This window comes from Saccharopolyspora indica (assembly GCF_027853965.1).
GTDB lineage: Bacteria > Actinomycetota > Actinomycetes > Mycobacteriales > Pseudonocardiaceae > Saccharopolyspora > Saccharopolyspora indica.
The window spans coordinates 1-47571 of record NZ_JAQGLB010000037.1 but is presented as its reverse complement, the minus strand read 5'-3'; the positions used below and the strand labels follow the sequence as shown (position 1 = coordinate 47571).

The 47571-nt window shown below is 70.7% G+C and carries 55 protein-coding genes and 1 pseudogene; 8 read left to right on the top strand and 48 right to left on the bottom strand.

The features are described from left to right. Nucleotides 1–176: 176 nt before the first annotated feature. The gene (locus OU416_RS39505) at nucleotides 177–932 is read right to left on the bottom strand and encodes a hypothetical protein (RefSeq protein ID WP_270932223.1); all 756 of its coding nucleotides are present in this window, start codon (nucleotides 930–932) and stop codon (nucleotides 177–179) included. Between the two features lie 70 nt (nucleotides 933–1002). Then, nucleotides 1003–1824 carry an MOSC domain-containing protein gene (locus OU416_RS39500; RefSeq protein ID WP_270932222.1) on the bottom strand — a complete coding sequence of 274 codons (822 nt, stop codon included), beginning with the start codon at nucleotides 1822–1824 and terminating at the stop codon, nucleotides 1003–1005. A 181-nt stretch (nucleotides 1825–2005) separates the two neighbouring features. Here OU416_RS39500 and OU416_RS39495 point away from each other — a divergent pair, with 181 nt between their 5' ends. Continuing rightward, complete coding sequence (locus tag OU416_RS39495) at nucleotides 2006–2467, top strand: tRNA (cytidine(34)-2'-O)-methyltransferase (RefSeq protein WP_270932221.1); 462 nt, start codon at nucleotides 2006–2008, stop codon at nucleotides 2465–2467. Here the strand turns inward: OU416_RS39495 and OU416_RS39490 are convergent. The 7 genes from OU416_RS39490 to OU416_RS39460 form a co-directional block, all read right to left on the bottom strand. Continuing rightward, complete coding sequence (locus OU416_RS39490) at nucleotides 2448–3155, bottom strand: YwaF family protein (RefSeq protein ID WP_270932220.1); 708 nt, start codon at nucleotides 3153–3155, stop codon at nucleotides 2448–2450. The genes OU416_RS39495 and OU416_RS39490 overlap by 20 nt on opposite strands. 101 nt (nucleotides 3156–3256) lie before the next feature. Continuing rightward, nucleotides 3257–4438 (bottom strand): methionine adenosyltransferase, encoded by a 1182-nt coding sequence (gene metK / locus OU416_RS39485; protein WP_270932225.1) that lies wholly within the window; start codon nucleotides 4436–4438, stop codon nucleotides 3257–3259. Between the two features lie 96 nt (nucleotides 4439–4534). Further along, nucleotides 4535–5785 (bottom strand): bifunctional phosphopantothenoylcysteine decarboxylase/phosphopantothenate--cysteine ligase CoaBC, encoded by a 1251-nt coding sequence (gene coaBC / locus OU416_RS39480; protein ID WP_270932219.1) that lies wholly within the window; start codon nucleotides 5783–5785, stop codon nucleotides 4535–4537. Further along, nucleotides 5782–6075 carry a DNA-directed RNA polymerase subunit omega gene (gene rpoZ / locus OU416_RS39475; RefSeq protein WP_093154160.1) on the bottom strand — a complete coding sequence of 98 codons (294 nt, stop codon included), beginning with the start codon at nucleotides 6073–6075 and terminating at the stop codon, nucleotides 5782–5784. Before rpoZ ends, coaBC begins: the two co-directional genes overlap by 4 nt. A gap of 120 nt (nucleotides 6076–6195) precedes the next feature. After that, complete coding sequence (gmk, locus tag OU416_RS39470) at nucleotides 6196–6798, bottom strand: guanylate kinase (RefSeq protein WP_270932218.1); 603 nt, start codon at nucleotides 6796–6798, stop codon at nucleotides 6196–6198. Beyond that, nucleotides 6795–7112: an integration host factor, actinobacterial type gene (gene mihF, locus OU416_RS39465; RefSeq protein WP_093154362.1), complete on the bottom strand. Its 318-nt coding sequence runs from the start codon at nucleotides 7110–7112 to the stop codon at nucleotides 6795–6797. Before mihF ends, gmk begins: the two co-directional genes overlap by 4 nt. Nucleotides 7113–7466: 354 nt before the next feature. Beyond that, the gene (locus OU416_RS39460) at nucleotides 7467–8468 is read right to left on the bottom strand and encodes an ABC-2 transporter permease (protein WP_270932217.1); all 1002 of its coding nucleotides are present in this window, start codon (nucleotides 8466–8468) and stop codon (nucleotides 7467–7469) included. Between the two features lie 139 nt (nucleotides 8469–8607). Here OU416_RS39460 and OU416_RS39455 point away from each other — a divergent pair, with 139 nt between their 5' ends. Beyond that, a complete protein-coding gene (locus OU416_RS39455) occupies nucleotides 8608–9423 on the top strand; it encodes a DUF899 family protein (RefSeq protein WP_270932216.1) in 816 nt (271 codons plus the stop codon). Between the two features lie 103 nt (nucleotides 9424–9526). Here OU416_RS39455 and OU416_RS39450 read toward each other — a convergent pair whose 3' ends face one another. The 9 genes from OU416_RS39450 to OU416_RS39410 form a co-directional block, all read right to left on the bottom strand. Then, entirely contained in the window at nucleotides 9527–10003 is a 477-nt protein-coding gene (locus OU416_RS39450) for a hypothetical protein (protein ID WP_270932215.1), read from the bottom strand. Nucleotides 10004–10129: 126 nt separating this feature from the next. Then, complete coding sequence (locus OU416_RS39445; protein ID WP_270932214.1) at nucleotides 10130–10903, bottom strand: ESX secretion-associated protein EspG; 774 nt, start codon at nucleotides 10901–10903, stop codon at nucleotides 10130–10132. Nucleotides 10904–10966: 63 nt separating this feature from the next. Further along, nucleotides 10967–11902 (bottom strand): hypothetical protein, encoded by a 936-nt coding sequence (locus tag OU416_RS39440; RefSeq protein WP_270932213.1) that lies wholly within the window; start codon nucleotides 11900–11902, stop codon nucleotides 10967–10969. Between the two features lie 3 nt (nucleotides 11903–11905). Beyond that, nucleotides 11906–12322, bottom strand: coding sequence for a hypothetical protein (locus OU416_RS39435; protein ID WP_270932212.1), 417 nt, complete (start codon nucleotides 12320–12322; stop codon nucleotides 11906–11908). A 37-nt stretch (nucleotides 12323–12359) separates the two neighbouring features. Then, nucleotides 12360–13700: a hypothetical protein gene (locus OU416_RS39430; RefSeq protein ID WP_270932211.1), complete on the bottom strand. Its 1341-nt coding sequence runs from the start codon at nucleotides 13698–13700 to the stop codon at nucleotides 12360–12362. Nucleotides 13701–13768: 68 nt separating this feature from the next. Further along, nucleotides 13769–14323 (bottom strand): DUF3558 domain-containing protein, encoded by a 555-nt coding sequence (locus tag OU416_RS39425; RefSeq protein WP_270932210.1) that lies wholly within the window; start codon nucleotides 14321–14323, stop codon nucleotides 13769–13771. Beyond that, nucleotides 14316–14795 carry a hypothetical protein gene (locus tag OU416_RS39420; RefSeq protein WP_270932209.1) on the bottom strand — a complete coding sequence of 160 codons (480 nt, stop codon included), beginning with the start codon at nucleotides 14793–14795 and terminating at the stop codon, nucleotides 14316–14318. Before OU416_RS39420 ends, OU416_RS39425 begins: the two co-directional genes overlap by 8 nt. A 288-nt stretch (nucleotides 14796–15083) precedes the next feature. Then, complete coding sequence (locus OU416_RS39415; RefSeq protein ID WP_270932208.1) at nucleotides 15084–15308, bottom strand: DUF397 domain-containing protein; 225 nt, start codon at nucleotides 15306–15308, stop codon at nucleotides 15084–15086. Beyond that, nucleotides 15308–15460: a hypothetical protein gene (locus OU416_RS39410; RefSeq protein ID WP_270932207.1), complete on the bottom strand. Its 153-nt coding sequence runs from the start codon at nucleotides 15458–15460 to the stop codon at nucleotides 15308–15310. The genes OU416_RS39415 and OU416_RS39410 overlap by 1 nt, the downstream gene beginning before the upstream one ends. 214 nt (nucleotides 15461–15674) lie before the next feature. Between OU416_RS39410 and OU416_RS39405 the strand changes: the two genes are divergently transcribed. Further along, nucleotides 15675–15839 (top strand): hypothetical protein, encoded by a 165-nt coding sequence (locus OU416_RS39405; RefSeq protein WP_270932206.1) that lies wholly within the window; start codon nucleotides 15675–15677, stop codon nucleotides 15837–15839. 121 nt (nucleotides 15840–15960) lie between these two features. Here OU416_RS39405 and OU416_RS39400 read toward each other — a convergent pair whose 3' ends face one another. The 17 genes from OU416_RS39400 to pyrR all read right to left on the bottom strand — a co-directional run bounded on the left by OU416_RS39400 (nucleotide 15961) and on the right by pyrR (nucleotide 31281). Then, nucleotides 15961–16476, bottom strand: a complete 516-nt coding sequence (locus OU416_RS39400; protein ID WP_270932205.1) for a DUF3558 domain-containing protein — start codon at nucleotides 16474–16476, stop codon at nucleotides 15961–15963. A gap of 115 nt (nucleotides 16477–16591) precedes the next feature. After that, a complete protein-coding gene (locus tag OU416_RS39395) occupies nucleotides 16592–17077 on the bottom strand; it encodes a hypothetical protein (RefSeq protein WP_270932204.1) in 486 nt (161 codons plus the stop codon). After that, nucleotides 17074–18120, bottom strand: a complete 1047-nt coding sequence (locus OU416_RS39390; protein WP_270932203.1) for a serine/threonine-protein kinase — start codon at nucleotides 18118–18120, stop codon at nucleotides 17074–17076. Before OU416_RS39390 ends, OU416_RS39395 begins: the two co-directional genes overlap by 4 nt. Nucleotides 18121–18281: 161 nt before the next feature. Continuing rightward, complete coding sequence (locus OU416_RS39385; protein WP_270932202.1) at nucleotides 18282–18965, bottom strand: hypothetical protein; 684 nt, start codon at nucleotides 18963–18965, stop codon at nucleotides 18282–18284. 10 nt (nucleotides 18966–18975) lie between these two features. Next, on the bottom strand, nucleotides 18976–19683 hold the full coding sequence (locus tag OU416_RS39380; RefSeq protein WP_270932201.1) for a hypothetical protein: 708 nt from the start codon (nucleotides 19681–19683) through the stop codon (nucleotides 18976–18978). A 27-nt stretch (nucleotides 19684–19710) separates the two neighbouring features. Further along, nucleotides 19711–20853, bottom strand: a complete 1143-nt coding sequence (locus OU416_RS39375; RefSeq protein WP_270932200.1) for a WXG100 family type VII secretion target — start codon at nucleotides 20851–20853, stop codon at nucleotides 19711–19713. Continuing rightward, on the bottom strand, nucleotides 20850–21173 hold the full coding sequence (locus OU416_RS39370) for a hypothetical protein (RefSeq protein ID WP_270932199.1): 324 nt from the start codon (nucleotides 21171–21173) through the stop codon (nucleotides 20850–20852). Before OU416_RS39370 ends, OU416_RS39375 begins: the two co-directional genes overlap by 4 nt. A gap of 11 nt (nucleotides 21174–21184) precedes the next feature. After that, on the bottom strand, nucleotides 21185–21661 hold the full coding sequence (locus OU416_RS39365) for a YbaB/EbfC family nucleoid-associated protein (protein WP_270932198.1): 477 nt from the start codon (nucleotides 21659–21661) through the stop codon (nucleotides 21185–21187). Between the two features lie 126 nt (nucleotides 21662–21787). Continuing rightward, the gene (locus OU416_RS39360; protein ID WP_270932197.1) at nucleotides 21788–22312 is read right to left on the bottom strand and encodes a hypothetical protein; all 525 of its coding nucleotides are present in this window, start codon (nucleotides 22310–22312) and stop codon (nucleotides 21788–21790) included. 54 nt (nucleotides 22313–22366) lie between these two features. Beyond that, the gene (locus OU416_RS39355; protein ID WP_270932196.1) at nucleotides 22367–22498 is read right to left on the bottom strand and encodes a hypothetical protein; all 132 of its coding nucleotides are present in this window, start codon (nucleotides 22496–22498) and stop codon (nucleotides 22367–22369) included. 111 nt (nucleotides 22499–22609) lie between these two features. Beyond that, entirely contained in the window at nucleotides 22610–23455 is an 846-nt protein-coding gene (gene pyrF / locus OU416_RS39350; protein ID WP_270932195.1) for an orotidine-5'-phosphate decarboxylase, read from the bottom strand. Then, entirely contained in the window at nucleotides 23452–26772 is a 3321-nt protein-coding gene (carB, locus tag OU416_RS39345; RefSeq protein WP_270932194.1) for a carbamoyl-phosphate synthase large subunit, read from the bottom strand. Before carB ends, pyrF begins: the two co-directional genes overlap by 4 nt. Nucleotide 26773: 1 nt before the next feature. Then, the gene (gene carA, locus OU416_RS39340; RefSeq protein ID WP_270932193.1) at nucleotides 26774–27895 is read right to left on the bottom strand and encodes a glutamine-hydrolyzing carbamoyl-phosphate synthase small subunit; all 1122 of its coding nucleotides are present in this window, start codon (nucleotides 27893–27895) and stop codon (nucleotides 26774–26776) included. Continuing rightward, nucleotides 27892–28461 carry a PH-like domain-containing protein gene (locus OU416_RS39335; protein WP_270932192.1) on the bottom strand — a complete coding sequence of 190 codons (570 nt, stop codon included), beginning with the start codon at nucleotides 28459–28461 and terminating at the stop codon, nucleotides 27892–27894. Before OU416_RS39335 ends, carA begins: the two co-directional genes overlap by 4 nt. Next, nucleotides 28461–29759 carry a dihydroorotase gene (locus OU416_RS39330; RefSeq protein ID WP_270932191.1) on the bottom strand — a complete coding sequence of 433 codons (1299 nt, stop codon included), beginning with the start codon at nucleotides 29757–29759 and terminating at the stop codon, nucleotides 28461–28463. Before OU416_RS39330 ends, OU416_RS39335 begins: the two co-directional genes overlap by 1 nt. Further along, nucleotides 29756–30688 (bottom strand): aspartate carbamoyltransferase catalytic subunit, encoded by a 933-nt coding sequence (locus OU416_RS39325; protein WP_093154099.1) that lies wholly within the window; start codon nucleotides 30686–30688, stop codon nucleotides 29756–29758. The genes OU416_RS39330 and OU416_RS39325 overlap by 4 nt, the downstream gene beginning before the upstream one ends. Further along, the gene (gene pyrR / locus OU416_RS39320; protein ID WP_270932190.1) at nucleotides 30688–31281 is read right to left on the bottom strand and encodes a bifunctional pyr operon transcriptional regulator/uracil phosphoribosyltransferase PyrR; all 594 of its coding nucleotides are present in this window, start codon (nucleotides 31279–31281) and stop codon (nucleotides 30688–30690) included. Before pyrR ends, OU416_RS39325 begins: the two co-directional genes overlap by 1 nt. Before the next feature lie 288 nt (nucleotides 31282–31569). Between pyrR and bldD the strand changes: the two genes are divergently transcribed. Further along, entirely contained in the window at nucleotides 31570–32058 is a 489-nt protein-coding gene (gene bldD, locus OU416_RS39315; RefSeq protein WP_010311046.1) for a transcriptional regulator BldD, read from the top strand. A 235-nt stretch (nucleotides 32059–32293) separates the two neighbouring features. Here bldD and nusB read toward each other — a convergent pair whose 3' ends face one another. The 3 genes from nusB to OU416_RS39300 all read right to left on the bottom strand — a co-directional run bounded on the left by nusB (nucleotide 32294) and on the right by OU416_RS39300 (nucleotide 34516). Continuing rightward, the gene (nusB, locus tag OU416_RS39310; protein ID WP_270932189.1) at nucleotides 32294–32716 is read right to left on the bottom strand and encodes a transcription antitermination factor NusB; all 423 of its coding nucleotides are present in this window, start codon (nucleotides 32714–32716) and stop codon (nucleotides 32294–32296) included. A 42-nt stretch (nucleotides 32717–32758) separates the two neighbouring features. Beyond that, nucleotides 32759–33325 (bottom strand): elongation factor P, encoded by a 567-nt coding sequence (efp, locus tag OU416_RS39305; protein WP_270932188.1) that lies wholly within the window; start codon nucleotides 33323–33325, stop codon nucleotides 32759–32761. 81 nt (nucleotides 33326–33406) lie between these two features. After that, nucleotides 33407–34516 carry a M24 family metallopeptidase gene (locus OU416_RS39300; protein ID WP_270932187.1) on the bottom strand — a complete coding sequence of 370 codons (1110 nt, stop codon included), beginning with the start codon at nucleotides 34514–34516 and terminating at the stop codon, nucleotides 33407–33409. A 340-nt stretch (nucleotides 34517–34856) separates the two neighbouring features. Here OU416_RS39300 and OU416_RS39295 point away from each other — a divergent pair, with 340 nt between their 5' ends. Then, nucleotides 34857–35378 carry a methylated-DNA--[protein]-cysteine S-methyltransferase gene (locus OU416_RS39295; RefSeq protein ID WP_270932186.1) on the top strand — a complete coding sequence of 174 codons (522 nt, stop codon included), beginning with the start codon at nucleotides 34857–34859 and terminating at the stop codon, nucleotides 35376–35378. Here OU416_RS39295 and OU416_RS39290 read toward each other — a convergent pair. Then, nucleotides 35375–36031 carry a spermine/spermidine synthase domain-containing protein gene (locus OU416_RS39290; RefSeq protein ID WP_270932185.1) on the bottom strand — a complete coding sequence of 219 codons (657 nt, stop codon included), beginning with the start codon at nucleotides 36029–36031 and terminating at the stop codon, nucleotides 35375–35377. The genes OU416_RS39295 and OU416_RS39290 overlap by 4 nt on opposite strands. Nucleotides 36032–36126: 95 nt before the next feature. Here OU416_RS39290 and OU416_RS39285 point away from each other — a divergent pair, with 95 nt between their 5' ends. Beyond that, nucleotides 36127–37314, top strand: a complete 1188-nt coding sequence (locus OU416_RS39285) for an alpha/beta hydrolase family protein (RefSeq protein WP_270932184.1) — start codon at nucleotides 36127–36129, stop codon at nucleotides 37312–37314. 409 nt (nucleotides 37315–37723) lie between these two features. Then, nucleotides 37724–38911 (top strand): beta-1,3-glucanase family protein, encoded by a 1188-nt coding sequence (locus tag OU416_RS39280; protein ID WP_270932183.1) that lies wholly within the window; start codon nucleotides 37724–37726, stop codon nucleotides 38909–38911. Here OU416_RS39280 and OU416_RS39275 read toward each other — a convergent pair. Beyond that, nucleotides 38886–40241, bottom strand: coding sequence for an MFS transporter (locus OU416_RS39275; RefSeq protein ID WP_270932182.1), 1356 nt, complete (start codon nucleotides 40239–40241; stop codon nucleotides 38886–38888). The genes OU416_RS39280 and OU416_RS39275 overlap by 26 nt on opposite strands. Between OU416_RS39275 and OU416_RS39270 the strand changes: the two genes are divergently transcribed. Beyond that, a complete protein-coding gene (locus tag OU416_RS39270; RefSeq protein WP_270932181.1) occupies nucleotides 40240–41205 on the top strand; it encodes a GlxA family transcriptional regulator in 966 nt (321 codons plus the stop codon). The genes OU416_RS39275 and OU416_RS39270 overlap by 2 nt on opposite strands. Before the next feature lie 4 nt (nucleotides 41206–41209). On the opposite strand, the gene OU416_RS39265 is transcribed toward OU416_RS39270, so the two are convergent. The 8 genes and pseudogenes from OU416_RS39265 to OU416_RS39230 all read right to left on the bottom strand — a co-directional run. After that, the gene (locus OU416_RS39265) at nucleotides 41210–41869 is read right to left on the bottom strand and encodes a DUF4232 domain-containing protein (RefSeq protein ID WP_270932180.1); all 660 of its coding nucleotides are present in this window, start codon (nucleotides 41867–41869) and stop codon (nucleotides 41210–41212) included. 174 nt (nucleotides 41870–42043) lie between these two features. Continuing rightward, nucleotides 42044–43510: a glycoside hydrolase family protein gene (locus tag OU416_RS39260; RefSeq protein ID WP_270932179.1), complete on the bottom strand. Its 1467-nt coding sequence runs from the start codon at nucleotides 43508–43510 to the stop codon at nucleotides 42044–42046. A gap of 27 nt (nucleotides 43511–43537) precedes the next feature. Beyond that, complete coding sequence (gene aroQ, locus OU416_RS39255) at nucleotides 43538–43972, bottom strand: type II 3-dehydroquinate dehydratase (protein ID WP_270932178.1); 435 nt, start codon at nucleotides 43970–43972, stop codon at nucleotides 43538–43540. After that, nucleotides 43969–45075, bottom strand: a complete 1107-nt coding sequence (aroB, locus tag OU416_RS39250) for a 3-dehydroquinate synthase (RefSeq protein WP_270932224.1) — start codon at nucleotides 45073–45075, stop codon at nucleotides 43969–43971. Before aroB ends, aroQ begins: the two co-directional genes overlap by 4 nt. Before the next feature lie 73 nt (nucleotides 45076–45148). Continuing rightward, on the bottom strand, nucleotides 45149–45661 hold the full coding sequence (locus OU416_RS39245; protein ID WP_270932177.1) for a shikimate kinase: 513 nt from the start codon (nucleotides 45659–45661) through the stop codon (nucleotides 45149–45151). Next, the gene (gene aroC, locus OU416_RS39240; RefSeq protein WP_270932176.1) at nucleotides 45661–46866 is read right to left on the bottom strand and encodes a chorismate synthase; all 1206 of its coding nucleotides are present in this window, start codon (nucleotides 46864–46866) and stop codon (nucleotides 45661–45663) included. Before aroC ends, OU416_RS39245 begins: the two co-directional genes overlap by 1 nt. A gap of 52 nt (nucleotides 46867–46918) precedes the next feature. After that, on the bottom strand, nucleotides 46919–47413 hold the full coding sequence (locus OU416_RS39235) for a prepilin peptidase (protein WP_270932175.1): 495 nt from the start codon (nucleotides 47411–47413) through the stop codon (nucleotides 46919–46921). 32 nt (nucleotides 47414–47445) lie between these two features. Next, nucleotides 47446–47562, bottom strand: a pseudogene (locus tag OU416_RS39230) (PTS glucose transporter subunit IIA); the annotation flags it as partial. Between the last annotated feature and the right edge of the window lie 9 nt (nucleotides 47563–47571).

Below are 47571 nucleotides of genomic sequence, written 5' to 3'. Positions count from 1 at the left end.
CCGCACCCCACCGCCCCCGTCACTCCACCAACCCGACCCCGCTACCACCGCCGAAGCACCCGGCCCCACCCGCTCACCCACGGATACGACACAAGAGCCCCACAACTACCGCGATGATATCCGCGCCACCGGCGGGCTCGTCTGAACGCGGAGCCGACCGGTGGACGCGGCCGTGGTCACCGCCCGTGCACCGCGTTCCAGGCCTTAGTGAGCAATGTGCCGGTTCGCTCGCCCACGAGATGCGGCGCACCTAGGGCCATAGCTGCGTCGAGGAGCGCAGCGGAGGCTGTGCGCCACGGATCTAGCAGCACCCAGTCACCGTCCTCGTCGCGAGCGTGCGCACTTTCGCCACCGCGAAGCCGAGCGCTCTCGTAGACCGCGCGCGACAGGACGGAGAACCCGTGCCCGATCGGCGATTCGGACGGCCCCGCACCGGAGATGGCCACGATCGACGCGTGCGACTGGCCCTGGTAGACCGCACCGTTCGGCTGCTCGCCGAGCCACCGCTCCCATGCCGCGCTGTACGCGTGGTCGGCCGCGGGCTGACGGGCGGATGCAAGCCGACGGGCGCTCTCCTCGTCCAGCGCGCATCCGGCTTCGAGCACGGCCCGCACAGCATCCCCGTGCGGGCCGAAGAGCACCGTCGGGGAGATCTCCTCCACCAGATCGATGGAGACGGCGCGGGTGTAACCGGCGTCGGAGCTCAGCCTCTCGGCAGCACGGGCCATCGCCGCTCGTTCCGCATCCGTCGCCGGGGGCACGATCTCAGCCCGGAACAGCCGCCCCGGCCACCTAGCGACGACGACCCGGTCCAGCGAGTGGTCCACCACGAGCCACGGAGGCTCGAACGACGGCAGCGTCACCCGCGACCCGGCTGCCGCTTCCTTCAGGTAATCGGGAGCTTCCTGATCGACGAAGATGAAACCGGACACCGCGGACTCCGCTCCTGACGCAGGGACCTGCTGACCGGCCTGCGGTCACCACGATCAGCATAAACAGCGCCTACCGCCAGGCCTCGACCGTCACCGGATCGCCGACGGACAGCGTCCCGGTGCGCAGGACCGCGAACTTCGCGCCGAAAGCGATGCCCTGGTCGGGGATCCGGCGGTAGGCAGCGAGCGTGCGCAAGGGCTCCGGGCCGTCGCGAAGCCCGGTCTCCTGGTCGACGGTGGTGACCGCGCAGCGGATCGCGAGCTTGGTGAAACCCAGCACCGCATCGCCGATCGCGATGCGTCCGGCGCGGTCTTCGGTGTGCGGCTCGGGCCAGCCCTCGACCACGATGTTGGGGCGGAAGCGCTCCACCGGCACCGGGCGGGGCCCGCGCTCGTCGAGCCGGTCCAATGAGGAGCGCGACACGACGTGCACCGCGGAACTGTCGGCATATCCGGATGTTCCGGGGACCTCGCCGTCGGTGACGCGGTCGTGCTCCGGCGGCACCCGCACCAGCCTGCTGCGGGCGCCGAGCACCTCGGAGAGCCATTCCGCGACGGCACCGCCCTGGTCGATCCCCCGGTACCCGGCGTCGAAGAGGCGCACGTCCCGGCGCGGCCCGGTCACGTCGACGTCCACCCCGATCGAACCGGCTCCGGGCGCGCTCAGCTCCAGCCGGTCGCCGCTGATCACCGGCTGGATCTGCGCGAGCCGGGGCCACCGGCGCTGCGTCCGGTACACGCCGTCGTCGTCGACGACCATGAAGGCCCGGTCGTGCACCAGCCCCGCCTCGGTCAGCGGGAAGCTCCGGGCGGACATCCCGGCGCAGCCCTTCACCGGGTAGCTCACCAGATCCGCGATCTTCGCCGCGGGCAGCGGATTTCCGGTCGGCACAGGACACCTCCGATCACAGGAGGCACCCTTCCCGACGCTCGCGCCGACCGAGCGTGGCGGGCCGACGCCCGTTGCAGCGCCTCTCGACCGGCTCGGCCAGGATAACAGCGGTTGATCTTGCCGCACCAACGGTTTTCAGCCCCGGGCTGCCGCCGGGAACTCTGGTGTGAAACGATTTCAGGTGTTTCACGTCGTGTTCTATCACCCGGAGATCCCCGGCAACGCGGGCAACGCGATCCGCATGGCGGCCGGCTCCGGCTGCGCCCTGCACCTGATCGAACCCCTCGGGTTCTCCGTGGAAGACGCGAAGCTGCGCCGGGCCGGGCTCGACTACCACGACCAGGCCGCCCTGCACGTCCACCCGGACCTCGAAGCGGCGTGGCGGGCGCTCCAGCCGGAGCGGATCATCGCCTTCACCTCGAAGGCCGAGCGCTCCTACGAAACGGTCGCCTACCAGCCCGGCGACGTGCTGCTGTTCGGCCCGGAGTCCACCGGCCTGCCCGAGGACGTCCTCGCCGACGTGACGCTCCAGGTCCGCATCCCGATGCTGCCCGGGATCCGCTCGATGAACCTGGCCAACTCGGCCGCGGTCGCGGTCTACGAGGCCTGGCGCCAGCAGGGCTTCAGCATGGGATCCGACTAGCGCTCCGCCGGGTCCACGGCCAGGTCAGCAGCGCCCAGGCGGCCAGCCCGGCGACCGCCGCCACGCCCAGGTACCAGGGCCAACCGCCCATCAGGTCGAGCAGCGACGGGTTGTCGGGCTTCCTGCTGACGAAGCCGTAGTTGGTGCCCGCCCAGGAGTTGAACGCCAGCACCGCCGCACCCCAGCCGAGGGTCACCACCGCGGCGAACCGGTAGCCGCGCCAGCTCGGCCGCACGCCGACGCCCCAGGTCAGGTACGCCGCGGTCCAGATGACCAGCAGGTGCTGGCCCCAGAACTCGATGAAGTCGACGTGCGGGAAGTCCGGGGCGTCGAACGCCGGGGTGATCAGCGCTTGCGGGGTCAGCGTCAGGCCCCAGTAGTAGACGAGCGCGCAGGCCAGCGGCTGCCGCGTCCACAGCGCGAGAGCGGCGACCGCCCAGGCGAGGTCGCACAGGTGCAGCGGCAGCGACTCGCCGACGTCCCACTGCGCGGGCAGCTGCCGGTAGACCAGCAGCGGCACGTTGAACAGCAGGACCACCACGGCGAGAGTTCGCGCGAACAGCACCGCCACCCGCGGATCGCGCAGCCGCCGCCCGGCCACCACGAAGGCCACGGCACCGACGACGATCAGCGCCATGAGCACCCAGTGCGACGGGCCGTAAGGAACGAACCTGTCCGGCGACCCCACGCCCCCAGAGTAAGAGGCACCAGCTCGAACTCGGTCGGGTGAAGCGTGAAGGGCACCTTTTAGCAAGTAACTTGCCAAAAGGTGCCCTTCACCCGGAAAGATCAGATGTTGGCTGCGGCCTTCAGGGCCTCGGCGCGGTCCGTGCGCTCCCAGGGGAGGTCGAGGTCCGGGCGGCCGAAGTGGCCGTAGGCCGCGGTCGGCGCGTAGATCGGGCGCAGCAGGTCGAGGTCGCGGATGATCGCCGCCGGGCGCAGGTCGAAGACCTCGTTGATCGCCGACTGGATGCGGGCCGGGTCGACGTTCTCGGTGCCGAAGGTCTCCACGAACAGGCCCACCGGGGCGGCCTTGCCGATCGCGTAGGCCACCTGCACCTCGATCCGGCTGGCCAGCCCGGCCGCGATGGCGTTCTTCGCCACCCACCGCGTCGCGTAGGCCGCCGAGCGGTCCACCTTCGACGGGTCCTTGCCGGAGAACGCGCCGCCGCCGTGGCGGGCCATGCCGCCGTAGGTGTCGACGATGATCTTCCGGCCGGTCAGGCCCGCGTCGCCCATCGGACCGCCGACGACGAACCGGCCGGTCGGGTTGACCAGCAGCCGCGTGTCGGAGGTGTCGATGTCGAGCTGCCCGATCTCCGGCCCGACCACCTGGTCCTTGATGTCCACCGCGAGCATCGAGTCCAGGTCGATGTCGGCGGCGTGCTGGGTGGACAGCACCACGGTGTCCAGCCGAACGGCCTGGTCACCGGCGTACTCGATGGTCACCTGGGTCTTGCCGTCCGGGCGCAGGTACGGCAGCACGCCGTCCTTGCGGACCTTGGTCAGCCGCCGCGACAGGCGGTGCGCCAGCGCGATCGGCAGCGGCATGAACTCCGGCGTGTCGTCGCAGGCGTAGCCGAACATCAGGCCCTGGTCGCCCGCGCCCTGCTTGGCGATCTCGTCGATCACGCCCTCGACCCGCGACTCGTGCGCGGTGTCCACGCCCTGCGCGATGTCCGGCGACTGCGCACCGATGGCGACGTTGACGCCGCAGGAGTTGCCGTCGAAGCCCTTGGCCGAGGAGTCGTAACCGATCTCCAGGATCTTCTCCCGCACGATGGTCGGGATGTCGGCGTAGGCGTCGGTGGTCACCTCACCGGCGACGTGCACCTGACCGGTGGTCACCAGGGTTTCCACCGCCACGCGCGAACGCGGGTCCTGGCCGAGCAACGCGTCCAGGATCGAGTCGCTGATCGCGTCGCAGATCTTGTCCGGGTGGCCTTCGGTCACGGACTCACTGGTGAACAACCTGCGCCCGGTGCGCAGGTCAGACTGCTGACTCACGACTCTCCCTGAATTGCTCCGCATAGCTCCACCGGCCGGTGGACGACGTGCGTCGTCACCCTACTGACGGTGCAGCTGCCTGTTCACAGCATCCCACAATGTGGAAGCCAGCCTGGACTTCGCGCCGAACGGGATGGGCACCTCGGTGCCGTCGGCGCTGAGCAGCCACCCGGCGTTCTCCTCGACCTCGAAGGCCTGGCCGTCGCCGACGGCGTTGACCACCAGCAGATCGCAGCCCTTGCGGGCCAGCTTGGCCCGGCCGTGGTCGAGCACCGAGGTGGTCGCATCGCCGGTCTCGGCGGCGAACCCGGCGATCAGCGACGCGGCGAGCTTGCCGGCTCCGCGCGCTTCGACCAGTTCGGCGAGGATGTCCGGATTCCGGGTCAGGGCCAGCGGCTCCGGGTCCCGGTCGGACTTCTTGATCTTGTGCTCGACGTGCGACACCGGGCGGAAGTCGGCGACCGCGGCGGCCATCACCACGGCGTCCGCGCCGTCGGCCTCGGCCAGCATCACCGACCGCAGCTCCTCGGCGGTGCCCACCCTGATCACCCGGACGCCGGCCGGGGCCGCCAGGTCGGCGGTGTGCGCGGCCACCAGCGTCACCTCGGCGCCGCGGTGCGCGGCCACCCGGGCCAGCGCGTAGCCCTGCCGCCCGGAGGAGCGGTTGCCCAGGTAGCGCACCGGGTCCAGCGGTTCGCGGGTGCCACCGGCGGAGATCACCACGCGGCGGCCTTCGAGATCGCGCGGCAGCGCCGCGGGCTCGGCCAGCAGCAGGCGCGCCAGGTCGACGATCTCGGCCGGGTCGGGCAGCCGGCCCTTGCCGGTGTCCGCGCCGGTCAACCGGCCGCTGTCGGGCTCCGCGACCACCACGCCGCGGCTGCGCAGCAGCGCGACGTTGTGCCGGGTCGCCGGGTGCTCCCACATCTCGGTGTGCATCGCCGGGACCATCAGCACCGGGCACCGGGCGGTCAGCAGCGTCGAGGTGAGCAGGTCGTCGGCCTGCCCGTGCGCGGCGCGGGCCAGCAGATCGGCGGTGGCGGGCGCGACGACGACCAGATCGGCTTCCTGCCCGAGCCGGACGTGCTGCACCTCGTGGACGTCGGTGAACACGCCGGTGCGCACCGGCTGCCCGGAGAGCGCCTCGAAGGTCGCCGCACCGACGAAGTTCAGCGCGGCCTCGGTCGGGACGACCCGGACGCGGTGACCGGACTCGGTCAGCCGCCGCAGCACCTCGCACGCCTTGTAGGCGGCGATGCCACCGCTGACGCCGAGGACCACCCGCGGGCGGTCCTCGGCACGTTCATCCGTCACTCGCCTTCGGTGTGCTCGAGCACGCCGGCGTGGATCTCGCGGAGCGCGATCGACAGCGGCTTCTCGCGCGGGCCCGGCTCGACCAGCGGGCCGACGTACTCCAGCAGGCCCTCGCCGAGCTGGGCGTAGTAGTCGTTGATCTGCCGCGCGCGCTTCGCGGAGTAGATCACCAGCGCGTACTTCGAGCTGACCTGCTCCAGCAGGTCGTCGATCGGCGGGTAGGTGATGCCTTCGGCGGTGTTGGTGGACGGGCTGCTGTTGAGCGCAGCCAGCGCGCTGGGGGTGCTCACGTGAGTGGCTCCTGCTCCTCGTGGACGGCGGCGTGGTGCCGTTGCGTGGGGGGCGCGATGCGGCCCGCGGGGTGCCGGACTTCGGTCGACCGAACTCCGGTGCTGCTCACCGCTGGCTCGTCACAGTTCGCGGCCGAGTATCAATCGTAGCAATTCGCCGGTCGCGGCCTGCACATCGGCGTTGACCACGCTGGCGTCGAACTCCGATTCGGCGGCCAGCTCCTCGCGCGCGGTCGCCAACCGCCGCTCGACGACCTCCGCGGGCTCGGTGCCGCGACCGGTGAGCCGGTCGACCAGCACCTCCCAGGACGGCGGCAGCAGCATGACCAGCTGCGCCTCCGGCATGGCCCGGCGGACCTGCCGAGCGCCCTGCAGCTCGATCTCCAGCACCGCGGGCCGGCCTGCCGCGAGAGCGTCCTCGACGGGCTTGCGGGGCGTGCCGTAGAAGTTGCCCGCGTACTGCGCGTGCTCCAGCATCTCGTCGGCGTCGATCATCCGCTGGAACTCCGCGGTGTCGACGAAGTGGTAGTGCACGCCGTCGATCTCGCCGGCGCGCGGCGCGCGCGTGGTGGCGGACACGCTGAAGTAGATCTCCGCGGACCGCTTGCGCACCTCGCCGAGCACGCTGGACTTGCCGACGCCGGAGGGCCCGGAAACGACGGTGAGCCGAGGCTCGCCCTGACGGACGGTCCTCGGCTCAGCGCCGGTTTGTGCGTCGATCACTCGCCGCTGAACTCGGTGAGCAGCGCCTTGCGCTGCCGCTCGCCCAGTCCGCGCAGGCGGCGGCTGTTGGCGATCTCCAGCCGCTCCATGATCTGCTGAGCGCGAACCTTGCCAACCCCGGGAAGGGCCTCAAGCAGGGCGGAGACCTTCATCTTGCCCAGGACCTCGTCGTTGTCGGCGGTCTCCAGGACCTCCGCCAGCGTGGTTCCGCCTCGCTTGAGGCGCTCCTTGAGCTCCGCTCGGGCGCGACGGGCGGCAGCCGCCTTTTCCAGAGCTGCTGCCCGCTGCTCCTCGGTCAGCTGGGGAAGGGCCACCATGTCCTCCGTGATGTGGGGTTTCTCTTGATCGGTGCGGCGACGGTACCGAGTCGGCTCGACCGGGTTCCACGGGGGTCCGGTTTTTGTGAGCCTGATTCAACTAGGCCCGCCGCCAGGCCCGCTCGTACGAGGCGTGCACGAGCCGGGCGCCGCTGCAAGTACTACCAACAAAGGCGCTGAAGTGCACTAATCTCGGCGAAATTCATCAAATGTGTCCGATTTCCGGGCAGTTGAGCCACGCCGAGGACGTCCTCGCAGGTCAAACCGGGGTGAAATGCCCCTCATCGGCGAAGTGATCAAGGACTCGTGAAGATCGAGGAAAATTCCGCTACGTGGAATTTCCGCATTGATTCAGGTGGTGGCGGGCCGGCCACCGGGGTGCCGGTCGCGCCAGACCCAGAACACCGCGCAGGACAGCAGCGCCCACCCGGCGAGCACGAGGAACGGGAACGCGTGCTGCGAGCCGCCGAAGTAGACGGCGGTGTGCAGGGCGTTCACCGTCGCCCCCGGCGGCAGCCAGGCACCGATCAGGCCCAGCGGGGACGGCAGCAGCGGCCAGGACACCGCCCCGCCGGACGAGGGGTTGCCGAGCAGCACCATGAGCCCCCAGGTCGGCACCATCGCCCACCGCCCCAGCAGGGCGTTGAACATGCTGAACACCATCCCGGAGCTGAACATCGCCAGCGCCAGGATCAGCCAGGACTCGACGAACGGGAACCGCACGGCCCCCAGCAGCCAGTCGACCACCGCGATGATGGCGAACCCGCCCAGCAGCGCGTAGGCGGCGGTGAACCCGATCCGCTCGGCGGGGTTGAGCGCCCTGGCGTGCACGCTGAGCTGGATCGCACCGACGAACCCGATGACGATCGCGGCCAGCGACACGTAGAACAGCGCCAGCCCGCGCGGATCGCCCCGCTGCAGCGGCTTGAGGTCCTGCACCTCGACCACCACGCCGTTGCTCGCACCGACCTGCACCACGACCTGCTCCAGCAGCTGCGCGACGGAAGCCCCGGCAGCACTGGCGACGTTCAGCCGGACGGCGCTGCCGCGCACGTCGAGCACGCCGAAGACCTGCTGCTCCTCCACCGCCCGCAAGGCCTCGTCGTAGGAGTACCGGTGCAGCTCGAAGGCAGTGCCCGCGGTCTGCTCCATCTCCGCCAGCAGCTCCGGGCTGTCGCGCACCCCGACGACGGCCAGCGGAACCCGGTGCGGCGTCGGATCGGCCATGGCGAAGGTGTAGGACCCGGCGAAGAGCGCGGCCGCGGCGCCGAGGATGAGCACCAGCACGGTCGCGGAGAAGAACGGGGACCGCCGGAAAGCGCTCCACCAACCGTCCGCCGCCGCAGAATCCATGCGACGCACTCTAGGTGATCAACGACACACCGGCTGGTGCGAGAAGATCCCGCACGCCATGAGTTTCGGCCGGGTCACCGGGTCTGCTCCAGTGATCACCGCAAGGCGCTGCCCGGCACGAGACACCGCGGAGGACACCATGACGACCGCTCCGGACGACCAGACCACCGAACTCCCCGGCCGCCCGCCCGTCGTCGACCTGGCGAGCTGGCAGGCCGCCCGCGACGAGCTCCTGCTCCGCGAGAAGGCCCACACCCGCGAGGGCGACGCCATCGCCGCGGCCCGCCGACGGCTGCCGATGGTGGAGTTCGACGGGACGGTCGAGGTCGTCGGACCCGACGGCCCGGTCCCGTTCCTGGACCTGTTCCAGGGCCGCGACGAGCTCGTGGTCTACAAGCACATGTGGCACGACGGCGCACCGCACCAGGGGCAGTGCGAGGGCTGCACCACCGCGGCCTGGCACCTGAAGGACGCCGTCTACCTCAACGCCCGCGGGGTCTCGTTCGCCATCCTGACCTCCGGCCGGTGGGACGAGGTCGCCGCCTTCGTCGAGTTCATGGGGTACACCCAGCCCTGGTACTCGGTGCGGGACCTGGAGGAGCCGGTCGGCGGCGACATGGGCTACCTCACCTGCTTCCTGCGCGACGGCGACCGGGCGTTCCTCACCTATTCCACGACGGGCCGGGGCACCGAGCGGGTCAACGGATCCATCGGGATGCTCGACATGACGCCCTACGGCCGCCGCGAGGCGTGGGAGGACGCCCCCGAGGGCTGGCCCGAAGCCCCGCAGGCGGGCTCACCGGTCGGCGGGCACGGCGTGCCGACCTGCTGGTACTGGCGCACGGACGCCGACGGCAACGCCACCTGGGGGCCGACCAGCCGCCCCGCGCCGCAGTGGACGCGCCCCGGCGCGACTCCGGTGGAGACCCTCGGCAGGCACGGCGACTGCCACTGACGGGCTTCGCGGCTCGGCAACCGGTGAAACGGCCGCGCGGGAGCGAACTCCAGGCCGGCGAGGAGGTTCCGCCCGCCCGGCAGCGCTCCAGCGCGGAAACCGGTCACCGGCGAGGGGCGGCCATCTCCCAGACGGCCGCGGTGGCCAGCCCGAAGGCCAAGTGCGGCACCAGGTCGGAGAGCCAGGAGCTCACCGGCCAGGTGCGCGGGTCGGTGATGCCCAGCACGACCATCGGGCCGGTGGTGCCGACGTTGGCGACCAGGCCCGTGCCGATGCCGCGCGCGACGAGCGAGGCACCGCCGAGCCGCGGAGCCACCAGTCCGTACAGGACTCCGACCCCCAGGCCGGCGGCGATGCCGAGCAGCGCGCCCGCCGCCGAGCGGCGGTGCGCGACGCCTTCGCTGCCGAGCTCCTCGCTCGACAGCCTCACGCCCAGCAGCTGTTCGGTCCTGCGAACCGTCTCGGCGGGCGTGCTGCTCGCCGCGCGAGCGTGCACCGCCATGTCCAGGTAGCTCACGACGTTGAGCGCAGTAGTTCCGGCTGCGCCTGCCGCGATTCCCGCCAGAACGTTCCGAATCATCCGGCCACTCTAAGCGCCGGACCGTCACGCCGCGTGTCGTTCATGCGGGGCCTCCGGCTCGGCCGCCAGGTGGTTTCGGCGTGGCGAAACCGGGGAACCGGGAAAGCTCCCACCAGGACCCGGGATTCAGCTGGTCTTCATGAGGTCGGTGATCCGGGAGGCCATTCGCGGCTTGTCGATCGGGGCGATCGTGGTCCAGGGCTCCGCGCCCCGGTTGTTGGTCTCGATCATGTACCAGCCCTTCGCGGTGGCGAAGAAGTTCGTCACCATCGGGGCTCGGTTGCGCTTGCCCTGGCCGTCCATCGTCGCCGCGCCGAACTGGGCCCACGCAATCCGCTCGCCGCCGGCCATCTCCACCAGCTGGCGGGCGTCGTCGCGCTTCACGCCCTGGCGGATGAGGCCGTCGGCCATCTCGCGGTCGGAGTTGCCCGCTTCCTTCGCCGCCGCGCCCATCACCGCGCTGCGCAGCGAAACACCGCGCCCCGGACCGGCTTTCAGGTCGTCGGGCAGCACGCCGAGCAGCACGCGGACCATCGAGTCCTCCGGAAGTGCTTGCAACTGGACGGATTCCTCGGTCAGCACGGCGAGCGTGGCGTTGCCGCGGACGTTGGCGACCATGCCCGTCGTCCTGCGCTCACCGTCGGCGGTGCGCTCGCCGAGCGTGACGTCGAAGGACCGCTCGTAGCGCTGCAGCGGCAGGAACACGCCGCAGATGTCCTCCTCGCGCATCTCGTTGCCGAATCCGAGGCGGTGCAGCTCGTCCCAGGCCCGCTGCTCGACGGCGCGCCGCTCGGACTCCAGGATCCCCTCCGGGAGGACGTTGAGCACGATCGGCTTGGTCCCCAGCTTGAAGTGCTTCCACGCCTCGTGGAAGGCCTGCCGCGACAACTCGAACTTCACCGGATGCTCCCCAGCCGGACGTGTGCGGGCTCCCGGCCCGCAGTGGTGATTGGTGTTGTGAGGTCACTCGAAGACGGGCGGTGCCGTCTTCGGCATGTCGTCGTCGAAGATCCCGCGGTCGGCGACGAGGTAGTCCGGCGTCTCGTGGTCGAGCTCGTCGTCGGAGTCCCTCGTCGCGGGGCGACCCGCCATCCCGGCTCCGGCCATCCCGGCCGGTCCGCGAGGCGCGGTCGGCTGGCTCGACCCGGTGCCACCACCTGCGGTCGGCCCGCCGGAACCGATCCCGGCGAATCCACCGGGCGGCAGCGGACGATCGGCTCCGCCTCCGGAGCCCGGTGTCGCACCCCCACCGGCGACGACCGCACCGCCGCCACCACCGCCACCCGCCCAGGCGCTCCTGGTGGTCTCCGACGGGGGTTCGCCGTCGCGGTCCCGCTCCTTCGTCTCGTCCTCGCTGCCCGGAGGCGGCGTGAACAGCGGGCTGTCCGCGACGTGCTGGCGGGACGTCTTGTCGTACGCCTCGTAGGCGGCGACGGCCTGCTGCCGCTGCTGCTCGTTGTGGACGCGCGCCGGTTCGGTGTCGGACGCCCCGTCCCCCAGGCTCGACCAGCTCTCGTTCTTCAACCAGTGGGTGTCCGGCGGGTCCTGCTCCTCGGCCGCGCCGGGCACCTGCCGCTGCAGCTTGGCGAAGGCCTCGCCCTGCTCCAGCATGCGCAGCGAATGCGCTTTCGCGGTCTCCGCGGTCGCTTCGGTCCACAGCACGACCGGGTTCAGCGCGTTCTGCATCTCCTCGCCGGAGGCGGACTCCAGGACCGCGCCCGCTTCGGCGAGCTTGGCCTTGATCTCCTCGACCAGCGCCGAGAGGTAGTCGTTCTCCTCCTGCCACCGGTCGGAGTGCCGGTACATGCTGTCCGGCGAGCCGTCCTGCGCCCACGCCCGCAGCTGCCGCAGCGGGGTCCCGTCGAAGTCCGACGGCTCGATGGCCCTGTTCCCGAACATGCGCTACTCCCCCGCGGCGCGGAAACCGTCCGCTGCGCTCTCGTCGTCGTTCCTGGTCTGGCGGACGTTCGAGCGCAGCGTGTCGGCGGTGTCCTGCAGGACCTGGGCCAGCTTCCGGTAGTTCGCGAAGTAGGAGAACTCGTCGCCGCGGCCGACCTGGCCGTAGGACTCGGCGGCCTGCAGGCTCACCGGGTCCTGACCGGAGGGTTTGACGGTGCCGAGCTCGCGGGCCGCCTCGAAGCGGTCGCGCATCTCCCGGACCTTGTCCTCGAAGAACCGCACGAGCGATTCGGCCCGCTCGGGGTCGACCCGCATCGAGGTCTTGCCGCCCATCTCGCCGGCGAGCTTCGCCTTGGCCGCGGCACCGGCCGCGACCTCGCCGCTCGACGGCCGGCTCACCATCGTGAACTCGTCGGCCACCGTCATCCCCTCCAGTCAGGCAGCATCAGCGCTGTTCTCACTCACCGAACACGGGCGGCGCGACCTTCGGCAGGTCGTCGTCGAAGAACCCGTGGTCGCCCTTGAGGTAGTCGGGAATCGCGTGCTCCTGGTCCTCCTCGCCCGGCTTGCCCTGCGGACGCCCACCAGCGGCACCACCGACCATGCCACCACGACCACCGGCGCCACCAGCACCACCAGCGCCGCCGGCGCCACCGGCACCCGTCCCGGTGCCCCCGGGCCCGGCGAGCCCACCGGCACCGGCACGACCACCAGCGCCCAGCGCGGAGCTGCCGCCAGCGCCACCGGCACCGAACCCGCCGCGGCCACCGCCGCCACCGGGACCACCGCCAGGACCGCCACCACCGGGAACCCGGCTACCACCGGGACCGTTCGGACCGCCCTGACCGGGACCGTTGGGCCCGGAACCACCGGGCATCCGGATCGGCGTCGGACCGCCCCGACCAGGACCGTTGGGTCCAGAGCCACCGGGCATCCGGATCGGAATCGGACCACCCTGACCAGGCCCGTTCGGCCCGGAACCACCAGGCACGCGAACGGGCGTCGGACCGCCCTGACCAGGCCCGTTCGTCCCGGGCTGCCGCCACACTGGAGTCGTCCCACCGGGGCCGGTACCGCCACCGGGGGTGACCCCGCCGCCACCACCGCCGCCACCGGGGTAGTTGCCGCCGCCCCCACCGCCGCCGGGATAGCTGCCGCCGCCGTAACCAGACGGAACGGTCGACCCGCCGCCACCACCGCCGGTCCCGCCACCACCGGCCCACTGGCTACCGGTGCCGGAAGGCGTGTTGGAAACCTGCGGAACCCCACCAACGGTGGGGTGGTTCGACCCGGCGACAGCGACGCTCATCCCGTTGTCCGGTGGCGCCGTGAACTGAGCATTCCCGGCAACAGTGCTCTGCGAGGTGCTGTCGTAGGACTGGAAAGCCTGCACGGCCTCTTGCCGAAGCTTCTCGTTGTGCTCCTTGGCAGCTTCGGCGTCGGTCTGGCCGTTCACCATGCTGTCCCAGGTGTCCTTGAACCAGTTGCTGTCCGGCGCTTCCTTCTCTTCGCCCTTGCCCGGGATCGAGGTCTGCACCTTCTTGAAGGCTTCGCCTTGCTGGTACATCAATTCCGACTGCGCAAGCGCGTTGTCAGCGGCTACCTCGGTCCAGAGCGCAATCGGCACGGCCTGGTTCTGCATGGCCTCACCGGACTTGGACTGCATGTAGACGCCAGATTCCTTGAGCTTGTCCTCGATGCGAGTCTTCAGCTCACGAAGGTATCTGTCTTCGCCCTGCCAGACCTGCGAGGTGTCGTAGAGGCCGTCAGCGTTACCGCTCTCGACCCAACCACGCATCTGTTCCAGGCTCGCGCCTTCGAAGTCAGAAGGTTCAATGTGCCTAACGTCGGTCATCCCCTGCTCCCTCACGCACCGGGAAGATTCTGCAACGCAGCTTCAGCGAAACGCTTCGAAAGATCACACGGGTTCGGGTCACCAGAGGAGACCAGCGCGTTCACGAAAAGAGAACCCTGATCGGAAACATCCACGGAAAGCGTGCAGTTCGTCTTGTTCGTGCCGAGCTGCGCGGTGGGATAACCCGAAATATCGGTCATCTCGATGCTCGACTTACGAGCATCTGCGAACTGCTGCATCGTCTGAGACTTGTCGGCACCGACGAAGACCATGAAGCCGCCACCGGAGGCACCCAGGTTGTACCGGCATCCAGGCACGCCGCTGGACTCGACAGCCCGCGGCTCCTGGTCAGCGCCAAGCTGCTTGGCCTGATCGCCCGTGATGATCGCGCACTGGTCAGCCAGGTCAAGCGACTTCGGAGGGGAGGTGCGCTCGGGCTGCGAAGAAGCCGACGTCTCCGGTGCCGCGCTCTGCTCGGAAGAAGGCCCGGTCTCGCCGGTACCACCCCCGCAACCCGCCAAGAACAAACTCGCCAGAACAGCGCCCAGCGCGAGCCCCTTACGCAAGCCTTCCTCCTCGCATGCTGTCAGCCGCATTCTGATCATCGATCCGGTTCTGATTCGCGCCCTGTTCGAGACGCTCCGCAACCTGGTCGAACAGGTCGGCGAGCTTCAAGTAGTTATCCAGGTACGACTCGGGGTTGCCGGATCCGACCGAGCCGTACTTTTCCGCTGCCTGAGTGCTGACTGGGTCCGAACCCGGCGGCTCCACCGATGCAAGCACGTAGTTCTCCGACTGACGTGCGCGAAGCTCCTCCGCCTCACCCCTGAAGAACTGCGCAAGCTTGTCAACCTGGTCCGGGTCGACAAGCATCGAACCACCGGCGGCCTGAGCTGCAGCCAAGGCTGCGTTGTCAGCGGCTCGTGTCATGACGTTCACGACGCCCCCCATAAAACCCGCCGGTCCAGGCATCGCTTGCATCGCCTGGATCTGACGCTGATCGACCGGCTGGTAGGTGCCGCCGTCCCCCTCGGACACAGCCGAACTCCCCTCGTTCGCCAACCGTCGCGGGGTCGGGCGACGGCCATCCACTTGCCAACGAGGCAAACCTTAACGCCCAGAAGGGCCAAAGTGGGACAAGGCCGGGCAAAGAACACTGCGACATCCGAGTGATCCTGGCCTCGGAACCGACGAAGGGGTTTCGGAGTCTAAGCAGGTCAGCCATGCCCGCCCGCGGTGATGACGATTCGCCGCGGATCTTGGTTGACCATTCAACAAAATGCGGGATCCGGGCGAGCGCTCGGATGCCGCACCGTCCAGAACCGCCTACACGTCGAACCGACCACTCCGGATGCCGCCGAGGAACGCGGCCCAGGTCGCCGCACCCAGCACCAGCTCGCCCCCGCCAGGATCCTTCGAGTCACGCGCCGCGACAGCTGCTCCGCTGAACGCGACTTCGACGCAGTTCCCCTGCATGCTGCTGCGACTGCTCTTGCGCCAACGAAGACCGGGAGAGCCATCGACCACCACAATGCGCTCCTCGTCGAGCATCAGGTGAGGCTCTGCGCGATGGCCGCGATGAGCCCGAAGCCCATGGCACCGGCGACCTCCTCCGCTCCCAAGCCGCTTCGCAGCCTCAGCTCCCGGAGTTCGCTCGACACCCGCCGCACCCGGACCGGGACGACTCCTGGTCGTCCGTTCATGCGTTCGCCCCGCCTTCGGAATCGATCTGACGTCCCCCGATCACCATCGCTGGTTTCCAGCGGGGCGAGCACGCCCAATCACCCGAAAGAATCGTTGCTTGCCCGATCGGGAACTCCGGAGAGTCCTTCTCGCAAGCGAAATCCGATCCGCGAGGGCCGAAACATGTGCGCACGCTGGCAGATCCCAGCCGACGAACGACGAGCGGAGCTCGTCGTGACGATGCTGATCCGGGACGAGGTGGCGATCAGGCAGGGCGATGCGGAGATCGTGACGAGCCGGGCCCAGCTGTCAGAACTGGCCGACAAGCTCTACTTCCTCGACCTCGCCTTCCGCTCCGACGCCCGAGACGTCGTGGAAGCCCTCTGCAGCCAGGACTGACCCGGCGCGATCGCGGGGCCGCCCAGCGGCGAGCTCCGTTTCAGGTGGTCAGGACCCGTGAGTGTTTTGGGGTGTTATAGCCCCACAAAACACTCACGGGCCACCTGCCGAACGGGACCGGTCACGCCGAGGGGAGGTTCTGCAGGACCGACTCCGCGACCTTCGCCGCTGCGTCGCAGCTCCCGCCCACCTCGAGCGGGGCTCCGGGGCCGACCAGGGCCGTGAGCTTGAGGCTTCCCGCGTCCGCGACGTCCATCGTCAGGTGGCAGCCCGTCTCATCGTTGACGATCGCCGACGGGTAGCCCGCGAGCGGCAGCTCCTGGGCGCCCTGGTTGGCCTCCACGAACTGCTGGTAGGTGCCGGCGGCGTCCGCGGCCACGAACACCGACCAGCCGCCGCCTGAGCGGAATTCGCAGCCCTGCAGGCCGTTCTGCTCCGCCTGCTTCGGTTCCTGGTCCAGCACCAGGGTTTTCAGCTGCTCCTCGGTCAGCACGGCGCACGGGTCGGACGTCGGCAGCGTCTTCTGCGGGGCCGATCGGCCGGGAGCGCCCGGCTGGTCGGCCGGGGTTGCGCCGGAACTGCAGCCCGCCAGCAGCAGGCCGGCCACGATCACGCCCGCAGCGAGTCCCTCGCGCAAGTTCCGCCTCCTCGGGGTCGCGGGCCGCCGCCCGCACCGGACCAGTGTCAGCGAACCCTGCCACACCCCGCGAAATTGGCACAACCAATCACGCGGCGACCGGGAACTTTCCCGTTCAGTCGTCGTTGTTCCCGTTACCGTTGCCGTTGTTCTCGCGGGCCCTCCGCGCGTGTTCGCGGATCTCCTCCCCGAGCTTGCGGTTCTCCTCCCACCGCTCAGCCTGATCAATGCGCTCCTCGACCCGGATCTCCGGCAGCGGCGGTGCGACGACCGGCGGGTCGGGGGTGACCGTCACGGTGACCGGGGCGGGCGGCTCCGGCAGCGGCATGGTGCGGACGTCCTCGGCGACCCGCTCGGTCGCGGTGAGCAGCGCGCGGGCGGTTTCCGTGCGGAGTTCGCCGCGGGCCTGGGCTTCGGCGATCGCGCGGTGCAGCTCGCCGAGCGCCATCTCCGCCGCGGGGCGATCGTTGTTCTCCGCCGCGGTCTTCACCTCGTCCACGTGGCTGAGCAGCTGCTCGCGGATCTGGTGATCCATCGCCCGGGGCTCGCTGCCGCAGCCGGCGAGCACCAGCAGCAGAGCGGGCAGCAGAAGGCGTTTCATCCGCGGATCAGCCCCTCCAGGGTCGCGAGATCTTCCGGCAGCCGCTCCACCCCGGCCGGTCCGGACACCGGTGGCAGGGACGGCGACTCCGGAGCCGAGGGCAGGGTGAGGAACACGATCAGCGCCACCAGCAGCACCCCGAGCCCGGCGCCCGCGAACAGCCAGGGCTTCCGGCTGCGGCGCGGTTCGGGCTGCGGTTCCGGCAGCAGCTGCGTCACCGGCCGGGTCGGGTGGATGCGCGGGATGACGTCGGTCGACCGACCGGCCAGCAGGTCCGCGGATTCCGCCGCGGTCGGGCGCCGGGCCGGGTCGGAGCCCGTCATCAGCAGCAGCGCCCGGTGCAGGCCGCTGGGCAGCTCCAGCGGCACCTCCGGTGCCCGGACCAGCCGCGCCACCGCGCTCTCCGCGCCGGAACCGGGGTACTCGACCCTCCCGGTGGCGCATTCGAGCAGCACCAGCCCCAGCGCGTAGACGTCGGCGGGATAGCCGACATCACCACCGCTGACCTGCTCCGGGGACATGTAGGTGGCGGTTCCGATGAGCACTCCGGAGCTGGTCATGCGCCCGGCGGCGGCGGCCAGCCGGGAGATGCCGAAATCGGCGAGGTAGACGCTGCCGTCACCGGCGATGAGCACGTTGGAGGGCTTGACGTCGCGGTGCACGATGCCGTTGTCGTGCACGTGGGCCAGCACGTCGGCGAGCCGGGACCCGATCTCGGCGACGCGCTGCGGCGGCAGCGCCCCGTGCTGCACCTCGTCGGCGAGCGTGCGGCCCTCGACCAGCTCCATGATCAGGTAGAGCTCGTCGGCACCGGCGCTGAAGTCGTGCACGGTGACCAGGCCGGGATGGCTGAGCCCGGCGAGGATCCGGGCCTCCTCGGCGAACCGCTCCCGCCCCGCGGCATCGGCACCGGAGCGGAACACCTTCGCCGCCACGACCCGCTGCAACCGGGTGTCCATCGCCCGGTGCACGTCGGCCATACCGCCGCTGCCGATGCGGGTACCCAGCCGGTACCGCCCGCCCAGCAGAGGTGCCTCACCCATCGACCCCTCCGGATCCTTGCGCTCCCGGAAACGACCCTAGCCGAACCGGGCCACCCACCTGCGGGACGACCGGAGGACCACATCTACGGGGCGAACGGGTTGACAGCCACGCAGTGCCCGGTTAGCGAACCCGTGAACATTCAGCGCGGCGGATGCCCGGACTAAGGATGTCCGAACAGAGCGTTGCCCGCGGAAACAACGGATTCCGCGGCAGCTCTGCTGTCCATCCGGATCAGCAGGCCCGAACCGTCGTGGAAAGCGATCTGCCCGAACCACACGGGGTCGAAGTCCCGGCCCATCGGCAGCGCGCCGAAGTGCCGGATCACGGTGCTGGGCGCCTCCCAGAGCGTCACCAGCGACTCCTCCTCGGACTGCACCAACGACTGCGCGTCCTTCGCGATCGACTTGGCGCGCGACAACCAGCCCCCGGACTGCTGTTCGGGTTCCGCCTTCTTCGCAGCCGAAGCCGCCATGACCGCGGCGATGCGCTGGTTCGACACGACCAGCCAGGAATCTGCCCGCCCCGCTGCGAGCCCGTCCGCGCAACCCGCCGCGACTGCCGTCGGGTTCGGCGCGTGCGCCCAAGCCCAGATCGACGGGTCGTGCACCCATTCGTCGCCGTGGTAGTGCCCAGCGGCGACCGCCTCGGTCGGCAGCGGCCACTCCGGGACCGATGCGCTTTCCAGCTGGATCCGCCCGCCGTGGTCGTGCGGGGCGCCCTTGCGACCGGCGATGTCGGAGGCCAGGTGGCCCCACCGGGGCCCGATCCGCATCAGCAGTCCCTCGCCGGGCCGGCACCACGTCTGGGTCGCGAGCTTCTCCAGCTTGAACGGGTCTTTCAGCACGACAGCCTCTCTACTGACGTCCGTGCGCCATCGCTTCCAGGCGCGCGGCGTGCTCCTCGGTCTGCGAGATCACTTCCAGGACGGACCCGTCACCGAGTTCGATGCGCAGCGCGAAGACGTCGCGCTGCGCGTATCCGCCGGGAAGTCGCCGGGTCGTCCGGTTGATCGCCCGCACCTGCTGCAACGGGAACTCCGCGCGGACGGCGACCGGCGCCACCGGCACCGGCGCGTTCGGCGGATACTCACCGAGTTTCTTGTCCTGCAGGATGTCCACCACGTCGCGGGAGAAGTCCCGAACGCCGGCACCGAACTTCCGCGCCTTCTGCCAGACCGAATCCGAGATTCCTTCCTCCGCCGCAGGCTCCGGAACTTCCGCCAGCAGGGCGAGGCGATGCGAGGTCAGCACCCAGGTGAACAGAACATCCGCGTCCTCGGCCTCCGGCCGGGCCTGCATGATCTGCGCCTGTGGGTTCGGACCCGAGTACACGACCCTCGGTGGGGAGAGGCGGTTGTCGTGCTCGGACGAAGCGCCCACGAGGTCTTCCACCGCAGTAGCAACGCGTCCGATCGCACTGCCGCCACTCGTGCCCTCCCACGACAGACCGCTGATGTCGTACCGGATGCTCGACCGGACGCACGGCACGGCGAAGCGGATGACCTCATCAGGCCGGCACCAACCGTGCCGAACGGCCAGCACCCCGCCGAGTTGCTTGCTCACCGCGTCACCCCGCACTTCTCACGACGATCACGAGAAGCCCTTCTCCTGAGCTGCCCTGCGGTCGTCCTCCGACAGATCGCCCTGGAACCAGCCCTTGCCCGTGTCGTAGGCGTGGTTGGCACCCTGCTCGATCGCCGCGTCGGTGCCGACCTCCATGCCCGCCGACATGGCTGCTCGCCCGACGCTGGTCTGGCCGCCGAGAACGCCTCCGATCACCCGCTGACTCACGTTGGCAGCCAGGGCGCCCTCTCCGGTGACGCCCTTCATGAACACGTTGTTCGTGGTCGATGCCAACGTATTCGCGTCGAACTGCTTGGCCACGCCGAACACCGGGTTCTGCCGCCCCAAGCGATTCGTCAGCATCTGCCCACCGGGAATGTTGTTGACCCGGTCCAACACGCTCTTCAGCGGCCCTCGCAACCGGACCAGCAACTGCTCCAGCTTCTGGAACAGCTGGAAGAGCTTGCCCTGCACCTGAGCGATCCGGGCGCTGATGCGGCCACCCTGCACACCTACCTGAGCGGCGGTGCCCGCGCTCGCCGCGCCGACGGACGCGCCGGCAGTGATCCAGGACGCCGCCAGCGCAGCGAGCCACTGAACGATCAGGCCGATGATCAGCTCCGTGACCACCTGGATGAAGAACTCGACGAACATGTCGAAGATGTCGGCGATCATGTCCAGCGTGCCCTTGAGGTCGCGGACGTCCTGCGCCAGGGCGGTGACACCGTCGCCGAATTCCGTCATCTGCTGCCGGAAGGCGTCGCCGTCCTTGCCGACCCAGGTCTCGGCGGTGGCCTGGGCCCGGTTCTTCTCCTGTTCGGAGACCCCGTCGAGCCAAGTCGCGACCTTCTCCCAGCCCTCACCGGTGGCACGCATCTGCTCCGGGTCGCCGACCGCGTACTCGGCGAGTTCGATCAGCGGGCTGAGCACGATCGACACCAGGAAACCCAGTCCGTTGCTCATCAGCGCTTGACCGGGACTGGCCATCGACGTGAGCAGCTCGGCACGGGCCGATACCGACGCCACACCCCACTCCGGAGGCGACGAGGCATCAGCGAGGTCCTGTCCGGCCCCCACCAGCGACGAGCCGCGCCCGGCGGCTTGCTCGAACCAGTTCTTGGAGTTGCCGTCCCCTTCGTTCAGCGACTGGAAATCGCCCGGGCCGCTCATCCCGCCAGGTCCTCCCCCGCCTGCTTCAGCAGATCGGAGATCTGCTGCTCGGTTTCCGCGTAGTCCTTGACCGTGTCGTCCAGGGACTGCTTGGTGTTCTTCAGGAACTCCTGGGCCTTGGTCGCCAGCTCCCGGCACTGGTCGAGGCTCTCGAAGTACTTGCTGCTGAGCCCAACCGCTTCACCGATCGGCCCGAAGCACTGGTCGTCGACTTTCGCCTGGTGCAGGAGATCTGCCAACTGGCCGAACTTCTCGGCCAGGCTTTCCGAGCCCTGGCCGTGGCCGGTCAGGGTTTCCGGGGTCATCTTCAAGTCGGTCATGCCAGCACCGTTCAGCGCAGGAAGGAGCCTGCCGAGAAGTCGTCGTCATCGTCGAAACCGGCGTTGCGGCGCGGCTGGTTGGGCGTTGCCGGGGGCGCGGGTGGTTCCTGGCGCGCGGGCGGCGGGGTCGCCGCCTGCGGCGCGGCGGGCGCTTCGTCGGGGGCGGTCGGCTTGATCGCCATGCCTTCGGCCTTGAAGGCCTGCTGGAACTGGTCGTAGTGGTCGCCGAGGATCGGCGCCACCGCGTTGTTCATCTGCTCCGCCGCGCTCGCGGTCGCTTCGCGGATCGTCGCCATGATCTGCTGCTGCAGGTCGTTGGCCGACTGGCGGACCGCGTTCGGTGCCAGGCGCAGGTCCAGCACGGCCCCGGACGGCGCCACCGTCACCGTCACCGACCGGTCCTGGCTGCTCGCCGTGCCCTGCATGCCCTGCATCGCAGACTGCAGCTCCGACGCCTTCTGCGCCTGCTCCTCGAACTTGCGCATCATTTCCTGAATGCGCTCAGACGCACTACTCACCGTCTGTCCCCTCACAATTCCCGGTCCGTTGATCCGAGCCTACCCAACCGCCGATGGCGGCTCCGGCCCCTTTGAAAATGCGTTCTCGGACGCAAATCAGTCATTCCGGGCCGCGGCATTGCTGAACCGAACCCGCCGGACGATCTGCACGAGCACGACGACGATCAGCAGGCTGGACGCGCTCATCAGGACGAACAGCACGTTCAGACCGGTCTTGTCGTAGCGGTCCGGGAGCAGGACCGTCGTCGGGCCGTTGCAGCTGATCTCCGCCCGGCCGCTGAACCACGCCGGTTCCGGGCCCGGGAGGCGGGAGCTGCGGACGCTGTTGGCCGGGCGGTCGGGGACGAGCTCCCTCGGTTCGCCGGATTCCGGGACCACCTGGCACTTCACGTACTCGTCGCGATGCGCCGCCAGACCGAACGGCTGCCCGCGCTCCAGCTCCACGCGCGCGACGGGATCCGCCGTGGCCTCGTCGCTGCCGAAGACCCGGGACCAGATGGTCATCTCGGTGGAGACCAGGAAGTAACCCGCGGTCACCAGCCACACCAGCACGAGCAGGACGATCCAGCGCAGCACGCGCGGCGGCTTCCTCTTGGCGGCGACGTTCGCAGTGGGATGCATGCGGATTTCCTACCAGCCGTCCCGCCACGCGATCAGCGGCGCACGCCCCGGCGCCTAGTCCATCCAGCCCGACTCCTGCGGGTGCCTCATGTCGTGGTCGACCCACAGCCACATGCCCCACACCCCGAGCAGGACCAACAGGACCACCACCACCACGACGAGCACCAACTTCGTCCGACCGCTCAACGCCCCACCCCTCATCCACCCAGCCCGACCGCACACCGGAAAGCCCGACCGGGCTCAGCCGCGCGATGGCAGCCGACACCGACCGACAGCACCACAGCTCACCGGTGCGGATCAGCGCAGGAGGTCGGTCACCTCGTCGCGGATCCGGTGAGTGGCTGCGCGCAGGGACGCGGGGGTCGGGCCGTGGCGGAGGATGTCCCGGGAGGTGGTCGGGAGGACGTTGGGGAGGGAGTCGCCGAAGACCTCGCGGAGGGTTTCCACCGTGGCGCCCTGGGCGCCCAGGCCGGGGGCCAGGATCGGGCCGTTGAGCCGGGAGAAGTCCAGCTCGCCGGGGTCGATCGTGGCGCCTGCGACCACTCCCACGTGGCCCATCGGGTCCGCGTCGCGGTTGGTCTCCGCCGCCGAGTCCACGATGTACTGGGCGACCGAGTCGCCGCTGCCGTGGACCGACCGCTGCAGGCCCGCGCCCTCCGGGTTGGAGGTCCGGGCCAGCACGAACACGCCGCGACCGGTCTGCTCGGCCAGGCCGATGGCCGGGGCCAGCGAGTCGTAGCCCAGGTACGGCGAGACCGTGATCGCGTCCACCGCCAGCGGGGCGTGCTCGTCGAGGTAGGCCATCGAGTACGCCGTCATGGTGGAGCCGATGTCACCGCGCTTGACGTCCAGCAGCACCAGCGCACCGGCCTGCTGCGACTCGCGGATCACCTTCTCCAGCACCGCGATCCCGGCCGAGCCGTAGACCTCGAAGAACGCCGACTGCGGCTTGAGCAGCGCGACCTCGCCGGCCAGCGCTTCCACCGCCGTCATCGCGAACCGCTCCAGCGAGGCGGGCGACTCGTCGAGGTCCCAGGCCAGCAGCAGCGACGGGTGCGGGTCGATGCCCACGCACAGCGGGCCGCGGGCCTCCACCGCGTCGGACAGCCGCCGACCGAAGCTCGCCCGCAGCTGGCCGGTCATCGCTGCTCACCGCCCTGCCGCAGCGCCGCCTGCAGCGCCTGGAGCGGCCGGACACCGATGTTGCCCTGGATGGCGGCCTCGATGCCCTGCACCGCCGCGGCCGCGCCCTGCACCGTGGTGATGCACGGGATGTCGCGGGAGACCGCCGCGGTGCGGATCTCGTAGCCGTCGACGCGCGGGCCCGGGTTGCCGTACGGGGTGTTGATCACCATGTCGACCTCACCGGCCTTGACCAGCTCGACGATGTCGCGCTCCCCGTCGATCTTCTCGACGTGCTTGCGGACCACGGTGGACGGAATCCCGTTGCGCCGCAGCACCTCCGCGGTGCCGCTGGTGGCCAGGATCTCGAAGCCAAGGTCCGCCAGCCGCTTGACCGGGAACACCAGGGAGCGCTTGTCCTTGTTGGCCACCGAGACGAACACCTTGCCGGAGGTCGGCAGCGAGCCGTAGGCGCCCGCCTGGGACTTGGCGAAGGCCTGTCCGAAGGAGACGTCGATGCCCATCACCTCGCCGGTCGACTTCATCTCCGGCCCGAGCAGCGAGTCCACCCCGACGCCCTCGCGGGTGCGGAACCGGTGGAACGGCAGCACCGCTTCCTTGACCGCCACCGGCGCGTCGATCGGCAGGTCCGCACCGTCGCCCTCGCCGGGCAGCACGCCTTCGGCGCGCAGGTCGGCGATCTTGGCGCCGAGCATGATCCGCGCGGCCGCCTTGGCCAGCGGCGCGGCGGTCGCCTTCGACACGAACGGCACGGTCCGCGAAGCGCGCGGGTTGGCCTCCAGCACGTAGAGCACGTCGTCCTTGAGCGCGTACTGCACGTTGAGCAGGCCGTGCACGCCGATGCCGCGCGCGATGGCCTCAGTGGACCGGCGCACCATCTCGATGTCCTGGCGCCCCAACGTGATCGGCGGCAGCGCGCACGCCGAGTCGCCGGAGTGGATGCCGGCCTCCTCGATGTGCTCCATCACGCCGCCGAGGTAGATGTCGGTGCCGTCGCACAGCGCGTCCACGTCGATCTCGATGGCGTCGTCGAGGAAGTTGTCCACCAGCACCGGGTGCTCCGGGGTGACCTCGGTGGCGCGGGCGATGTAGTTCTCCAGCGACGCCTCGTCGTAGACGATCTCCATGCCGCGCCCGCCGAGCACGTAGGACGGCCGCACCAGCACCGGGTAGCCGATCTCGTCGGCGATCCGCTTGGCGCCCTCGAAGGAGGTCGCGGTGCCGTACTTCGGCGCGGGCAGGCCCGCCCCGGCCAGCACGTCGCCGAACGCGCCGCGGTCCTCGGCCAGGTGGATGGCCTCCGGCGGGGTGCCCACGATCGGCACGCCCGCCTCGGCCAGCCGCTTGGCCAGGCCCAGCGGGGTCTGGCCGCCCAGCTGCACGATCACGCCCGCGACCGTGCCCGAGCGCTGCTCGGAGTGCACGACTTCCAGCACGTCCTCGAAGGTCAGCGGCTCGAAGTAGAGCCGGTCCGAGGTGTCGTAGTCGGTGGAGACCGTCTCCGGGTTGCAGTTGACCATGACGGTCTCGTACCCGGCGTCGCGCAGCGCCATCGCCGCGTGCACGCAGGAGTAGTCGAACTCGATGCCCTGGCCGATGCGGTTCGGGCCCGAGCCGAGGATGATCACCTTCGGCCGCTCGCGCTGCTCGGCGACCTCCGACTCGGCCGCCGGGTCGGACTCGTAGGCCGAGTAGTGGTACGGCGTGTGCGCGGCGAACTCGGCCGCGCAGGTGTCCACCGTCTTGTAGACCGGCCGCACGCCCAGGCGGTGCCGCAGGGTGCGGACGCCGTCCTCACCGGCCAGCTCCGGCCGCAGCGCGGCGATCTGGCGGTCCGACAGCCCGGCCCGCTTGGCCCGCCGCAGCAGCGCCGCGTCCAGCACCGCGGCCTCGACCAGCTCGGCGCGCAGCTCCACCCACGCGGCGATCTGGTCGACGAACCACGGGTCGATGCCCGAGGCCTCGTGCACCTGCTCCACCGAAGCGCCCAGCCGCAGCGCGCGTTCCACCGTGTAGAGGCGGCCGTCGTGCGGCGTGCGGAGCTGCTCCAGAGCGGACTCGACGGTGATGCCCTCGGGGTCGGCCTTGGTCCAGAAACCGGCCGCCTTCGTCTCCATCGAGCGCAGCGCCTTGCCCAGCGCCTCGGAGAAGCTGCGGCCCACGGCCATCGCCTCGCCGACGCTCTTCATCGTCGTGGTCAGCTCCTGGTCCGCGCCCGGGAACTTCTCGAAGGCGAACCGCGGCACCTTCACCACGACGTAGTCCAGCGTCGGCTCGAAGCTGGCCGGGGTCTCGCCGGTGATGTCGTTGCGGATCTCGTCCAGCGTGTAGCCCACCGCCAGCTTCGCGGCGATCTTGGCGATCGGGAAGCCGGTCGCCTTCGAGGCCAGCGCCGAGGAGCGCGAGACCCGCGGGTTCATCTCGATGACGACCATCCGGCCGGTCTCCGGGTGGATGGCGAACTGGATGTTGCAGCCACCGGTCTCCACCCCGACCTCGCGCAGCACCGCGATGCCCACGTTGCGCATGTGCTGGTACTCGCGGTCGGTCAGCGTCATCGACGGCGCCACCGTGACCGAGTCACCGGTGTGCACGCCCATCGCGTCGATGTTCTCGATCGAGCAGATGACCACCACGTTGTCGGCGCGGTCGCGCATCAGCTCGAGCTCGTACTCCTTCCAGCCGAGGACGCTCTCCTCGATCAGCACCTCGTGCACCGGGGACTCGGCCAGGCCGAAGGAGGCCATCCGCTCCAGCTCGTCCTCGGTGTGCGCCATGCCCGAGCCCAGCCCGCCCATGGTGAAGCTGGGCCGGATGACCACCGGCAGGCCGCGCTCGGCGACGAACGCCCGCACGTCCTCCATCGAGTTGCACACCGCCGACTCGGGCACCTCGCCGCCGACCGAGCGCACGATGTCCTTGAACCGCTGCCGGTCCTCGCCGCGCTGGATCGCCTCGATGTCCGCGCCGATCAGCTCGACGCCGTACTTCTCCAGCACGCCGAGCTCGTCGAGGGCCATCGCGGTGTTCAGCGCGGTCTGCCCGCCCAGCGTGGCCAGGATGGCGTCGGGCCGCTCGGCCGCGATCACCTTCTCCACGAACTCCGGGGTGATCGGCTCGATGTAGGTGGCGTCGGCGAACTCCGGGTCGGTCATGATCGTCGCCGGGTTGGAGTTCACCAGCGAGACGCGGATGCCCTCCTCCCGCAGCACCCGGCACGCCTGGGTGCCGGAGTAGTCGAACTCGCACGCCTGGCCGATCACGATCGGCCCGGACCCGATGACGAGCACGTGCTTGATATCGGTCCTCTTCGGCATGTCAGCGCGCCTCACTCATCAGATCAACGAACTTGTCGAACAGCGGCGCGGCGTCGTGCGGACCCGCTGCCGCTTCGGGGTGGTACTGGACGCTGAACGCCGGGCCGTCGAGCAGCCGCAGGCCCTCGACCGCACCGTCGTTGGCGCAGTGGTGGCTGACCATCGCGCGGCCGAAGTCGGTGTCGAAGTGCTCGCCCGGCTCGCCCTCCACGGCGAAGCCGTGGTTCTGCGCGGTGATCGCGACCTTGCCGGTCTCGGCGTCGATCACCGGGATGTTGATGCCCCGGTGGCCGTACTGCAGCTTGTAGGTGCCGCGGCCCAGCGCGCGGCCGAGGATCTGGTTGCCGAAGCAGATGCCGAACAGCGGCAGCTTGCGGTCCAGCGCCTGGCGGGTCAGCTCGACCTGCGCGTCGGTGGTGGCCGGGTCGCCGGGACCGTTGGACAGGAACAGCCCGTCCGCGCCCACCGCCAGGATCTGGTCCAAAGTGGACGCCAGCGGCAGCACGTGCACCTCGATGCCGCGCTCGGCCATCATCCGCGGCGTGTTGGACTTGATGCCCAGGTCCAGCGCGGCCACGGTGAACCGCTTCTCGCCGATCGCCGGGACGACGTAGGGCTCGGCGGTGGTGACGTCACCGGCCAGCGAAGCGCCGACCATCTCGGCACCGGCCTTGACCGCGGTGATCATCTCCTCGTCGGTGCCCAGCTCCGGGCCGGAGAAGATGCCGCCGCGCATCGCGCCCAGCTCGCGGACGTGCCGGGTCAGGGTCCGGGTGTCGATGCCCGCGATGCCCACGACCTCCTGGCGCACCAGCTCCTCGTCCAGCGAGCGGCGGGAGCGCCAGTTCGACGGCCGGCGGGCGGGGTCGCGCACGGCGTAGCCGGCGACCCAGATCCGCGCGGACTCGTCGTCCTCGTCGTTCCAGCCGGTGTTGCCGATCTGCGGCGCGGTCTGCACCACGATCTGGCGGTGGTAGGAGGGGTCGGTCAGGGTCTCCTGGTAGCCGGTCATGCCGGTGGTGAACACGACCTCGCCGAGGGTCCGGCCCACCTTGCCGTAGGCCTCCCCGCGGAAGATCCGGCCGTCCTCCAGCACCAGCGCGGCCGGGGTGTTCTCGCTCATTTCTCCTCCTGCCGCGACTCAGCCGAGCCGCCGGTAGTTGCTTCGGACCGCGCGGCCGCGCTCACGACCTCGTCCGCGGGGGCCAGGGCGCGGATCGCTTCGACCCACTCGGTCTGCGCGGCCTTGTCGTCGCCGCGGAAACCGGTGTCCAGCAGCACCTCGCCCAGGCGCCAGGTCACCACGACCAGGCCCGCCCCGGGCACCACCTTGTTGGCCAGCTTGTGGTCCAGGCGGCAGTCCACGACGGACTCCGCCGGGATCCACATGTCGCTGGCACCGGTGCGGCGCAGCAGCAGGCCCGCGGCGTAGAGGTGCGCGCTGCCGTTGGCCCGGTGGCCGACGTCGCCCACCGCGATGCGGTCCTGCCAGTCGGTGGCCTTCGTGGTGCCGACGTACATGCCGGTGGCCGCGGTGCGCAGCTCCTCGCCCGGCTCGACCGGCGGCGCCGGGAAGTCCGGCAGCTCGGCGGCCTGGCGCCGGGCCCGGCCGCGCCAGCCGCGCCACATCCCGAAGAACACCAGGGCGACCATCGCGGCCAGCCCCACGACCCACAGGGTGCGTTCCATCAGCGCCTCACCTTGCCCTCGTGTGCGGTGAGCCGTCCGCGCAGCAGCGTCGCGACCACCCGGCCCGGCAGCTGCATGCCGTCGAACGGCGAGTTCTCCCCGAGGCTGGCCAGCTCCGCCCCGCGCACCGTCCACTCGGCGTCGGGGTCGACCAGCACCAGGTTCGCCGGTTCTCCCGCCGCGACCGGACGGCCCTGGTCGGCCAGCCCGGCGATCTCGGCGGGACGTTCGCTCATCACCCGCGCGACGCCGCGCCAGTCCAGCAGCCCCGGCCGCACCATCGTGCGCACGACGATGCCCAGCGCGGTCTGCAGACCGAGCATGCCGGGCTTGGCGGCGGCCCACTCGCAGTCCTTGTCCTGGGCCGCGTGCGGGGCGTGGTCGGTGGCCACGCAGTCCACGGTGCCGTCGGCCAGCGCCTCGCGCAGCGCCATCACGTCGGCGTCGGTGCGCAGCGGCGGGTTGACCTTGTTGACCGGGTCGTAGGTCTCCAGCCGGTCGTCGGTCAGCAGCAGGTGGTGCGGCGTGACCTCGGCGGACACCGAGCCGGCGGTCTCCCGGGACTTCCACCAGCGCAGGATGTCGGCGGTGCCGGAGGTGGAGACGTGGCAGATGTGCAGCGTGCCGCCGGTGTGCCCGGCCAGCAGGCAGTCGCGCGCGACGATCGCTTCCTCGGCCGGAGCGGGCCAGCCCGCCAGGCCCAGCCGCGCGGCGTTCGCGCCCTCGTGCGCCTGCGCGCCCACGGTCAGCCGCGGCTCCTCGGCGTGCTGCGCGACGACACCGCCGAAGGACTTCGTGTACTCCAGCGCGCGCCGCATGATCAGCGGGTCGTGCACGCAGTGGCCGTCGTCGGAGAAGATCCGGACCTCGGCGGCCGAGCGGCGCATGGTGCCCAGCTCGGCGAGCTTCTCGCCCTTCAGCCCGACCGTCACCGCGCCCACCGGGTGCACGTCGACCAGGCCGACCTCGCGGCCGCGCCGCCACACGTGCTCGACGATCACCGCGTTGTCGGCGACCGGATCGGTGTTGGCCATCGCGAAGACCGCGGTGTAGCCGCCCAGCGCCGCGGCGGACGACCCGGTCTCGACGGTCTCGGCGTCCTCGCGGCCCGGCTCCCGCAGATGGGTGTGCAGGTCGACGAAGCCCGGCAGCAGCACGGCGCCGTCGGCGTGCACGATCTCATCGGCGTCGACCTCGAGGTTCGCGCCGATCTCGGCGATGACCTCGCCGTCGACCAGCACGTCCACCGGGTCGCCCTCGCCGTAGGGGCGGACGTCCTTCAGAAGCAGGCGGCTCATGCAGAGAGCTCCTCTCCGGCAAGCAGGTGGTAGAGCACTGCCATCCGCACGTGCACGCCGTTGCTGACCTGCTGGGTGATGGCGGCTCGCGGGGAATCGGCGACGGCCGGGGCGATCTCCATGCCGCGCAGCATCGGGCCGGGGTGCAGCACGACCGCGTGCTCCGGCAGCTTGTCCAGCCGCGCCTGGTTGAGGCCGTAGGCGATGGAGTACTCGCGCGCCGACGGGAAGAAACCGCCGTGCATCCGCTCGGCCTGGACGCGCAGCATCATCACCGCGTCCAGCTTCGGCAGCTCCGGATCCAGGTCGTGGCGCACCTCCGCGCCCCACTGGTCGGCGCCCGCGGGTACCAGCGTCGGCGGCGCGACCAGCACGACCTCGGCGCCCAGGGTGCGCAGCAGGTGCACGTTGGAGCGCGCGACCCGGCTGTGCAGCAGGTCGCCGACGATCGCGATGCGGCGGCCCGCCAGCTCGCCCAGGCGCTCGCGCAGGGTCGCGGCGTCCAGCAGCGCCTGCGTCGGGTGCTCGTGCATGCCGTCACCGGCGTTGACGACCTGCGTGCCGACCTCGTCCAGCCAGCCCGCCAGCCGGTGCGCCGCACCGGAGGCCGGGTGCCGCATGATCACGCAGTCGGCGCCCGCGGCGGCCAGCGTCAGCGCGGTGTCGCGCAGCGATTCGCCCTTGTTGACCGACGAGCTGCTGGCCGAGACGTTGATCACGTCAGCGCTCATCCACTTCCCGGCGACCTCGAAGGAGACCCGGGTGCGCGTGGAGTTCTCGTAGAACAGGGTCACCACCGTGCGCCCGCGCAACGTCGGCAGCTTCTTCACCTCGCGCCCCAGCAGCGTCTGCTTGAGCGTGTCGGCGGTGTCGAGAACGCTGGTCGCGGTGGCCGCGTCCAGTCCCTCGGTGGACAGCAGGTGGCGCATCACTCGTTCTCCTCATCGCGCCGGAGCACCACGCGGTCGTCTTCACCGTCGGTCTCCGCGAGCTGCACGGCGACGTCCTCGGAGCGCGAGGTGGGGATGTTCTTGCCGACGTAGTCGGCGCGGATCGGCAGTTCGCGGTGCCCGCGGTCGACCAGCACCGCCAGCTGCACGGCGCGGGGACGGCCCTGGTCGCGCAGGGCGTCCAGGGCGGCGCGCACGGTGCGGCCGGAGAACAGCACGTCGTCGACCAGGACGACCAGTGCGTTGTCGATGCCCTCGACGGGCAGATCGGTGGGCTCCAGCGGGCGGTTCGGGCGCTTGCGCAGGTCGTCCCGGTAGAGCGTGATGTCCAGGGCGCCGGTGGGCACCGTCACGCCGCTGAACTCGCTGATCTTCGCGGCCAGCCGCCGCGCCAGCGGGGTCCCCCTGGTCGGGATGCCGAGCAGCACGACGTCGCTGCCGCCGGTGTCCAGGGCGGTCTTCTCGATGATCTGGTGAGCGATCCGGGCAATCGTGCGCGCAACGTCACCGGCCGAGAGCAGCTCCCGCTGCCCGACCGGGTCCGCCGCGCCCGCCGGTTGGCGTGACGCCACGGTGCGACCTCCTTCTCCGCCTCACTGGACGGATCCTTAAAGGATGGTGTGTGACCTGCCCCGCAGTCTCCGCGGCTGGAACTCCGCCGAACGGCCGGGCTACCTCGTACGCTATCAGCGCTCAGTGGTCAATCGTCCGGGTGGTGTGGTGGGACTCGCCCCATTGCCGACAAAGACCAACTTGACCTGGTGACGCTGGCGAGCGAACATTACTCTCCGTATCGATCTGAGCTTTGCTCCCCGGTCGGCACTATCGGCTGACGGGGCGAACGAACGGAGAAACGCCACATGGGCGACTACGCCAAGGCGCTGGGCAGCAAGCTCCGCGCTATCCGCCAGCAGCAGGGTCTGTCGCTGCACGGCGTCGAGCAGAAGTCTGGCGGGCGGTGGAAGGCCGTGGTCGTCGGGTCCTATGAGCGCGGCGACCGTGCGGTGACCGTGCAGAAGCTGGCCGAGCTGGCCGACTTCTACGGGGTTCCGGTCGCGGAACTGCTTCCGGAGGGCCGGGTGCCGTCCGGCGCCGAGCCCGCCACCAAGGTCGTGATCAACCTTGAGCGGCTGCAGCAGCTGCCCGCTGAGAAGGTGGGCCCGCTGGCCCGCTACGCGGCCACCATCCAGAGCCAGCGCGGTGACTACAACGGCAAGGTGCTGTCCATCCGCACCGAGGACCTGCGATCCCTGGCCATCATCTACGACATGACGCCGGGAGAGCTCACCGAGCAGCTCATCGACTGGGGCGTGCTTCCGCCGGAGGCCCGCCCGGCCCGCGAGGAGTGAGAACTTCCGCACACCCCCGAAGGGCACCTCGCACCCTCCCCGGCGCGAGGTGCCCTTCCGCCATCTCGATCGCGGTGAAGGGCACCTTTTAGCAACTTACTTGCTGAAAGGTGCCCTTCACCGCGCACCGAACGGGTGGCGGTGCCTGGTTGTGGGCATGACGAAGGGCACCTTTCGCCGAGTTGGTTGGCGAAAGGTGCCCTTCGGTCTTCATGCGTGCGGGTGAGCCGCCTGGTTACTTGACCGTCTTGCGCAGGCGGTTGCTGATGCCCGCGATGCGGCCCAGGATGCCGTTGACGAACCGCGGCGAGTCGTCCGTGGACAGCGCCTTGACCAGCTCCACCGCTTCGTCGATCGCCACCGCGGGCGGGACGTCCTCGCTCCAGAGGAGCTCGTAGAGGCCCAGCCGCAGGACCGAGCGGTCCACCGCGGGCATCCGGTCCAGCGACCAGCCCTCGGCGTGCTGGGTGAGCAGCTCGTCGATGCGGGCGCGGTTCTCCGTGACGCCCTCCACGAGGGTGACGGTGTAGTCGTTGACCGGCGGCACCTCGGGGGAACCGACCCGGTCGGACAGCAGGGTCACCGCGTCCACGCCGCGCTGGTCGGCCTCGTAGAGGAAGTCCACCGCGCGCTTGCGCGCCTTGCTCCGTGAACCCACCTCACACCCTCTTCCCGGCCGCGGTGGCCGACGGGCAGGCGCTCATTTGCTGTTGACGCGGCTGAGGTACCGGCCGTCGCGCGGGTCGACCTTGACCTTGTCACCGGTGTTGAGGAACAGCGGCACCTGGATCTCGGCACCGGTCTCCAGGGTGGCAGGCTTGGTGCCACCGGTGGAGCGGTCGCCCTGCAGACCCGGGTCGGTGTGCTGGACGACCAGCTCGACCGAGGCGGGCAGCTCGACGTACAGCGGCTCGCCGTCGTGGCGGGCGACGGACACGGTGCTGTTCTCCAGCATGTAGTTCGCCGCGTCGCCGACGACCTCGCGCGAGATCTGGACCTGGTCGTAGGTGTCCGGGTCCATGAAGACGTAGTCGGTGCCGTCGTCGTAGAGGTAGGTCATCTCGCGGCGGTCGACGTTGGCCGTCTCCACCTTCACGCCGGCGTTGAAGGTCTTGTCCACGACCTTGCCGGAGAGCACGTTCTTCAGCGTGGTGCGCACGAAGGCGCCACCCTTGCCGGGCTTGACGTGCTGGAAGTTCACGACGGACCAGAGCTGGCCGTCGATGTTGAGCACCAGTCCGTTCTTCAGGTCGTTCGTGGATGCCACGTGGGGATCTTCTCCTGTGGTGATGGCTCGGGCGTGTTCCGCCGAATCGAGATTCCGGCGGTGTCGGCGCACTGCAGTGCGTCAGACGGCGACGAGCTCCTTCGTCGTCAAGGTGAGGAGCTCCGGCGTGCTGGGACGCACGACCAGCGTGTCCTCGATGCGGACCCCGCCCTGGCCCGCCAGATACACGCCAGGCTCGACGGTGACCGCCATCCCGGCGCTGATTCTACCGTCTCCCCGCTGGGACAACGTCGGTGCCTCGTGGATCTCCAGGCCGACGCCGTGTCCGAGGCCGTGCAGGAACTGCTCGCCGTACCCGGCGTCCTCGATCACCTTCCGCGCCGCGGTGTCCACGTCGCGCACGTCGGCGCCGTCCTGCACCGCGGCCCGCCCGGCGGCCTGCGAGGTGCGCACCAGCTCGTAGATCTCGCGCTGCCAGTCGGCGGGCTTGCCCAGCACGACGGTGCGGGTCATGTCCGAGTGGTAGCCGTCGACCAGCGCGCCGAAGTCCATCTTGACGAAGTCGCCGGTGGCCAGCACCGCGTCGGTCGGCCGGTGGTGCGGGACCGCGGAGTTCGCGCCGAAGGCGATGATCGTGTCGAACGACGGTCCGGCGGCGCCGTGGTCCAGCATCCGCGAGTCGAGCTCGCGGGCGACCTCCAGCTCGGTGCGCCCGGCGCGCAGCCCGCCGTGCTCGATCAGGTCGGCCAGCGCCCGGTCGGCGGCGGCGCAGGCCATCCGCAGCGCCTCGATCTCGGTCTCGTCCTTGACCAGCCGCAGGTGCTCGACGTGCCCCGGCGCGCGCACCAGCTCGGCCTTGCCCGCGGCCTCGGCCAGCACGTCGCGGCGGTCGACGGTGACGTGCTGGCTCTCGAACCCGACGCGGCGGTGCTCGGCGGCCGCCGAGCCGATCCGGTCGGCCAGCGTCAGATCGCTCGCCCGGTCGATCACCCGCTCCAGGTCCGGGACCTGCTCCTGGGCCTGCGTCAGGTAGCGGCCGTCGGTGCAGAACACCGTCCGCGCCTCGGCACCCGGCTCGTCGGCGGCGTGCACCACCAGCGCGGCGTTGGACCCGGTGAAGCCGGTGAGGTAGCGGATGTTGAGCAGATCGGTCACCAGGATCGCGTCCAGTTCCTGCGCGCGCAGGCGGTCGCGGAGGGCTTGCCGTCGGTGGGAGTGCGCTTCGGACATGTTCCGGAGCCTAACCCGCGGACCAGTGCCCGGACCTGGTCAGCTCGGCGGTCGGCGGGAAGCCGCCACAGCCTTGTGCGCAGCGCGTTGTCGGTGCTGAGCGCTACCGTTCGCTTCATAAGCGGCGCGAGCCGCTTGCGCTTTTCGGTGAGTGGGCCGTCAACCCGCACCGCCGCGGGTTCACGGTGCCCGTACCCCTGGGGCACGCCCTGGGCGAGACAGCCCGTTCGCCGTGTATCGGACATACATGAGAACGGGATCCCGCAGCCAGGCGGGCGGTGAGGTTCCGCCACCCGCACCGCCACGCAAACCAACCACTGGAAGAATTCGAGGTTCGGGAATGTCGCTGTCGTGGAGCGTGCTGGCGAGCCCGGTCGGGCCGCTGACCGTGGTGGCCGGGGCGTCCGGGGTGCGCCAGATCGCCTTCGCCGAGCCCGACGCGGTGCTCGGCGAGTACGACGCGGAGCTGGTGCGCGACACCGGGCTGGCGGCCGAGACCGCGCGGCAGCTCGACGAGTACTTCGGGCACCGCCGCCGCGAGTTCGACGTGCCGATCGAGTGGGCACCGATGCAGGGCCTGCGGCTGCACGTGCTGCGCACCCTGTTCGAGCTCGTGCCGTTCGGCGAAGCGGTGAGCTACAAGCGGCTGGCCGAGCTCTCGGGACGTCCGGAGGCCTCGCGCGCGGTCGGCACGATCATGGGCAGCAACCCGATTCCGCTGATCGTGCCGTGCCACCGGGTGCTGGCCAGCGGCGGCGGGCTCGGCGGCTTCGGGCCGGGCCTGGAGGCCAAGCGGAAGCTGCTGGTGCTGGAGGGGATCATCGAGCCGAGCCTGCTCGAACTCGACCTGCTGGAGTCCTAGCGGACGGCGAGGAACAGGTGGTAGGTCGTCTCGTGCTGGCCGAGCCGCACCGGGATCGCCAGCTCCTCGCAGTTGCCGAAGACCTCGTGCAGCGCGGCCCGCAGCTCGGGCGAGGTGTCGGCCGACCAGATCGCCAGCGTGCCGCCGGGGGTCAGCTTCTCCTTGCTGCGCGCGAGGAATTCGCTGCGGTAGATCGCGGAGTTGGCGTCGTAGACCAGGAAGTCCGGGCCGTTGTCCACGTCGAGCAGCACGACGTCGAAGCGTTCCGGCGGCTGCGCGGCGAGCACCGCGGCGACATCGCCGACGTGCCAGCGAACCCGCTCGTCGCGGACGGCGTCGGCGGTGTGCGGAACCAGGCCGTCCCGGTGCCAGGTCAGCAGATCCGGTTCGATCTCGACGACGTGCGCTTCGCGCACCCGCGGATCGACCAGCACCTCGCGCAGCGTGAAACCCAGGCCCAGCCCGCCGATCAGCACCCGCAACCGCGCCGCGTCCACGGCGCGCAGCGTGGCGGTGGCCAGTTCCCGTTCGGTTGCGGTGTGCGCGGTGTCCATGACGAACACGCCGTTGACCCGGAGCTCCAGCACGTCGTCCCGGCGCAGCAGCGCGAGTTCGCCACGCTCGGACTCGCCGCGCGCGACTAGTTCTGCCATCGCGGCAACGTTAACCAATCCGCCGGCGGGCTCTCACATCGCCTTTACGATCGCTCGAACATGATCGAAGTCCGATTCGAGCGTTAGGGGAACGCATGATCGGCAGACGACTCTTCCTCGCCGGCCTGGCGGTCACCGCGACCGCGGCGACCGCTGCGGCGGGCATCCGGCAGCAGGTGCGGCTGGAGCTGCCAGCGCCGACCGGCCCGCACCGGGTGGGCATCACCGACCTGCACCTGATCGACACCTCCCGCCCCGATCCGTGGGCGCCGGAGAAGCCCTTCCGCGAGCTGATGGTGTCGGTCCGGTACCCGGCGCGGCGCGTCGGCGGTCACCCGGTGGCCCCGCACATGTCGCGCGCGCTGGCCGAGCACTTCGCGCGCACCGCGGCCGAGGGCACCGTGGCGATCCCGCCGCAGATCCCGGTGGGCACCGTCGACTGGGCCGCCACGCGGACGCACTCGCACCGCGACGCTCCGGTGGAGCTCGGCGGCGGCCCGCTGCCGGTGCTGCTGCACTCCCCCGGGCACCTGATGTCGCGGGCCTTCGGTTCGCTGCTGGCCGAGGAGCTCGCGAGCCACGGGTACGCCGTGGTGGCGCTGGACCACACGCACGACCCGACCGAGGTGGAGTTCCCCGGTGGCCGCATCGAGGTGAACCGCCAGGCGGACCCGGAGTCGTTCGAGACGTTCAAGCGCGAGATGGCGATCCGGGTCGTCGACGTCGGATTCGTCCTCGACCAGCTCGGCAGCCGCATCCTGCCCGGAGCGCTGGACCTGGGTTCGATCGGCATGTACGGGCACTCGCTGGGCGGCGCGACCACCGCGCAGTCGATGCACGACCACCCGCGCATCACCGCCGGAGTCGACCTGGACGGCCCGCTGGGCACCCGCGAGGACCCGTGGGGCACGGTGGTGCCCGAGGGCCTGGACCAGCCGTTCCTGCTGTTCACCGCCGATCCGAGCGATCAGGGCCACGAGCTGATCAGCGAGTTCTGGTCGAACCTGCGCGGCTGGCGCCGAGCGCTGCAGATGGTCACGGCGGCGCACAACTCGTTCAACGACCTGGTGGTCTTCGCCCCGCAACTGCGCGAAGCGGGCGTCCTCAGCCCGCAGCAAATGGACGTCCTCGTCGGCGCGACCGACCCGGCCGACCCGCGCGCGGACGCCGAAGCGCTGCGCACCTACGTCCGCGCCTTCTTCGACCTCCACCTCCGAAACCGCGACGAAGGCCTCCTCGACGGCCCCTCCCCGGCCTACCCCCAGGTCCGCTTCACGGGCTGAGTCCGCATCATCGGCTCCGCTTCCACTGTCCCGTGAGTGTTTTGGGGTGCCTTGCCCCCCCAAAACACTCACGGCCCACCACCATCGGAAACGCAGCCGCAGAGCTCCAGTCCCACGCACGCCGCGTCAATTTCGCACGAAATTGACGTTCACCCGGGTGATGGTCAATTTCGTGCGAAATTGACCGGCCCTCCGCTCGGACGCCGGTGGTTTCGGCAAAAGCGGGAACGTCGGTAGGGATATCCCCCGGTGCGGCGCGCACGCCCGGAACCTCGGGGTTGTCCGGAAATGACTCGTCGGTTGCTCCGGATCGGGCAGCGGCCGACGGCGTTCCGGCGTATTGGCGGTTGGTGAGGGCGTTCCCACAATTGTTGCGCTCCCGAACCAATTCCGACCGAAGGGACGCGCCGTGCCCAGCAGACGATCCTTCCTCCGCGGTGTTTCCGCCGCCGCTCTCGCCGTGCCCGCCCTCGGCGGCCTGGCCGCCTCCCCCGCTCTCGCGGTGCCCCCGCTGGCCGGTCGCCGCGCGCCGGAGGTCCCGCTGCCGCTGACGATCGTCAACTCCAGCGGTCAGTTCGACAACGCCTCGATCCACGTCTACGTCGTCGGCACCAACCTCGACACCGGTGAGCAGTCCCGGGTCACCCCGGAGGGGCAGCTGGTGCCGGTCTCGGAGTCCGACAACGGCTCCGACGGCTTCGCCGACTACGCCATCCCGCTGCAGGGCAGCGGTGACACCCAGCTGAACCTGCCCAGCATGTCCGGCCGGATCTACTTCGCGCTCGGCGAGAAGCTGAAGTTCAAGGTGGTCGTCGGCGGCGACGGCAAGCCCGCGCTGCAGTACCCGGCGGGCTGGGTGGACACCGACCCGAACTACGGGGTCCTGCACGACACCGTCGAGTTCACCCTCAAGGCCGACGGGATGTACTGCAACACCACGATGGTCGACATGTTCAGCGTGCCGCTGTCGATCCAGCTGCGGGGCGCCGCGGACCAGACCACCGGCACGGTGCCCGCGGGCGGCCGGGACCGGATCCTCAGCGGCGTCGCCGGGCACCCCGACTTCGCCGGGCTGCGCCAGGACGACCTGCGGGTGATCGCGCCGGGCCACGGGCTGGACCTCGGCAAGTTCTCCGGGACCTACTACGACTCCTACATCGACGAGGTCTGGTCGAAGTACCAGGGCACCCAGCTGCGGATCGACACCGACAACGGCAAGGTCTTCACCGGCCAGGTCTCCGGCGACACCTTCAACTTCGACGGCGGCGTGAAGCCCATCGGCAAGCCGTCCACCCGGGACGTGCTGTTCTGCGACGGCGCGCTGGCCGCGCCGAACGACGGCATCACCGGCCCGGTCGCGGCGATCCTCGGCGCCGGCTTCAACCGCTCGATCCTGCTGGACTCGGCCGACCAGCCGGGCACCGATCCGGCGGGCTTCTACCGGCACGACATCACCAACCACTACTCGAAGGTGATGCACGAGAACACCGAGGACGGCAAGGCCTACGGCTTCGCCTTCGACGACGTGGCCGGTTTCGCCTCCTACGTCCAGGACAACGCGCCGACGTCGATCACCGTGACGCTGACACCGTGGTGACCTCCTCCGGCGCGCGGCGCCGGATCGACACGGAGAAGGCCGTCGCCAGCAGGCACAGCAGGCCCGCGCCGTACCAGGCCGCGGCGTAGTCGCCGAACTGGTCGCGCACCACGCCCGCGATGGTGGCGACGGCCGCCGCGCCGATCTGGTGGGAGGCGAAGACCCAGCCGAACACCACCGACGCGCGCGGCCCGAAGTGCTCCCGGCACAGCGCCATGGTCGGCGGCACGGTGGCCACCCAGTCCAGCCCGTAGAACACCACGAACAGCACCATGTTCGCCCCGACCGAGGGCGCGAACAGCTGCGGCAGCACGAACAGCGAGATCCCGCGCAGCGTGTAGTAGACGGCCAGCAGGATCCGCGGGTTGACCTTGTCGGTGAGCCAGCCCGACAGCACGGTGCCCGCCACGTCGAAGATGCCGATCACGGCCAGCAGCCCGGCCGCCGTGGTCGTCGGCATGCCGTGATCGTGCGCGGCGGGCACGAAGTGCGTGTTGACCAACCCGTTCGTGCTCGCCCCGCAGATCGCGAAACCGCCTGCCAGCAGCCAGAAAGCACGGGTGCGGGCGGCTTCGCGGAGCGCGCGCAGGGCGTTGGCCGCCGGGTTCCCGCTGGCGCGCACCGGTTCCGGCTCGTCGCCGGTCGCGCCGAAGGCGGTGGTCCCGACGTCGGCGGGGCGCTCGCGCATCACCAACCACACCAGCAGGGCCACCAGCAGCGACGCCCCGGCGATGGTCAGCGAGGCGATCCGCCACCCGAACTCGTCCACCAGGACCGCGGCCAGCGGCAGGAACACCAGCTGGCCGGTCGCGCTGCCCGCGGTCAGGACCCCGCTGACCAGCCCGCGCCGCGCCACGAACCACCGGTCGACCACGGTGGAGACGAAGGCCAGCGCCATCGACCCGGTGCCCAGCCCGACCAGCAGGCCCCAGCAGACCACCAGCTGCCAGCTGGCGGTCATGAACACGGTGAGCCCGCTGCCCGCCGCGATCAGCACCAGCGCGAAGACGGTGATCCGGCGGATGCCGAAGCGGTCCATCAGCGCCGCCGCGAACGGCGCGGTCACCCCGTAGAGCAGCAGGTTCAGCGAGACGGCCGCGGAGATGACGCTGTGCGGCCAGCCGAACTCGTCGTGCAGCGGATTCATGAACACGCCGGGCATCGAGCGGAACGCGGCGGAGCCCACCAAGGCGACGAAGGCGACGGCCGCGACCCACCACGCCGGGTGGATGCGCCGCGCGGACGCAGTGCTGATCACCTGACCAGCTTCACCGAACCGGCAGCACCGAACCAGTGGCCGGAGGGACAAGATGTGAGAAGATCCGGCCATGGCCCCTCGCCCGCACCGGATCGCCGTCCTGGGACTGCCCGACGTCGTCGGCTTCGACCTCGTGATCCCGTCGCAGATCTTCGCAGGAGCCCGCGACGCGAGCGGCGGGCAGCTCTACGACGTCCAGGTGTGCAGCCTCGACGGCGGGCCGATCCCCACCACCAAGGGCTTCGCCGTCCTGCCCAGCGCCGGGCCGGAGCACCTGCGTTCGCCGGACACGCTGGTCATCCCCGGCACCCACGTCGAAGGGCCGCGCACCGACGGCAGCCTGGACCCGGAACTGGCCGACTACCTGGCCGGACTGCCCGCCCGCACCCGGATCATGTCGATCTGCACCGGCGCGTTCGTGCTCGCCGCGGCGGGCATGCTCGACGGCAGGCCGGCCACCACGCACTGGGCGTACGCGGAGGACTTCCGCCGCCTGTACCCGGAGGTGGACCTGGACCCGGACGTGCTGTTCGTCGACGACGGCGACGTGCTCACCTCGGCCGGGGTGGCCGCCGGGATCGACCTGTGCCTGCACGTGATCCGCCGCGACCACGGCAGCGAGGTGGCCAACCGCGCGGCCCGCTCCAGCGTGGTGCCGCCGTGGCGCGAAGGCGGCCAGGCCCAGTACATCGAGCGGCCGGTGCCGGAACCGGACGGCAACGGCACCTCGAACACCCGCGCCTGGCTGCTGCGGCACCTCGCCGAACCGCTGACCCTCGACAAGATCGCCGCGCACGCCGGGACGAGCGTGCGGACCTTCACCCGCCGGTTCCGGGACGAGACCGGTTCCAGCCCGATGGACTGGCTGCTCCAGCAGCGCCTGGAGCACGCCCGCCACCTGCTGGAATCCACGGATCTGCCGATCGACGCGGTGGCCGAGCAGGCCGGTCTGAGCACGGCGGCCTCGCTGCGCAAGCACCTGCGCCACCGCCTGGGCACCAGCCCGGCCACCTACCGCCGGACCTTCCGCTCCTGAGCCGCTACTGCGAGACGCCCGCCTGGATGGTCTGGACGCTGAGCTGGGACTTCTCGGCGTTGGCGCAGCCGTGCTGCTCGTAGTCGAACGGGATGAACAGCGAGGCCGTCTCCTGCGGCGGGTAGATCCGCAGGCCCTTGGCGACCTCCAGGCGGCACTCGGCGGGGTCGTAGTTCTCCACCGTGGTGAACTTGATCATGGCCGAGGCCTTGTCGCCGGGCGCCATGTTGACCGCGCCGCCCTTCTTGCCGTCCCGGTACGCGTCGGCACCGACCTGGTGGCCGTCGTCCCCGCCGACGTAGGACACCCCGGGGAAGCCCTGGATGACGCAGTTGTGCGAGCTGATGTTGGTGAAGATCAGCGGCGCGTAGCGGCCGCCGGTGGCGCCGTCGCTCTCGCCGAAGGACAGCGCGAGGTCGGGAGCCTTGCACAGCGGATCCCCGACCGGCGTCTCCGGCGGCGGGGTGACGGCCGACGAGGACGTCTCGTCCTGCGTCTCGTCGCTCGCGGGCGAATCCACCGCGCTGACACCGGAATCCTCCTGGACGACCGAGGGCTGGGCGTTGTTCACCGTGCTCTGCTCACCGGATCCACCAGGACTGCACGCGGTCAACCCGACCGTCAGCGCCGCCGCCGCGACCGCGAGGAACTTCGCCCGATTCATCTGTCTCACCTTTCCTTGCCCCCGTCTTGCCGATCAGTAGACGCCCCACGCGCGGAAAGGTTGCGACCAAAACTTCTCAACCACCGAATAGAACCGAACACATCGCCCAAACGGGGCAAACCGTCACGATCCGCGGTCACCCCGGCAACTTCAATGGAAATCGCGTCAGAGGGCTCAGCGGCGGAGGTCGCCGCCCCGGGGGCGGGAGTCCCACTCGGACTGCGAGACGTCGGTGACCGGTGATTCGTTAGCCGCCGCCACCTCGGGTGCGACCGTCCACAGTCGACCTTCGTCGTCCAGCAGCGCGACCTCGCCGCTCGGCGCGCGCAACGCCTCGGCCCCGGCCCCGATGGTGCCCACCACCGGCAGTCCGTCCACTGCGGACACCCGATGGTCGAGCACGCCGGCGACCAGCAGCTCCGCCACCGAACGGCGCTCCACCCGGACCCGCTGGCCGTCGTGCACCACGTCGACGGTGCGCGCGGGCGAGGGCACCGCGAAACCGTCGAGGACCACCGCCGCCTGCTCCGGCGTGGCGCAGCCGTCGAAACCGGTGATGTCGATGCCGAAGTGGCGGATGTCGGTCGGCGCGGGCAGCAGCGCGGTGGCCCGCAGGACGTCCAGCGCAACCGTGCCGCACGGGTCCGATGTGGACACCGGAGCGGTGCCGTCGGGGCGGCGGACCAGCCCCGGACCTTCCTGCCACGGGCCGGGGATCAGCACCGGCGGGTACGGGTGGGAGGTGAAGTCGCGGTCCCAGAAGGTGACCGAGGTGCCGTCCACGGTCTGGTGGGCGATCGCGAACGCGTCCAGCGCGGGCACCCACATCCAGTCCGCGCTGAAGGCGTCCACCACCGAACGGGCCCGCGCCCCACCAGCCGGCCGGAAGCCCTCCCCGGTCAACGCCTCCACCTGCGAGCGGAACTCCGCATCGCGCGCCCGGAGCACGAACTGCCCCGCGCCGTTCCAGCCCGCCCCGGCGGCCGTGGTGTCGGTGAACATCAGGTAGAACCAGCCGTCCAGGTACAGCGCGGCGGGCTGCCCGGCACCGTAGGCGTTCTCCCGGTGCACCTCGCCGGACGGCCGGACGATCGGCGCTCCGCCCGCCTCCCGCCGCCAGGACCGCCCGTCGGAACTGCTGGCCACGCCGATGGAATTGCCGTGCGCGTGGTCGTCGCCCGCCGCGCCGGTGTAGTAGAGGAAGTAGCGCCCACCCACCTCCAGCACGGACGGATCGCAGGTGTGCATGCCGTCGAAACCGCCCGGCTGCCCGGAGAAGACCGGCACCGCGGGCGCCCCGCCGGAATCGGCGAACGGCCCGCCGGGACCGGCCGAAGCGGCGTGCAGGATGTCGTCGCCGGGCGGGCCGATCCCCGGCAGCTGGCTGCACCACCACACCCGGTACTGCCCGCCGTCCGCCAGCACCGTCGGCCCGTAGTTGTACGGCGCGGGCATGCCGCCCGACACCACCACGCCGCCGCTGGAGCGCTCGCCGCCGACCTCCAGGTCGATGGGCAATCGACCCGGCTGAGCCCGCGATTCGACGCTCGGCTGAGCGCCTGGCGTGCCCGGCACCGGCGTGCAACCAGCCAACAGCAGCACGCAGAACAGCCCGACGGCCCCGCGCGAAGCTCCCCGCACCACGCCCTCCCCCAGAACCGGGCGCGCCTACGCGCTCGCGTGCTCGGCCAGCCAGCGGATCGCCAGCGGGTAGCCCGCGACGCCGAGACCGGCCACCACCGCGGTGGAGATGTCCGACAGGTAGCTGGTGTGCCGGAACTCCTCCCGCTTGTGCACGTTGGAGATGTGCAGCTCGATCAGGTCGGCGTCCAGCTGCGCCGCCGCGTCGCGCACCGCGATCGAGTAGTGCGTCCAGGCACCGGCGTTGAGCACGACGGGCCACCGCTGGTCGGCGGCCTCGTGCAGCCACTGCACCATCTCGCCCTCGTGGTCGGTCTGGCGCACCTCGACCTCGACGCCGAGCTCCTCGCCCGCGCGCTCGCACATCGCGACCAGATCGGCGTAGGTGGTGCTGCCGTAGACCGAAGGTTCCCGCTTGCCCAGCCGCCCGAGGTTCGGGCCGTTGAGCACCAGCACCTTCACAGCAGGATCCCCGTGGACTTGGCCTCGCCACCGGTCACCGCGGAGTAGGCCGCGGCGATCAGCGACGGGTCCGGGCCCTCCAGCCGACCGGGCTTGGCCAGCCCGTCGAGCACCACGAACCGCAGCACGCCCGCGCGGTTCTTCTTGTCCACCTTCATGCCTTCCAGCAGCTGGCCCAGCGCGTCCGGGTCGTAGCTGGTGGGCAGGCCCAGCAGGTCCAGCACCCGCTTGTGCCGGTCGGCGGTCTCGTCGTCGAGCCGTCCGGCCAGCCGCGCCAGCTCGGCGGCGAAGACCAGGCCCACGCTGACCGCCGCGCCGTGCCGCCACCGGTAGCGCTCGCGCCGCTCGATGGCGTGCGCCAGGGTGTGCCCGTAGTTGAGCACCTCCCGCAGGTGCGATTCCTTCAGGTCCGCGGCGACCACGTCGGCCTTGACCTGGATCGACCGGCGCACCAGCTCGCCCAGCACCTCGCCGGACGGGTCGGTGGCGACCTCCGGGTCGGCCTCGATCAGCCGCAGGATCTCCGGGTCGGCGATGAACCCGGCCTTGACGATCTCGGCCATGCCCGCGATCAGCTCGTTGCGCGGCAGGCCCTCCAGCGTCGCCAGATCGGCCAGCACCAGGCTCGGCTCGTGGAAGAGCCCGACGAGGTTCTTGCCCGCGTCGGTGTTGATGCCGGTCTTGCCGCCGACAGCGGCATCGACCATGCCCAGCAGCGTGGTCGGCACGTGCACCACGCGCACCCCGCGCATCCAGGTGCCCGCCACGAACCCGGCCACGTCGGTGACCGCACCGCCGCCGAAGGACACCACGACGCCGCCGCGGTCCATGCCGATCTTGCCGAGCACGCCCCAGCAGAACCCGGCGACCTGCAGGCTCTTGCCGTCCTCGGCGTCGGGGATCTCCACCCGGTGGGCGTCCACCCCGGCCTCGGTCAGCTCCTCGCGCACGGCCTCGACGGTCGCGGTGATGGTGGGCTGGTGCACCAGCGCCACCGCCGATGCGTCGCGCAGGTAGTCGACGAGTTCGCCGAGCAGCCCCCGGCCGACCACCACGTCGTAGGGCTGCTGGCCGGCAACCCTGATCCGCACCGGTTCGGTCATCATCGTCCCTTCGGTGAAGGCGGTTCTGGACAAAGAGAGTACGCAAGCCGGCCCGCGCGGCGGGGCGAACGGCTCAGGTGCGCGCGGACAGCGCGGCCACGACCTGCTCCACGACCTCGTCGGGCGCAACGTGGTCGGTGACGATCTCCACCGAGGCCACCGAGCGGTAGACCGGCACCCGGGCGTCGAGCAGCGCCTTGAAGGTGGCCCGCGGGTTCACCCCGGCCAGCAGCGGCCGCGCGCTGGACAGCCCGACGCGCTTGGCGCCTTCGGCCAGCCCGACCGACAGGAACACCACCTGGTGCCCGGCCAGCAGCTCGCGGGTGCGCTCGGAGAGCACCGCACCGCCGCCCAGCGCCAGCACCCCGTCGTGCTCCCGCAGCGCGGTCTCGACGGCGGCTTCCTCCATGGCCCGGAAGGCGGGCTCGCCGTCGCTGGCGAAGATGTCGGCGATGGCCCGGCCGCTGGTGCGCACCACGTCCTCGTCGGTGTCGCGGAAGGCGACCTCCAGCCGCTGCGCCAGCAACCGGCCGATCGTCGTCTTGCCCGCGCCCGGCGGGCCGACCACCACTGCCCGCGGCGCCATCACCGCGCCTGCCGCTTCTCGGCGCGCTCGCGCAGACCGGCCAGGTAGCCCTCGACGTTGCGCCGGGTCTCCGGCAGCGAGTCGCCGCCGAACTTCTCCAGCGCGGCCTCGGCCAGCACCAGCGCGACCATCGTCTCGGCGACCACCGCCGCGCGCGGCACCGCGGTGATGTCCGAGCGCTGGTGCATCGCCTGCGCGGGCTCACCGGTCACCACGTCCACAGTGGCCAGTGCGCGCGGCAGGCTGGAGATCGGCTTCTTGGCGGCGCGCACGATCAGCGGCTCGCCGTTGGTGATGCCGCCCTCCAGGCCACCGGCCCGGTTGCTGCCGCGGTGCACCCACTTCGCGCCCTCGTCGGGGTAGATCTCATCGTGCGCGGCGCTGCCCCGGCGGTGCGCGTTGGCGAAGCCCTCGCCGATCTCCACGCCCTTGACCGCCTGGATGCTCATCAGCGCACCGGCCAGCCGGGCGTCGAGCTTGCGGTCCCAGTGCACGTGCGAGCCGATGCCCGGCGGCAGCCCGTAGGCGATGACCTCGACCACGCCGCCGAGCGTGTCGCCGTCCTTCTTGGCCGCGTCGACCTCGGCCATCATCCGCTCGGTCGCGGCGTCGCCGAAGGCGCGCACCGGGTTCTCGTCGATCGCGGCCAGGTCGTCCGGGCCGGGCAGCACGTCGTGCTCGGCGTCGACACCGCCCAGGCTGACCACGTGGCTGACGATCTCCACGCCGAGCAGCTGCTTCAGGAACTGCCGCGCCACCGTGCCGACGGCGACGCGGGCCGCGGTCTCGCGGGCGCTGGCGCGCTCCAGCACCGGGCGGGCCTCGTCGAAGCCGTACTTCTGCATCCCCGCGAGGTCGGCGTGACCGGGCCGCGGGCGGGTCAGCGGCGCGTTGCGGGCCAGCGAGGCCAGCACGTCCTCGTCGACCGGGTCGGCGGCCATCACCTGCTCCCACTTGGGCCACTCGGTGTTGCCGATGCGGACCGCGATCGGGCCGCCCTGGGTGCGCCCGTGGCGGACGCCGCCGATGATCTCCAGCTCGTCGGCCTCGAAGTTCATCCGCGGGCTCCGGCCGAACCCGAGCTTGCGGCGCTCCAACTGGGTCGCGATGTCGGTCGAGGTCACCTCGACTCCGGCCACCATGCCTTCCAACACCGCCACCAGGGCGGGGCCATGCGATTCTCCAGCGGTCATCCAGCGCAGCACACCTGTGATCCTGCCACGTCCGGCCGCCGGTGAACCCGCCCGGGTGCCCAGTTCACGGCCACGGCGCGAACGCGGTGACCAGCCACGCGGGAACGAGCGCGGCGGGCCCGTGCGGAATCGCCCCGCGCCCCCGCCGCGAAGCCGCGACCAGCGTGATGAGCGCCGCCGCGGCGATGACGGCCAGCACCGCCCCGATGGACACCGCGCCCACCACCAGCCCCAGGCTCCCCGCCAGCTTCACATCGCCCGGCCCCATCGCCCCCGGCAGCACCACCCGCACCAGCAGGTACACCCCGCCGAAGAGCAGCCCACCGCCGATCGCCCCGCCCCACACCCCGGGCCGGTGCACCGATGCAACGCTGACCAGCACCAACGCCACCGGATACGCGGGCAACGTGAACACGTCCGGCAACCGGTAAGCACGGATGTCGCACACCGACAGCAGCACACCGCCCCACCCGACCACCAGCGGAACGCCCGCCCACCACCAGGGCATCCCACCGGCGATCCGCACCGCCACGACGGCCCACAGCGCTCCGACGCCCACCTCGCACCACCACCGAGGCGCCACCACACCGCGCCGGACGGCTTGATCGCCATCCCCGGCCCGACCATGGCCTGCGAGAACACCGGGTCCGGCACCTCGCCGAGCGCGGCGGCCAGACCGGCCACCGGGCTGCCGACCTCGACGCTCACCGCAGGTCC

Coding starts and splice junctions, on each gene's coding strand:
- OU416_RS39460 (WP_270932217.1), bottom strand. CDS start 8,468: ATGGATTCTGCGGCGGCGGACGGTTGGTGGAGCGCTTTCCGGCGGTCC.
- OU416_RS39455 (WP_270932216.1), top strand. CDS start 8,608: ATGACGACCGCTCCGGACGACCAGACCACCGAACTCCCCGGCCGCCCG.
- OU416_RS39450 (WP_270932215.1), bottom strand. CDS start 10,003: ATGATTCGGAACGTTCTGGCGGGAATCGCGGCAGGCGCAGCCGGAACT.
- OU416_RS39440 (WP_270932213.1), bottom strand. CDS start 11,902: ATGTTCGGGAACAGGGCCATCGAGCCGTCGGACTTCGACGGGACCCCG.
- OU416_RS39430 (WP_270932211.1), bottom strand. CDS start 13,700: ATGCGTGGTTGGGTCGAGAGCGGTAACGCTGACGGCCTCTACGACACC.
- OU416_RS39415 (WP_270932208.1), bottom strand. CDS start 15,308: ATGCTCGACGAGGAGCGCATTGTGGTGGTCGATGGCTCTCCCGGTCTT.
- OU416_RS39410 (WP_270932207.1), bottom strand. CDS start 15,460: ATGAACGGACGACCAGGAGTCGTCCCGGTCCGGGTGCGGCGGGTGTCG.
- OU416_RS39395 (WP_270932204.1), bottom strand. CDS start 17,077: ATGAAACGCCTTCTGCTGCCCGCTCTGCTGCTGGTGCTCGCCGGCTGC.
- OU416_RS39390 (WP_270932203.1), bottom strand. CDS start 18,120: ATGGGTGAGGCACCTCTGCTGGGCGGGCGGTACCGGCTGGGTACCCGC.
- OU416_RS39375 (WP_270932200.1), bottom strand. CDS start 20,853: ATGAGCGGCCCGGGCGATTTCCAGTCGCTGAACGAAGGGGACGGCAAC.
- OU416_RS39370 (WP_270932199.1), bottom strand. CDS start 21,173: ATGACCGACTTGAAGATGACCCCGGAAACCCTGACCGGCCACGGCCAG.
- OU416_RS39365 (WP_270932198.1), bottom strand. CDS start 21,661: ATGATGCGCAAGTTCGAGGAGCAGGCGCAGAAGGCGTCGGAGCTGCAG.
- OU416_RS39360 (WP_270932197.1), bottom strand. CDS start 22,312: ATGCATCCCACTGCGAACGTCGCCGCCAAGAGGAAGCCGCCGCGCGTG.
- pyrF (WP_270932195.1), bottom strand. CDS start 23,455: ATGACCGGCCAGCTGCGGGCGAGCTTCGGTCGGCGGCTGTCCGACGCG.
- carB (WP_270932194.1), bottom strand. CDS start 26,772: ATGCCGAAGAGGACCGATATCAAGCACGTGCTCGTCATCGGGTCCGGG.
- carA (WP_270932193.1), bottom strand. CDS start 27,895: ATGAGCGAGAACACCCCGGCCGCGCTGGTGCTGGAGGACGGCCGGATC.
- OU416_RS39335 (WP_270932192.1), bottom strand. CDS start 28,461: ATGGAACGCACCCTGTGGGTCGTGGGGCTGGCCGCGATGGTCGCCCTG.
- OU416_RS39330 (WP_270932191.1), bottom strand. CDS start 29,759: ATGAGCCGCCTGCTTCTGAAGGACGTCCGCCCCTACGGCGAGGGCGAC.
- OU416_RS39325 (WP_093154099.1), bottom strand. CDS start 30,688: ATGCGCCACCTGCTGTCCACCGAGGGACTGGACGCGGCCACCGCGACC.
- bldD (WP_010311046.1), top strand. CDS start 31,570: ATGGGCGACTACGCCAAGGCGCTGGGCAGCAAGCTCCGCGCTATCCGC.
- OU416_RS39300 (WP_270932187.1), bottom strand. CDS start 34,516: ATGTCCGAAGCGCACTCCCACCGACGGCAAGCCCTCCGCGACCGCCTG.
- OU416_RS39295 (WP_270932186.1), top strand. CDS start 34,857: ATGTCGCTGTCGTGGAGCGTGCTGGCGAGCCCGGTCGGGCCGCTGACC.
- OU416_RS39290 (WP_270932185.1), bottom strand. CDS start 36,031: ATGGCAGAACTAGTCGCGCGCGGCGAGTCCGAGCGTGGCGAACTCGCG.
- OU416_RS39285 (WP_270932184.1), top strand. CDS start 36,127: ATGATCGGCAGACGACTCTTCCTCGCCGGCCTGGCGGTCACCGCGACC.
- OU416_RS39270 (WP_270932181.1), top strand. CDS start 40,240: ATGGCCCCTCGCCCGCACCGGATCGCCGTCCTGGGACTGCCCGACGTC.
- OU416_RS39275 (WP_270932182.1), bottom strand. CDS start 40,241: ATGGCCGGATCTTCTCACATCTTGTCCCTCCGGCCACTGGTTCGGTGC.
- OU416_RS39265 (WP_270932180.1), bottom strand. CDS start 41,869: ATGAATCGGGCGAAGTTCCTCGCGGTCGCGGCGGCGGCGCTGACGGTC.
- aroB (WP_270932224.1), bottom strand. CDS start 45,075: ATGACCGAACCGGTGCGGATCAGGGTTGCCGGCCAGCAGCCCTACGAC.
- OU416_RS39245 (WP_270932177.1), bottom strand. CDS start 45,661: ATGGCGCCGCGGGCAGTGGTGGTCGGCCCGCCGGGCGCGGGCAAGACG.